Source organism: Spirosoma oryzae (assembly GCF_003002825.1).
Lineage (GTDB): Bacteria > Bacteroidota > Bacteroidia > Cytophagales > Spirosomataceae > Spirosoma > Spirosoma oryzae.
The window spans coordinates 115,343-156,018 of the sequence record NZ_PVTE01000015.1; the positions used below are offsets into that span (position 1 = coordinate 115,343).

Annotated in this window: 55 protein-coding genes (1 of these 55 cut by a window edge); 28 read left to right on the forward strand and 27 right to left on the reverse strand. The window is 50.8% G+C overall.

The features are described from left to right. The 3 genes in view from CLV58_RS17775 to CLV58_RS17785 are tightly spaced (at most 46 nt apart) and all read right to left on the reverse strand, a layout consistent with a single transcriptional unit that may run on beyond the window. Nucleotides 1-250: the 5' portion of an ArsO family NAD(P)H-dependent flavin-containing monooxygenase gene (locus CLV58_RS17775; RefSeq protein ID WP_106139162.1), read on the reverse strand. 851 nt of this gene lie to the left of the window's left edge; 250 of the gene's 1,101 nt are visible here — the first part of the coding sequence; it begins with the start codon at nt 248-250; its stop codon lies off the left edge, out of view. An 11-nt stretch (nt 251-261) separates the two neighbouring features. After that, nucleotides 262-1,032, reverse strand: coding sequence for a metallophosphoesterase family protein (locus tag CLV58_RS17780; RefSeq protein WP_106139163.1), 771 nt, complete (start codon nt 1,030-1,032; stop codon nt 262-264). Nucleotides 1,033-1,078: 46 nt separating this feature from the next. Continuing rightward, on the reverse strand, nt 1,079-1,417 hold the full coding sequence (locus tag CLV58_RS17785; protein WP_106139164.1) for an ArsR/SmtB family transcription factor: 339 nt from the start codon (nt 1,415-1,417) through the stop codon (nt 1,079-1,081). Between the two features lie 162 nt (nt 1,418-1,579). Between CLV58_RS17785 and CLV58_RS17790 the strand changes: the two genes are divergently transcribed. Beyond that, the gene (locus CLV58_RS17790; protein ID WP_106139165.1) at nt 1,580-2,251 is read left to right on the forward strand and encodes a low molecular weight phosphatase family protein; all 672 of its coding nucleotides are present in this window, start codon (nt 1,580-1,582) and stop codon (nt 2,249-2,251) included. A gap of 8 nt (nt 2,252-2,259) precedes the next feature. Here the strand turns inward: CLV58_RS17790 and CLV58_RS17795 are convergent, their stop codons facing one another. The 3 genes from CLV58_RS17795 to CLV58_RS17805 all read right to left on the reverse strand — a co-directional run bounded on the left by CLV58_RS17795 (nt 2,260) and on the right by CLV58_RS17805 (nt 3,814). After that, the gene (locus CLV58_RS17795) at nt 2,260-2,745 is read right to left on the reverse strand and encodes a GNAT family N-acetyltransferase (protein ID WP_106139166.1); all 486 of its coding nucleotides are present in this window, start codon (nt 2,743-2,745) and stop codon (nt 2,260-2,262) included. A gap of 109 nt (nt 2,746-2,854) precedes the next feature. Further along, entirely contained in the window at nt 2,855-3,430 is a 576-nt protein-coding gene (locus CLV58_RS17800; RefSeq protein ID WP_170108733.1) for a DUF6428 family protein, read from the reverse strand. Between the two features lie 57 nt (nt 3,431-3,487). Next, nucleotides 3,488-3,814 (reverse strand): ArsR/SmtB family transcription factor, encoded by a 327-nt coding sequence (locus tag CLV58_RS17805; protein WP_106139167.1) that lies wholly within the window; start codon nt 3,812-3,814, stop codon nt 3,488-3,490. A gap of 560 nt (nt 3,815-4,374) precedes the next feature. Between CLV58_RS17805 and CLV58_RS17815 the strand changes: the two genes are divergently transcribed. Beyond that, the gene (locus CLV58_RS17815; protein WP_106139169.1) at nt 4,375-5,229 is read left to right on the forward strand and encodes a DUF2726 domain-containing protein; all 855 of its coding nucleotides are present in this window, start codon (nt 4,375-4,377) and stop codon (nt 5,227-5,229) included. Nucleotides 5,230-5,458: 229 nt separating this feature from the next. Next, the gene (locus CLV58_RS17820) at nt 5,459-5,710 is read left to right on the forward strand and encodes a hypothetical protein (RefSeq protein WP_106139170.1); all 252 of its coding nucleotides are present in this window, start codon (nt 5,459-5,461) and stop codon (nt 5,708-5,710) included. A 135-nt stretch (nt 5,711-5,845) separates the two neighbouring features. Here CLV58_RS17820 and CLV58_RS29005 read toward each other — a convergent pair whose 3' ends face one another. The 3 genes from CLV58_RS29005 to CLV58_RS17830 are packed head-to-tail and all read right to left on the reverse strand — an operon-like array spanning nt 5,846 to nt 6,938. Beyond that, entirely contained in the window at nt 5,846-5,971 is a 126-nt protein-coding gene (locus CLV58_RS29005; RefSeq protein ID WP_281257929.1) for a hypothetical protein, read from the reverse strand. Between the two features lie 15 nt (nt 5,972-5,986). Further along, nucleotides 5,987-6,121, reverse strand: a complete 135-nt coding sequence (locus tag CLV58_RS29010; RefSeq protein WP_281257930.1) for a hypothetical protein — start codon at nt 6,119-6,121, stop codon at nt 5,987-5,989. Between the two features lie 52 nt (nt 6,122-6,173). Continuing rightward, a complete protein-coding gene (locus CLV58_RS17830; RefSeq protein ID WP_106139171.1) occupies nt 6,174-6,938 on the reverse strand; it encodes a hypothetical protein in 765 nt (254 codons plus the stop codon). 569 nt (nt 6,939-7,507) lie between these two features. Here CLV58_RS17830 and CLV58_RS17835 point away from each other — a divergent pair. Beyond that, the gene (locus CLV58_RS17835) at nt 7,508-8,635 is read left to right on the forward strand and encodes a replication initiation protein (RefSeq protein ID WP_106139172.1); all 1,128 of its coding nucleotides are present in this window, start codon (nt 7,508-7,510) and stop codon (nt 8,633-8,635) included. Nucleotides 8,636-8,772: 137 nt separating this feature from the next. On the opposite strand, the gene CLV58_RS17840 is transcribed toward CLV58_RS17835, so the two are convergent. The 17 genes from CLV58_RS17840 to CLV58_RS17920 form a co-directional block, all read right to left on the reverse strand. Beyond that, nucleotides 8,773-9,405 (reverse strand): hypothetical protein, encoded by a 633-nt coding sequence (locus tag CLV58_RS17840; RefSeq protein WP_106139173.1) that lies wholly within the window; start codon nt 9,403-9,405, stop codon nt 8,773-8,775. Nucleotides 9,406-9,424: 19 nt separating this feature from the next. Further along, entirely contained in the window at nt 9,425-10,432 is a 1,008-nt protein-coding gene (locus tag CLV58_RS17845) for a hypothetical protein (RefSeq protein ID WP_106139174.1), read from the reverse strand. Nucleotides 10,433-10,444: 12 nt separating this feature from the next. Further along, the gene (locus CLV58_RS28075; protein ID WP_146141464.1) at nt 10,445-10,735 is read right to left on the reverse strand and encodes a hypothetical protein; all 291 of its coding nucleotides are present in this window, start codon (nt 10,733-10,735) and stop codon (nt 10,445-10,447) included. Between the two features lie 13 nt (nt 10,736-10,748). After that, entirely contained in the window at nt 10,749-11,171 is a 423-nt protein-coding gene (locus CLV58_RS17855; protein WP_146141465.1) for a hypothetical protein, read from the reverse strand. A gap of 2 nt (nt 11,172-11,173) precedes the next feature. Continuing rightward, the gene (locus CLV58_RS17860) at nt 11,174-11,764 is read right to left on the reverse strand and encodes a conjugal transfer protein TraO (protein WP_106139177.1); all 591 of its coding nucleotides are present in this window, start codon (nt 11,762-11,764) and stop codon (nt 11,174-11,176) included. Nucleotides 11,765-11,819: 55 nt separating this feature from the next. Continuing rightward, complete coding sequence (gene traN, locus CLV58_RS17865; protein WP_106139178.1) at nt 11,820-12,683, reverse strand: conjugative transposon protein TraN; 864 nt, start codon at nt 12,681-12,683, stop codon at nt 11,820-11,822. 11 nt (nt 12,684-12,694) lie between these two features. Next, entirely contained in the window at nt 12,695-13,918 is a 1,224-nt protein-coding gene (gene traM / locus CLV58_RS17870) for a conjugative transposon protein TraM (protein ID WP_106139179.1), read from the reverse strand. Further along, the gene (locus CLV58_RS17875) at nt 13,915-14,226 is read right to left on the reverse strand and encodes a hypothetical protein (RefSeq protein WP_106139180.1); all 312 of its coding nucleotides are present in this window, start codon (nt 14,224-14,226) and stop codon (nt 13,915-13,917) included. The genes traM and CLV58_RS17875 overlap by 4 nt, the downstream gene beginning before the upstream one ends. Continuing rightward, nucleotides 14,223-14,861, reverse strand: coding sequence for a conjugative transposon protein TraK (traK, locus tag CLV58_RS17880; protein ID WP_106139181.1), 639 nt, complete (start codon nt 14,859-14,861; stop codon nt 14,223-14,225). The genes CLV58_RS17875 and traK overlap by 4 nt, the downstream gene beginning before the upstream one ends. A gap of 2 nt (nt 14,862-14,863) precedes the next feature. Continuing rightward, complete coding sequence (locus tag CLV58_RS17885; protein ID WP_106139182.1) at nt 14,864-16,036, reverse strand: TraJ family protein; 1,173 nt, start codon at nt 16,034-16,036, stop codon at nt 14,864-14,866. An 83-nt stretch (nt 16,037-16,119) separates the two neighbouring features. After that, a complete protein-coding gene (locus CLV58_RS17890) occupies nt 16,120-18,621 on the reverse strand; it encodes a TraG family conjugative transposon ATPase (RefSeq protein WP_106139183.1) in 2,502 nt (833 codons plus the stop codon). Continuing rightward, nucleotides 18,596-18,925, reverse strand: coding sequence for a DUF4133 domain-containing protein (locus CLV58_RS17895; protein ID WP_106139184.1), 330 nt, complete (start codon nt 18,923-18,925; stop codon nt 18,596-18,598). The genes CLV58_RS17890 and CLV58_RS17895 overlap by 26 nt, the downstream gene beginning before the upstream one ends. Beyond that, nucleotides 18,925-19,251, reverse strand: a complete 327-nt coding sequence (locus CLV58_RS17900; RefSeq protein WP_106139185.1) for a DUF4134 family protein — start codon at nt 19,249-19,251, stop codon at nt 18,925-18,927. The genes CLV58_RS17895 and CLV58_RS17900 overlap by 1 nt, the downstream gene beginning before the upstream one ends. A gap of 350 nt (nt 19,252-19,601) precedes the next feature. Beyond that, nucleotides 19,602-20,066 (reverse strand): hypothetical protein, encoded by a 465-nt coding sequence (locus tag CLV58_RS17905; protein ID WP_106139186.1) that lies wholly within the window; start codon nt 20,064-20,066, stop codon nt 19,602-19,604. Nucleotides 20,067-20,077: 11 nt separating this feature from the next. After that, entirely contained in the window at nt 20,078-20,617 is a 540-nt protein-coding gene (locus tag CLV58_RS17910) for a hypothetical protein (RefSeq protein WP_106139187.1), read from the reverse strand. Then, nucleotides 20,610-21,068, reverse strand: a complete 459-nt coding sequence (locus CLV58_RS17915) for a hypothetical protein (protein WP_106139188.1) — start codon at nt 21,066-21,068, stop codon at nt 20,610-20,612. Before CLV58_RS17915 ends, CLV58_RS17910 begins: the two co-directional genes overlap by 8 nt. A gap of 1 nt (nt 21,069) precedes the next feature. After that, nucleotides 21,070-21,825, reverse strand: a complete 756-nt coding sequence (locus CLV58_RS17920) for a ParA family protein (RefSeq protein WP_106139189.1) — start codon at nt 21,823-21,825, stop codon at nt 21,070-21,072. A 465-nt stretch (nt 21,826-22,290) separates the two neighbouring features. Between CLV58_RS17920 and CLV58_RS17925 the strand changes: the two genes are divergently transcribed. From CLV58_RS17925 to CLV58_RS17940, 4 genes are read left to right on the forward strand one after another with little or no spacing between them, the layout of a single operon-like run. Beyond that, nucleotides 22,291-22,719 carry a plasmid mobilization protein gene (locus CLV58_RS17925; protein WP_106139190.1) on the forward strand — a complete coding sequence of 143 codons (429 nt, stop codon included), beginning with the start codon at nt 22,291-22,293 and terminating at the stop codon, nt 22,717-22,719. Then, the gene (locus tag CLV58_RS17930) at nt 22,700-23,998 is read left to right on the forward strand and encodes a relaxase/mobilization nuclease domain-containing protein (RefSeq protein WP_106139191.1); all 1,299 of its coding nucleotides are present in this window, start codon (nt 22,700-22,702) and stop codon (nt 23,996-23,998) included. Before CLV58_RS17925 ends, CLV58_RS17930 begins: the two co-directional genes overlap by 20 nt. Before the next feature lie 2 nt (nt 23,999-24,000). After that, nucleotides 24,001-26,004, forward strand: a complete 2,004-nt coding sequence (locus CLV58_RS17935; protein ID WP_106139192.1) for a type IV secretory system conjugative DNA transfer family protein — start codon at nt 24,001-24,003, stop codon at nt 26,002-26,004. Then, entirely contained in the window at nt 26,001-26,441 is a 441-nt protein-coding gene (locus tag CLV58_RS17940) for a hypothetical protein (RefSeq protein WP_106139193.1), read from the forward strand. The genes CLV58_RS17935 and CLV58_RS17940 overlap by 4 nt, the downstream gene beginning before the upstream one ends. Here CLV58_RS17940 and CLV58_RS17945 read toward each other — a convergent pair. Further along, complete coding sequence (locus tag CLV58_RS17945) at nt 26,389-27,006, reverse strand: M23 family metallopeptidase (RefSeq protein ID WP_170108734.1); 618 nt, start codon at nt 27,004-27,006, stop codon at nt 26,389-26,391. The genes CLV58_RS17940 and CLV58_RS17945 overlap by 53 nt on opposite strands. Before the next feature lie 196 nt (nt 27,007-27,202). Here CLV58_RS17945 and CLV58_RS17950 point away from each other — a divergent pair, with 196 nt between their 5' ends. The 20 genes from CLV58_RS17950 to CLV58_RS18045 form a co-directional block, all read left to right on the forward strand. Next, nucleotides 27,203-28,126, forward strand: a complete 924-nt coding sequence (locus tag CLV58_RS17950) for a DUF3945 domain-containing protein (RefSeq protein WP_106139195.1) — start codon at nt 27,203-27,205, stop codon at nt 28,124-28,126. Nucleotides 28,127-28,145: 19 nt separating this feature from the next. Continuing rightward, nucleotides 28,146-29,912, forward strand: a complete 1,767-nt coding sequence (locus CLV58_RS17955; RefSeq protein ID WP_106139196.1) for a toprim domain-containing protein — start codon at nt 28,146-28,148, stop codon at nt 29,910-29,912. Further along, the gene (locus tag CLV58_RS17960) at nt 29,909-30,505 is read left to right on the forward strand and encodes a hypothetical protein (RefSeq protein ID WP_106139197.1); all 597 of its coding nucleotides are present in this window, start codon (nt 29,909-29,911) and stop codon (nt 30,503-30,505) included. Before CLV58_RS17955 ends, CLV58_RS17960 begins: the two co-directional genes overlap by 4 nt. Before the next feature lie 159 nt (nt 30,506-30,664). After that, the gene (locus CLV58_RS17965) at nt 30,665-30,868 is read left to right on the forward strand and encodes a hypothetical protein (RefSeq protein WP_106139198.1); all 204 of its coding nucleotides are present in this window, start codon (nt 30,665-30,667) and stop codon (nt 30,866-30,868) included. A gap of 69 nt (nt 30,869-30,937) precedes the next feature. Next, a complete protein-coding gene (locus CLV58_RS17970) occupies nt 30,938-31,267 on the forward strand; it encodes an SH3 beta-barrel fold-containing protein (protein WP_170108735.1) in 330 nt (109 codons plus the stop codon). 64 nt (nt 31,268-31,331) lie between these two features. Continuing rightward, nucleotides 31,332-32,039, forward strand: coding sequence for a hypothetical protein (locus tag CLV58_RS17975; RefSeq protein WP_106139199.1), 708 nt, complete (start codon nt 31,332-31,334; stop codon nt 32,037-32,039). Between the two features lie 64 nt (nt 32,040-32,103). Next, on the forward strand, nt 32,104-32,616 hold the full coding sequence (locus tag CLV58_RS17980) for a hypothetical protein (protein ID WP_106139200.1): 513 nt from the start codon (nt 32,104-32,106) through the stop codon (nt 32,614-32,616). A gap of 83 nt (nt 32,617-32,699) precedes the next feature. Then, nucleotides 32,700-34,100, forward strand: coding sequence for a DUF4942 domain-containing protein (locus CLV58_RS17985; protein ID WP_106139201.1), 1,401 nt, complete (start codon nt 32,700-32,702; stop codon nt 34,098-34,100). Nucleotides 34,101-34,191: 91 nt separating this feature from the next. Next, nucleotides 34,192-34,386: a hypothetical protein gene (locus CLV58_RS17990; RefSeq protein ID WP_106139202.1), complete on the forward strand. Its 195-nt coding sequence runs from the start codon at nt 34,192-34,194 to the stop codon at nt 34,384-34,386. A gap of 215 nt (nt 34,387-34,601) precedes the next feature. Beyond that, on the forward strand, nt 34,602-34,991 hold the full coding sequence (locus CLV58_RS17995; protein ID WP_106139203.1) for a DUF3846 domain-containing protein: 390 nt from the start codon (nt 34,602-34,604) through the stop codon (nt 34,989-34,991). A gap of 61 nt (nt 34,992-35,052) precedes the next feature. Beyond that, entirely contained in the window at nt 35,053-35,391 is a 339-nt protein-coding gene (locus CLV58_RS18000; protein ID WP_106139204.1) for a hypothetical protein, read from the forward strand. A gap of 88 nt (nt 35,392-35,479) precedes the next feature. Next, a complete protein-coding gene (locus CLV58_RS18005; RefSeq protein ID WP_106139205.1) occupies nt 35,480-36,127 on the forward strand; it encodes a PD-(D/E)XK nuclease-like domain-containing protein in 648 nt (215 codons plus the stop codon). Continuing rightward, the gene (locus CLV58_RS18010; protein ID WP_106139206.1) at nt 36,127-36,372 is read left to right on the forward strand and encodes a hypothetical protein; all 246 of its coding nucleotides are present in this window, start codon (nt 36,127-36,129) and stop codon (nt 36,370-36,372) included. The genes CLV58_RS18005 and CLV58_RS18010 overlap by 1 nt, the downstream gene beginning before the upstream one ends. Before the next feature lie 195 nt (nt 36,373-36,567). Beyond that, on the forward strand, nt 36,568-37,209 hold the full coding sequence (locus CLV58_RS18015; protein ID WP_146141466.1) for a hypothetical protein: 642 nt from the start codon (nt 36,568-36,570) through the stop codon (nt 37,207-37,209). After that, nucleotides 37,202-37,582, forward strand: a complete 381-nt coding sequence (locus tag CLV58_RS18020) for a hypothetical protein (protein ID WP_106139208.1) — start codon at nt 37,202-37,204, stop codon at nt 37,580-37,582. The genes CLV58_RS18015 and CLV58_RS18020 overlap by 8 nt, the downstream gene beginning before the upstream one ends. A gap of 40 nt (nt 37,583-37,622) precedes the next feature. Next, on the forward strand, nt 37,623-38,045 hold the full coding sequence (locus CLV58_RS18025) for a hypothetical protein (protein ID WP_146141467.1): 423 nt from the start codon (nt 37,623-37,625) through the stop codon (nt 38,043-38,045). A 233-nt stretch (nt 38,046-38,278) separates the two neighbouring features. After that, nucleotides 38,279-38,866, forward strand: a complete 588-nt coding sequence (locus CLV58_RS18030) for a recombinase family protein (protein ID WP_106139210.1) — start codon at nt 38,279-38,281, stop codon at nt 38,864-38,866. Between the two features lie 6 nt (nt 38,867-38,872). After that, nucleotides 38,873-39,871 (forward strand): PDDEXK nuclease domain-containing protein, encoded by a 999-nt coding sequence (locus CLV58_RS18035; RefSeq protein WP_106139211.1) that lies wholly within the window; start codon nt 38,873-38,875, stop codon nt 39,869-39,871. Nucleotides 39,872-39,923: 52 nt separating this feature from the next. Continuing rightward, nucleotides 39,924-40,235, forward strand: a complete 312-nt coding sequence (locus tag CLV58_RS18040) for a GTPase-associated system all-helical protein GASH (RefSeq protein ID WP_106139212.1) — start codon at nt 39,924-39,926, stop codon at nt 40,233-40,235. Next, nucleotides 40,236-40,676, forward strand: a 441-nt coding sequence (locus CLV58_RS18045; protein ID WP_146141468.1) for a hypothetical protein, incomplete at its 3' end; no start/stop codon positions are given.

Below are 40,676 nucleotides of genomic sequence, written 5' to 3' on the forward strand. Positions count from 1 at the left end.
GCCGGGATGGAAACTCCCCGATATCAGTCGCCGGGCGGGGCATGGGCCAGCCGGGCAGCGAGGAGGCTTCGGCCGGGGAGAAAAGCCGCAGCGAGTCCCAGCCCTGATTCCAGGATCCGCCGGGCGCAGACCCGGCATCTAAAATGACGAACGAACGTCCCGTCCGGCGCAGGAAATAGCCCACCGCCAGGCCGCTTTGCCCACCGCCGATGACGACAATATCTACTTCTTTAGGCGAAAGCGAGATCATGGCTATCAGGATTAGTAAGCACGTCGGAGCCGGTCAGCGAATTCATCGGGCAGGGGACTTTCCTCGATAGCACGTGCCGCCCGCTCAACGTCATAGGCTACCCGAATCAGGGTCACCCGTGGTTCGCCCCCGATCCAGTCGATCAGCACGTAACCCGCGCGGGGATCACCATCTTTGGGTTTACCAACCGAACCGGTATTGATAGCGTGCCGGTACGCCGGTTTGTCGGGGCTACGGCCCGGTAACTGCCGGTGATAGGGCAGATGCGAATGGCCGAACAGCAGGATATCCGCACCGGCTTGATCCATTACGGACAGGATATCGGCCTCAGTCCGGTCTTCGAGCAGGTATTCGTTCAGGCTGCCCGGGCTGCCATGCACCATCAGCACATCACTCCGCCCGTCGGCGGTATCGAATTCCAGCCGAATATGGCGGGGCAGGCTACCCAGAAAGCCCCGTTCCTGATTACCTAACAGGCCATGGGTAAACGCCAGTGACTGCGCACCCGCCGTAACGACGGACCGCCCCATTTTAGGGTCGGGCGGAACGGTGGGCAGGGCCTCCCCCTCACGGAGTTGACTCAGGGTAAAATCATGGTTGCCCATGAGCGTCGGAATTCGGTGCTGCCGAATGAGCTGAACGACTTCATTAGGCCAGGGGGCGTAGCTGACCAGATCGCCCAGACAATAGACAGCGTCAGGTTTTTGTCGGTCGAGATCGGCCAGTACCGCTTCCAGCGCGGGCAGGTTGGCGTGAATGTCGCTGATAAAGGCAAGGCGCATAAAATTGAGAGGAATCAGTACTTGATGGTCGGACCAGTGAGTGGATTTAGCAGCATTCGGATGATTCGGGCGGGCGTTGCAGACCGGCGAAGAGGTGATTGAACTCTCCGATCATCAGACCAAACACCTCCCAGTTGATACAGTAGCAGGATTTGGCTCCATCGATTTCACCTTTAATGAGGTCGGCCTTCTTCAGTTCTTTGAGGTGTTGGGATACCGTCGCCTGCGCCAAGGGTAATACGTCGACCAGTTCCCCGCAGACGCAGGTGCTTCGCTCCGCCAGCGTTTTCAGGATGGCGACGCGGGCCGGGTGGGCGAGGGCTTTGGCGAAGTCGGCTAAGGTGACTTCGGCGGTGTCAAATGCTTCTTTTTTATTGGTGGCCATACGATTAATTGTATATCGCAAATATACGATTAATTAAGAGCATACCAACCAAATTGACAATTAATCGTATATTTGCGATGATATGTCGTAATTCTCCCCGACCACGCTCCCCGACACCGCTTTCCGATGAAGTTTTTTACCATAACCACCTTTCTTCTCCTCATGGCAACAACCATTAGTTTGGGCGACGATCCAGTCAAGAAAAGCGTTTTGAACGACGCGCTAGTCACCTATGTTAACGCCCTCAAACCTGATTTTTTTAAAATCCCGGCTGATCGCAAAGCGCAGCTGGATAGAATCACGACATTTATTCAACAGCAGGTGAACGCTGGTGAACCCATACAGCTCACCTACATCTGTACGCACAATTCCCGGCGCAGCCACTTCGGGCAGATCTGGGCGGCTGCGGCTGCGGTTTATTACGGCATCCCGAACGTAAAAACCTTCTCGGGTGGAACCGAAGTGAGTGCTTTTAACGAACGGGCGGTAGCCGCCTGTTCGAGGGCGGGCTTCATCATCAAAAAAGTGTCGGAAGGTGCTAATCCCGTCTACGACGTAATCGTTGCATCAGACAAGGAACCGATCAGGGCTTTTTCCAAGAAGTACGATGACACGGCCAATCCCCAGCGCGATTTCTGTGCGGTCATGACCTGTTCACAAGCCGATGCCGCCTGCCCGATGGTGCGGGGGGCTGCCGCGCGGGTAGCCACGCCTTACGACGACCCAAAAGCGTTCGATGGTAAAGCCGAAGAAACGGCAAAATACGACGAGCGGTGCAAACAGATTGCCACGGAAACCCTGTACGTTTTCTCGAATGTGAAGGCGAAACGATAAGCTGACTGTTAACCTACAAGGCTGCTTCTCCGTTCGAGCAACAGTACGTTCCGCCAGATGCCATGCTGTTGCCCTAGTTTTTCCCGGTACCCGACGGTTCGAAATCCGTGTCGGTGGTGCAGCGCGACGCTGGCGGTGTTCTCCGGGAAAATGCCCGCCTGCAAGGTCCAGAATCCCAGGGCTTCACTATCGGTAATCAGTCGGCCGAGCAGCTGACCGCCAAGGCCCTGTCCACGTTCCGTTGCGGCTACGTAGAGGCTTACTTCGGCCACGCCCCCATACACACAGCGGCCCGATACGGCCGACAATAGGGCATAACCGGCGATTTTATCATCCTGTTCGGCCACCAGTTGCGGAGCAGGCAGGTATTTAGCGACCATCTCGATTGGGAGCGGGGCCTTGGTCTCGAATGTAGCCTGACCCGTATCGATGCCCTGTTGGTAAATCAGGGCCAGTGTAGACCAGTCTTCCGGCCGGACGGTGCGTATCGTCATCGTGGAGTTTGTTTACAGGTTGGCAGATTGACGTTCGGCAATACTATCGCCTGGCACGCTACTAGTGTCAGCCAGGCGATAGTAGGTATCGGTTACATACCGTAGTTGGTTACGAGCAACAGCCTGAACCGGGGGCACAGACCAGCGCATCCACTTCGACAAGCTCAAGGACCGGTTGCACGGGTGTCGTTGCCACGGCCGGAGCGCAGCAGGCCTCACCGGCTGGCGTTATGCCGCAGCTCTGCCCTCGGGTCATGGCTTTACACTGGGTGAAATCTGGCGTGAGATTGACCGTGAAGGTATCGGAGTCGATACTGAAGTCGCCCGGATACATTTGGCGGGTGTCGAACCGGGAGTTACCAAACTCAATTTTGACGGTGGCCAGCGGATTCAATGGTAATGACTTTTCCACTAGATTAATGATCGACAGGGCTTTGCTCACGGTCATGGATCGGCCAGCCTCCTGAATGGACGGCTCCCAGAGTTGCATAATCACTTCGGTCCAAGTGTTCATTTTACCGCCACAATCGACCGACACGATGGGGGCCTGTTTGATCTCAGTGATGTGAAAGGACGCATCGACGAACTCGCCTTCGGCGTACTGAAACTGGAGATGTTTGTCGGGGTTATGGAGCAGCGTACTCTTGAAGGCCTGCCAGTTCATCGGCTCTACGGAATCCATCATGATCGTATTGGTTTATTGTGATATTGCGATTGACTTAATCGAAAAATAAGACGTCCTCTAGCAGCAGGCCTTAGCCAGCAACAGATCGAACACGCCACCGAACGCCTGCCGGGCTTCTTCCCAAACCGGCTCATTGATGCAGTAGCACACGCGGGGCGGGTCAATGTCTCCCTGAATGATACCAATTCGTTTAAGTTCTTTGAGGTGCTGGGAGACGGTAGCCTGCGCCAGCGGCAATTCATCGACCAAATCACCACAAACGCAGGCTTTCTTCTGAGCCAGCAGTTGCAGGATAGCTACCCGCGCCGGATGTGCAAAGGCTTTGGCCAGATCTGCTACGCGGTTCTGCTCTTGAGTGAATATTTCGGTTTTGGTCACGCCCATGCAACAAAGGTAAGTGATTTTATTTGTATCGTAATATTACGATTAAAAACGTTCATTTTCGTCGTCAACCCCTTTGATAAAGGGAATAAGAACGGGCTTAACCGGTAGGGCTTATGACTTTTCTAACTGGTACCGGGAGAATAAGCCCTGGTAACGCACCTCACGTTCCCACCAGATGCAGATGAAACTATCCGGGTCCCCGGTCCACTGATCTGATTGGTGCCAGCTGAGGTGAAGAACGTCTTGCGTACCGTACTCAACGACAATCATCGGCGGACTTCCAGTCCGCAGTTGGACAACATCGCCCAGGCCAATTGCTACCATGTCCTAGAATGGTTAGAATTCGGATACCATGCTACTAGAAATCTAAAGTAAGCAAATACGTAGTCCTCTCAATTACTTGAGCCTTAGTCTTATCGAAAGGTTGAAGACAGGGAAACAGATGATTTGATGATAGAGTCTGAGCCAATGGACATCGGCTGATTTTGGCTTTTTGCTGTCAGGTGTATAATCCAAAGCAAAGCCGGTATATTTATGCTTATTTTTTATTACACGATCAGATGCGTTTCGACCGAGAACATACATTCCAACTCCTTCAGCAACGAAATTGGAAAGCATTGATTGAGTTGTTTAAGAATAACACGGTCTACGGTCAAATTCAGGAAGATGAGATTGCTAAAGCCGTTCTCAATGCTCAGTTTATTCGGGAATTGATCGGAGGAGACAGCATTAAACAGGATCCAGACTATGTTATGTATCTGGAGCAATTTCATATGCTGCATACTGGTTCCAATTTTCATTTTACCCTCGCCACTCAGGACCTTGCCGAACTCGCGGAACAACTGATTCTTGGTCTGCGTACCACTCAGGCGCAGTCTGCTTTACGGTATGCCAGACTATACCCAAGTTTGCCGGTTAGTATTGAGTTGATCGGCGATTTTGACCGGACCAGATCTAAAGTCATTGACCATTCCCAACAGAGAACCATTCAGGTTACGGTCAACAATGAAGTCGAATTAGTCGACAGTACGATCAGCCTGTTTAAATCGAAGCAGGAGTATAATTTTTATAGGGCCGTTCGGGAGGTCTATAGTACTTACCTTGTTTTTCCCAACGTAGCGGTATCGGCACTAGTCGATTTTGGGCAAATCGAACACTTTCTGGACCAGGATGAGCGAAGTTACTTTTTCAGAGCCTTGGTCGATTGTGTAGTTTTTGACGCTGAAAATTCCTTCAAGCCTTTTAAGATGCTGGAGATCGACAGCATTTACCACGACAGCGAAAAGCAGCAGACCAAGGACCGGATGAAAGATAAAATTATGGCTAAAGCAGGCCACACGTTGATCCGTATTCGTGTAAAAACAAGTACGTCTGAACAGGACCTAACCCGTCTGATTCGTGAAGTCACTCGTTAGAATTTCCTAATTTGGCTTAATTGGTTTGCCGTGCAGACCAAGTCTGAGAGACTGACTTTTCGTTCAAACGACCGCCGGCGGACCGTGAACTATCTCCCTTTCCGTAGAACTCCTCAATAGTCTGATAGCTGTGAGATCCTGCATTGATATTGGGGTATCCAGTCGTTAGGCGGGAAACTACCCATTTTATTAGTCCGTTGAATAGACACTCAACCACGCTACCCCAACAATGCAGTCCTCGTTCCGCTACGGTGTGATCAAAAACTTGATGGTCCAGATTATCAATCAGATTGACGAAGCGGGCTATGCTGATGAAGCCCAAGCCATGGGGTCGCTAACCCATGTGATTGGTAGTCGTATCGAGCCTATTGATACCGCCAACAGCTGGGGTGTGGACTATCAGACCGAATGCCTGATTTACCAACGCGATTTACTGGCTTATTTGACTCGGACAGATCAGCCTCTACTACCTGTCAACTGAACTAAACTAGCTATCAGGCTTGTCCGCTCAGAAGGGTGTACTAAGGCATCAGCGGAGTTGTTGGGGGATGTTGGGTTTATAGTAGATGAATCTTTACTACCTACTATGGTGGCCCTACCTATATGGACTGCCCCATCATTTGGTGCGTTCGATGCGTACGCAGTTGACATATACCTCCACCCGGCGCAGTAGATTGAAGATAGCGGGCTGGTAGTGCGTGTTGTTGTTGAGATTACCTTCATAAAGTACTTCGGGGCCCATCTTTTCATCCACTAGTTACTCTGCAATGCGCCAGTTGACGGCCTGTTGATCGAAGACATCCAAGTGGTAAAAACTTACCAGCAGATTACCATCGGGCGTCCTGGTGAGTCGGTACTTGACTATGTTCTTGATGCCGCTACCTGTTCTCATGTTCATCTGTGTTTAGCTGTTCGCCCAAAGTACGAGTCGTTAGCGAGCATTGTCAAATGGCTTGGTCGGTAAACGGGTTTCTGCGTAGATAGAGTGTGGTGATCCCTTGTCGCAGTTGCAGGGGAAAGGTATCGAGTTCGCGATCGACAAACTTATTGTCATTGGGCACGGGACGAGTGATGTAGTGGGGATCGATGAAGATTACATTGATGCGCTCATGAACCTGGCCCTTGATGCGTTCAGTGTGCTTCAGTAAATGTTCGGTGAGACTACTGGTCTGGGTGAGGGTGGTATCTTCAAAGTAGCGATAGGCGCAAGTCCAGTAGCGATAGTAGTGGTGATAGTTAGAGAAACAGGCCTGATAGGCCTCAGGATTGTCCCGGAAGGCGCGCATGAGTCCATCGACTTGCCGCAGTTCTTCGTTCTGGGTAGCACTGAGTTGCTCAAAGAGTGACCGGTTCAGTAGTTCATTACGCTGGTTACGCAGGTGTAGCATCACCTCATCGTGAGTGGGATTTCGTTGGATGGAATACTTGTGCTTGTAGAAGAAGGAAAGGGAGATGGCGGGCTGGTTGTAATTGACGAGTTTGAAGTTTTTGAAGGGCTTACCCGGTCGGTGGTAAGGGGCGTACTGCTTCATATATTGCATGGGAATAAAGTAGTACTCTAGACTATCGTCGACGGGCAGTGCACTGACCTGATTAACTACGGGTGTGAGTTGTATAGCCTGTTGTTTGAGCAAAACGCGTAGTGCATCGATGGGTGCGTTGTCGGGCCGTTTCTTGGGTTTGGCTTTTGGTTGTTGTTGGTCATCCATAGAAAAACGATGTTTAAGCGGTGCAGTGGTTGGTCTCCCCTACTGGGTGTGGTGGGATAGCAATATAATGGCTTTATTTCCCCTAAAAGTAAATAAATATTTGTTTGACTACACCTCTTTCCCCTTTCCAAAAAAGGTTTGATCCTTTATCCCCTTTATCAATAATATGTTTGATTGATTTAAGAGGCTTGTAACTGACTGATTATCAATATAATATGAATAAAAAAACAAGGTTCAGTCGGTACAAAAACAAGGTTTAGTCGGAAATATATAACTCGTAAAACAAGATTTGCTCGGTCTTAAAAGCAAGGTTTAGTCGGTTATACTACAAGATTTGATCGGTATACATGTATTAATACAAGTTTTAATCGGTACAATAAATAGTTTATCATTAAAGGTAGGATACGTATAATTATTCAGGGCTGTACTGTTGTATGGTACCGACTAAACCTTGTTTTTACGCACGTAAAAACAAGGTTTAGTCGGTACCATACAACAGTATTACGAACTTGATAAGAACAAACTTGTATTTATTATTAAATTTACCATTGTACAAATCAATATGTGATATGACTCATTCTGATATCGACTTATCCAAGGTAACGCATTCTATTTTCAATAAGCACCCAACTAATTATCAGTCTAACCTCTTTACCGAATCACGACAGGAATTCACCGAGTTGGAAAAGAAGATAGTTGTTTTAGTTGTCAACCAGATTGGTCATATGGTTCTTAAGGGTGAACTTAAACCGGATACGAACCTTAAGTTTCACATACCTTACACAGAACTAACAAAAGATAGATACAATCTTATTGCAGATGCAGCAGACACTCTTCAACAAAAGCGGCTTATGTATCGCAACGATAGCAAAGCCGAATTCCACTATATTACCCCTTTCCCAAGCGTTAAGTCTGCTGTAGTTGATGGAAGGAAAGTCATTGTACTTACTATGTTCGCTGATGTTGTTCCACATTTCGCAGAATTAGGACAGCGATATACTAAATACGATATAGATGTCATGCTATCGCTCTCGTCTGTTTACGCTCAGCGTATGTTTGAGATTGTGAGCATGTTCCATAATCGAGGCCAAAAGCGATTCACCTATGCAGTAAGTGAATTGCGCATTATGTTAAATTGCCCGGATACATACCGATACAATGACTTCTGTGTGAACGCATTGGGGGTTGCTCAGCGTGAGTTGAAAAATAAGGCTCAAATTCATTTGAGTTGGGAAGTGTCAAAAAAAGAAGGTAAGAGAGTTATTGAATTAACCTTTTTCATTAAGACATCAAAAGAACTAGCAAATGATGGTGTTGAGCGAGAACGTCGTCAGGTCAACGGAATGTCAATCAATGAAGCGGTAGCTACTGCTTGGCAATTAATGAGAAATTATAAACTAAAGGACTGGCAAAAAGACTTAATTGCTTCTGATCCAGGACTACTTAGTACATTTCTACGCGTCGATTCTGAATTAAATAATGGGCTTCGAACGAATATAAAGAATCCAACAGCTTATCTAATCAAATCAATAGGTATTGACCAAATGAAGGCTCCGGCGAAAGCAAAGAGGGTTGTAGTCATACCCAAATCTTCTACGCCTGCAACTATTATTGCACCAGGCCCAGATGTTCGCTTTAGCAAAGATCAGAAGCTGGGAGATATTATGGATAGCCTCTTCCCTACTACCAGTCATTAAGATGAGGGTGATCAAGACTTTGTTCAGTGGATAATCACATAATAAAGGCTAAAGGCATACTAGTCAGCAGGTTTGCTCTTGCTTATTGTCTTGGGCGATCCTATCTGTACTAATTTATCAGCATTGTGTGTAAGTAACTAATCCTGCACAAACAGCATGTCGAAACTGCCCGTAAGCGGTATTGCCTTCCCAGGCGTAGTGCCTAGTCCGCTGGCCGTCGCCGATACCGTAAAGGTGCCCTGTATCCGCTTCAACTGTTGAGTCCCCTGCGTCTTGACGGTAGTGACTTCTGAGATCGTCAACGATCCACTCTGCATGGTGTACAGCTGCGGGCCCGGTAGGTTCAGGATTAGGTCGGCTATCTCTCCCCGCGCGCCTGGCTGTTCCCGAATACCCATGCGATACGTGCCCGGCGTCATCGTGTTGTATATCTGTAGCCACCCATTGGCCCGGTATTGCGCCGGCACACTGCTGTTTTCGCGGTACGCCCGCGGCTGCCCGACTGTGAAATAAGCATTGATATCGTCCTGTAGCACGTTACCCGTCACCCCGTAGTAGGTGCTGGTCGGTGTATCAATGTGTTCTGGTCCCTCTGCCCGCAGGGAAAGGCCTTCTCCTGTTACCGTAATCAGCCCAGAACCGGAGTAGCTGGACAGATCGGCCGGTATGATCAGATACGACGGTAAGGCTGGCTGTGGGTCTTTAGGACCGCAGCTGTAGACCAATGCAATGATAAGTACCCATAGCCAGCGCAAACCGTATCGTTTCATCTTATTTCCCCTTTCCAATTTATTTCTTTGGCCCGTACATAATCATCTCATTCCGGGGCTGGCTTAACTCGTTATAGCGCTTACTGGTTTCCGTACTCATGCTGGCACCCAACGCGGCCACCTGCTGATACGTCTCCGAAATACGAAGGTGCAACTCATCGATCATTTTGATGCGCTCAGCGTCGGTTAATTTAAGCGTAAGCGAGTCAAAATAGCCAAGTGGTACCTGGAAGGTGTCGTTGATAGTGCCGATCAGTCCGGCCACCCCTCCCCCACTGGTCGCGCTGTTGATAACGCTCATGATAAGGGTTCCCGCCATTGGCGCACCGAAGGCGGCTCCAATCATGTTGCCCAGAATACCGAGTAGCTTTTGATTGTTCTTTGCGTTATCGGCCTGAAGCTCGCCGTACATTTTCAGACTTAGGTCCTTAAACTTCTCGTCGTATTCCGCTCTCTTGTCCGGAGCGAGCGCGTTGTAACTGTCAGCATCGGTCACACCGTACTGATTATTAAGTGCTAGCATTGCCGCCCCGGCGTCACCAGCGGGTGAAGAACTGGACGATAAAGAGATGTTGATCGTCGGCATTGGCGGCAGAGCGATCGGTTGACCTGATGTGATAACAACTTGCAGTTGCTTGGCTATTGCGTTCGCTGTCTCGACAGCTCGGTTGTATTGAGTCATGTATCGGTAGGCGAAGCCATTACCACCTGTAGCCGCAAAGCCGGGATTGGCCTTCTCCAGATTGCCCGCGATTGATACGTACTTGCTGCGATAGCCGTAGATATCCTGCTTCATTCGCATGATTTCGTCTACTTTGTAGTAGGTCGACACACCGCGCGAAACAATGACCCGGGAATTCATCTGAGCCGTAGTTAGCTTATTCATCCGTTCGTTGAGAATCCGGATTAATTCAAGTTTGGCGGCCTGCTCGGTGTCAGAAGTGCCACTGAAGTTATATGTCTCCTGCGCGAAGGTGGTAGTCGTGCTTAGGAGTGCAATGAGAATGGGGATAAAAAGAGTTTTCATCAGTCTGAGTCGTTATCTGAGTGGTAGATAGTATCCGTGCAGTACATCGTTGGAGTGAATGCCGCTATGAATATTGAGCGGTTCGTAAGTCGACAGAATGCGGTACTCGACCTTATCCCGGTCATAGCCGACGACCTGGATCGTGTCAGGTATGGGCGGTTTCGGGGTGATTCGTTTCAATCGAAGCTTTACTCCTACTGGATAATCAATCCGATTGTATACACGCTGCGGCAGACTGAAGGCTCGCATGCAAACACCGATCAGCAGGAAAACGACAATAGTGGGTAGTGGAAATGCTTTCATTGGCGTCGATCGATTACGGTACCACCTGAAAGTTCATCCGTACTGTATCGGATAGTGTGTACCCCCGCGCCTGTTGTGCCACGAGCACCACCTGACAGGCCCCTGTTGCCGCTGGCGTGAACTGCCACGACGAGCCGCCCAATGTCAGTGGTACCGGCACTTTCTGCAGGACGTCGAAGCGGGCCGTATCACTCCCCCCGCTGAGCTTACCCAGACCTGCCGCCTGATAGTACACTAACTCATAGCCGTACTTCTGGTAGTAGGAGTCGGTCAGCAATTCAAGCGGGATAACGTAGGGCTGGTGTACCCGTAGTTGCTGGCCAGGCATACCCGCATTAAGCCGGATGCGATACGGAGCCCGGATAGCCAGCGATTCAGTTTGGCAACCCCACAGCGTGGCCATGCCAAGGCATAGTAGTATAGCGAGTCGTTTCATGATCAGTTGGCGGAATCGGTTGGTAGAATGAATTTGATACCCAGCCCCAGATTGAAGCGGGTGGGCGTGATCGATGAGCGGAACAGATAATACTCCTGCACCCGAGCGGTCAGGATCGTTTTGCCAGTAAGCAGGTATTCCCACTCTACAGCGAGCGTCGGACCGACGACCCAGTTGGACTCGTTGCCGATCAGTGCGCCTTCAATGACCCGGCCGTCCTGATTGACCGACTCGTAGCCACCGGCCACGCCACCGCCGATGTTGAGCATCCAGCCCCGGTTGATGAGCCCCAACGCGCGGGTGAAATAGGTCGCTTCACCCAACCACTGCGATACCGGGACCTGCTTTTGATCGTAGGCGTAGAACTTCTGATTGAGGTGAAAGCTGGCTTTCCAGTACGAATCCCGCGACGTATAGCGGCTATAAGCTAGGGCACTGAAGTAGCCAAAATTGTCCTGCTTGGGTAGTTTAAAGCCATCGAGCGCACCGGCCGATAGTTCGAATGCCGACTGTCCGGCCTGATGCACCTGCGCGGTCACTGCCCCCGTTCCAAACGTGAGCAGTGCGAAGAGTAGACAAAGTGTCGTTTTCATGATTGATAGTTTGTGTGAGTTGAGGGGTTCGGAACTTCCGAACTCCTTGCTGGCATTAAAGCGGACGAGCCATAGCCAATTCTTCGGGTCCAATGGAGATGACCATTTGACGGCCGCCAGCCTCCTCCCCTACCTGCACGACGAGTCGACGATCTTTCTCCAGCGTCAGGCGTTGAATGGCCACAACCTTGACCAGATCGCCATGCCGGGGTACGACTACTTCACTGGCATCGAATTCTTTGATAGGGTCTACCGGTACATCCTGCGTGGCGGAGCTTTCACCCGCTTTCTTGAGCTGCATGACGTAGGTGCGCAGGTAATCGATCTGGTAGTCCAGTTTCGAACTGTTATCCAGCCCTAGGACGATATACATCACATCGTCTTTGTAGAGGATATTCTTCAGAAACAGGTTCATGCCCTGCGTCTGATAGCCGACGTGCCGAATCTTGCGACGGCTATGCATGGCCAGTTCCCCCTGCTTATTCAGGTTGTCGGCGAGCCGAGCCTGCGAGCCGCTGCTGACCTTGGCCGACTTACTGACGTCGCCATCGAGCAGTATCTTGGTCAGATCATAGGTTACCGCGTCAGGTTGGTCTTTGTAGCTGACCAGGAAGGAGAACAGACGGCCGTCAGAGGTCACGATGGTCAGGTTGGTTTCCATGAACATGTTCTGCCCCGTCGCCTTCAACCGGAACACGTTACCCGCCTTTTCGACGGCTTCCCCTGCAATCTCTTTACTGCCCAGATCGGCGTAACGGATCTCGTAGGGAAAGATGATGTGCGTTGTCTTGTTGGCGCTGACCTGAATAGCGTACGAGGGGCGAATGCTGGCGTTGGTCATTGGCAATACAAAGGCAAGTTGAGCCATGGCCGGAGCACCAGCCAGCAGCAGACAGATGGGAATGAGTAGTCGTTTCATTGGGTTGATTGTTAGGCTTTGAGGAAAAGATTGTAACCCGCCCGTAGCCGGATGGAGGTTTGCCGGGCGGAATTGGCCGCGCTCATACGGGCCGAACTGAGTACACTGGTGGCCAGCCCACCGATACCGGGAACGTTGAGCCCCTGAATGGCCGAGGAGCGCAATTGGCCGCTGTTCTGGCTACTTTGTGAGAGTCCCGGTACATTGACACCCTGGGAGCCGTCCGTGTCGTATACGTCAAGATTGAGGGGTATCAGCTGGCCATGCAGTTGCAGGTTGTTGACCGTGAGCCGCAGCCGGTCATCGCTGAGTTTACAGACCGCGTAAAGGATCGTGTTGGCTGGGATCGTCACCCCGTCGGCGGTGATCTCTTTGAGCAGCCGCAACTTGACCTGCTGACCGTCTTTGATGGTCTGGTCTTCGTGTACAACGACCGGGATCATCCAAGCGATAGTTTTCTTGCTGCCGTAGCTGTTGCCACTGCTCAATACAGCGCGTTCGGACTTACGCCGTGACCCTTCAGTAGGGGCCGTGTAAAACGGGCTGCTGTTATCGGTTTCCTCCGAGAGTCGCGAGGCCGTTACGTTGTCGGTGATCTGAACGCTGGCTGGTGCAGCATCGGCGCTTACTACGGCAGCCGGAGTAGGAGCCGACATAGCCGCCGAGGTACTTTTTACCGGAGCGGATCGATTGGCCTGGTAGTCGCGCAGCTGATTCGTCAATTGCTGATCACTTACCGTACCCCCCGGAGGAGTATAGTAATAAGTGTTCGCTGCCTGTCGACGTGGCGCGGCATAGGCCGTAGTACGCGCATGCCGAACAGGTTGGGCGGCTACTACCGGTGTTGACGCAGCGAGACTTGATGCGTGGGTAGTGGCAACCGGCGACGGATTGTCGACCGGTATTGTCTTCAGCCCACCTTTAACCGAATCACTGACTGTGTGAGAGAAGGCTGATAAGACCTGCCCCGGTGCTGCCTGACCGTAGCCGGCTCTTTCAACTTCCCGGCCTTTTATGCTGCCATTTTCGGCAACAGGCATCGTTGAGTTAAATCCTGTCTGAGTTGACTCCGTGACGGCCATTTCGTCCTGCAGGCGCGTTCCTTTCCCACCGCCTAAGATTGGGTAGAGGATCAGGATAAACGGCCATACAATTAGCGGTAAACGCATGTACAGCTGACGTTTACGATAGAAGGCGATGTCATTGGTAGCGATGGAAGCGGTCGTTGCACTCATGGCTTTTTGGATTTATGCATTAGGCGAGATACACTGTCGAGTTGCGCTGTTGTCAATCGCCGTTTGTAGACGTAATTGTCTACCTCGGCTCTGGTCTGGGAGTACAGCTTTTCCATTGGTTTGAGTAGCTGCTCAGGCGTTGCGGCAGGCGTAGGTTCGTTGAGTTTATCAATGCTGCGGACCAACTTGTATACACCGCCACCCATCAGCAGAACCAAGCCGGAAAGCACTATCCGCAGGCGGGTTTTATTCGATAGCGTAGCTGCGTATTCCCCCGCCTGGCTAAGTAGTTTTGCGATCCTGTTCATTGGCGTACCCGTTCTTCAATGTCCTGATTGTCCAGCACGTTGAACCGCTCGATGAGAAAGCCGTGGGGGTTCACTTCCGACCGGCTGACGTTACGCAGATAGCCCCCCGTCACCAGTCGCCGAACCGTGATATTGGTCAGACGAATGATCTGTTGCCGGGAGTAGGCCCGGAATGCGTAAGGGTACTGCGTCATGTCGAGCTGAATACTATCAACCTGAATCTCCTGCGAAGCCGCAGCCTGGACGAGTTGGTTGTAATACCCTTTCTCTTTGGTGTCCATGTAGAGCCGCGCTACGCTTTCATCGGCGTAAGGCAGGGCTTCGTCGATGTGCTCCTGAATGGCTTTTGAATCGGGATCAAGCGTGAAGAACAGTTCGTGAAACCGTCGGATGTGGTCCTTGCCCTCAACGGGCCGGTTCTCCCGTACATCGTTACGCAAAGCCGCAATGAGCGATTTGCCTTGCTCGACAACGTAGATCCGGCTTTCGGCATCAACCTTTGTTTGATAGGCAAACCATAATGCCGCAAGCGCGACCAGTGCCATGAAGCCGACACCGGTAAAAGCAAAAATTTTCAGATTGCGGGTGTATGTTTCCAGATTCCGCAGTGATTTGAAGAAGATTTCCTGAGCCATAACTAATCCGACGATTTGGAGATGTTACGTAAGTTGTTGTACTCGTGCTTGAGCGCTTCGCCGTAGTAATTGCCGTAATTCTGAGCCGTCTGAACAACCGCCCGACCGCCAACTACGGCTGCTCCTACGCCCATCGTGGCTGCACTACCGACACCACCAGCGATAGCCCCACCAACAGCTAAGGCTCCCTTACCTGCCGCACCAGCCGCCGGCATTGATGCCATGACCATTGTCGTACTCATGTTGGTCATGCGCTGTAATGCGCTGCCCACCCCACTACTGGAAATGATATAGCTGGCAGCAGTGGGGATTGTCAGATAAGCAAGCGTGGCCACAACCATGATCACGACATAGATGAATTCGCCACTAGCCGCTTCGTCCGGTATAGCGGAGGTCATTTCCATGTATTGAATAGCGATGACCTTACCCTGTACGTAGGAGACGATAGCCCCAAGAATGTTGGCCAGCGGAAACCACAGCGAGATTTGCACGTAGCGGGCCATCCAAATCAGGTGTGAGTCCTGAAAACCATTGAAGATGGCAGCTGCGAACGTTAGCGGTCCCACAATGGTCAGGACCACCAGAAAGAAGGCGCGGGTCGTCAGCACGACAAGTCGGGCGGCCAGGAACAGGATGTAGAACAGGTTCCGAATAAAGCCCCAGAAGCCCTCATTTAGATAAAGATGTAGCTTCTCTACCAGCAGGGCCGAATACTGCCCTATGGACCAGTTATCAAGCTCCTGATCCATGTCTTTATCCAGCTTGGCTAACCGTTCCTGAATCTTCTGCTGGCGCATTTGCTCGATCTGTTGATTGCGCGTCGTTTGAATGTCGACCATATTTTGGGTGACGTTCTCAACTGGCTTTATCAATGCATCCAGGAAGCCGGTAACGATAGTAAAGTTGAGGGCCAAAAAGCCGATAGCGAAAGGCCGCAAAAGGGGAAAAACATCTATTGATTCGGCGCGGGCCAGATGACCCAGCAGACGCATACCAATGTAGAGTGACGCGCCGATCGCAGCGATTGACGCTGACACATCACCCAGGTTACCCATGCCCGTCAGGACCTCAGCGAAGGCCGTTTTTACAGCCTCCTCCATTGAGCCAAACTTCTGGTAAAAGTCGTAATCGACATAGGTTCCCCCACCCGAACCCGGTTGAAATAGTAAGATCATAATTGAAATGAATTAGGGCGACCGCGAATACGATCAGCTAGTGAGAGGGAAGGGCATCCACTTTACTGGACACCCTTTGTCTGTTATGCTACCTGTGACGGTTTACGCCGGGCATCAGCAAAGTCGATGATTGCAACCTGAATGTCCCCCCCGTTCTGTTTGGTGCGGTTTTGGACTTCAAACTTCTCCCGTTCTTCGGTTGTATAAGCTCCGTATTCTTCCAGACTCACCTCTGTGGCGTATACCTTCGAGTAGCTCCCCAGCGCAATAAATACTTCCTTGTACTTACGCCGTGGATCGTTGTCCCGGTTGACCGACAGGATGAGTTGCTTCTGCTTTTCCGACAGGCCGAGCAGCTGGCGAACTTCCTCGAACCGGTGCTGATACTTACTCTGATCGAGCAGAATCTTACAGTCCGAGTTGTTGATGATGGCATCCTTAACAATGGTATTGCCAATGATGTCGTCAATTTCCTGGGTGACTACCAGTGCTTCGCCAAAGTGCTTACGAACTGTCTTGAAGAGGTATTTGATGTAGTCGGCCATCGACTCTTTAGCAATGGCTTTCCAGGCTTCTTCAATGACGATCATCTTACGCTGACCCTGCAACCGGCGCAGTTTACTGACGAAGGTTTCCATGATGATCAGCGTCACCACCGGGAACAGTACAGGGTGATCCTTGATGTTGTCCAGTTCGAAGACGACAAACCGCTTGTTGAGCAGGTCAATCTTCATCTCGGAGTTCAGCAGGTAGTCGTACTTACCCCCTTTGTAGAAGGGCTGCATGGTGATCAGAAACTGCTCCAGATCGAAGTACTTGGCTTCGAACTTCTTCTCAAGCAAGTACTTTCGGAATCCTTGCTCGTCGTTGCAGTAATCGTAAAACCCGTTGAAACTAGGGTCTACCTTACCCTTTCGCACCAACTTAATGTATTCCTCAACGGCGTCCCCAAGTGCTACTTCCTCAGTCTTTGTAAAGCTTTCGTCCTCTTTCTTCCACAGCGTCAGTAGCAGCGTGTTGATCGATTGCTTCTTTTCCAGCGAGTAAAAGCCGTCTTCAACGTAGAAGGGATTGAATGTAATGGGGTTGTTTTCTTCGTAAGTCAGATATACCCCGTCCTTCCCCCGCGTCTTTCGTTGTACCAGATCGCAGAGGCCCCGGTATGAGTGGCCAACGTCAACGAGTACAATGTGCGTGTCCTGCTCGTAGTACTGGCGTACCAGGTGGTTCATGAAGAACGACTTACCCGAACCCGAAGGGCCGATCACAAACTTATTGCGGTTGGTTACCAAGCCTTTATCCATTGGCTCGTCAGACAGGTCCACCCACACCGGTTTACCCATTCTGTCACAAAGTCTGATGCCAAAGGGAGACAATGACGAACTATAGGCCGTTTCCATGTTGAAGAAGCACACCGCCTGCTCAGCGAACGTGTAGAACGTCTCATCAGAGGGCAGATCGCCAGCGTTCCCCGGCATGCCAGCCCACAGGAGCCGGGCCGCATCCATTGTGTTTTGCTTTGGCAAGCAGTCCAGGTTGGCAATAGCTGAAGTAGTGCGCGCCCGTAGCGAGTCGAGTTGTTCAGGCTTTTCGGTCCATACCATCACATTGAAGTGAGCCCGGCAAACAGTCCGCTGTTGCTGGATGGCTTCATTGATATAGCGCTGAGTCCAGTCCCGATTGACAGCGTTGGCCGCCGAGAATTGCGAAAGCGAGTGCAGGTTACGTGCCTGCTGTTCAAACTCCCGGAGCGTAGCTTGGGCATCTTCAATGCAGATGTACTGATTGTAGATATGATTGCAGGTCAGCATATGGCCTACCGGCAACGCGCTACCTACAACGAACTTTGTGCTGTCAGACGCCAACGGGCTGTAATTGGCCATTATGTCGACCGTCTGCGGCATGGTTTCCGTATCCGAGATCGTGAAGCACATGACGTCTTTCGAACCAATACGGACCCGTCCATCAATATCCCAATCCTCAAGCATCACCCGTTTCGATCCGTCGGGTTGTAGGCGGAGGTAGTTGGGGATTAACCCCCTATCCCCTTTCTCACTTACAAACTCATCGTCGGTCAACCGAACGGCCCTGATGCCCCCGTCCTGCAGTATGCGTTCGAACTGAGAGACTGTATCAAAAAAAGGTTGTAACTCACGAGGTGAGGTTTGCTCCTGCGGTACCAGCCGTCGACGGGTCAGACTATGCCGATTGCTTTTTTGCTTCTGGCGGGACTTGGGCAGCTTTGAGACGTACAGATAGCAGTAGTGGTTCAGGTAAGGCCGTTCGACAAAGTGCCGCTGAAAGGCCTGCGTCAGAAAACTGTCTTCGCCATGTTCGTGGTCTGCCTTGTATTTCTCTTCGACAAACCAATCCTGTTTGTGAACGATAGTACCGGCAGGCAACAACTTCAGTGCTTTGCAGATAGCACCATGGAGCATCTTATAGTCATCCCCTGCCATTGTGAAGATTTCGGGCAGGTGCAAACGGAAGCCGACGGTTATGTCAGCCAGCTTATTGACAATGCAGTTATTCTCAACGGCCAGTAGTGGTAGGGCCGATTCAAGAGCGCGGGCGTTTAGTTTCACGGAGCTTGGCGAATGGTTTGGCGGACGAAATGATGATGGCCTTGGGCTGAGAACGGGTCGCTTCCAGTTTGAGCAGACCCGATACGCCGTGTTTTGCGGATAGCCGCATGCAGTACCAGATGCCGCCACCGGCCGAAGCAATCACGATTGCCGTAGCCAGGTAGACATTTAGGCCAAAAACCCCGTTGAGAATCACGGCGAGAACCAAACTACTGATCGCAATGCCTGCGGACAAATAGAGATAAGTACCCTTCAAACCGCGAAACTCAACGGGGTTTCCGATACCCTTGTTGACTTCGAGCATCAGCCAAAGAATGCAGTCAGGATCGTCCCCACAGCGACCAGAAACAGAGCTGCGCCAAACCAGCTCATAACCGCCTTCTGCGTGTCAGGATCGCCATTGTGGAACTTGCTGTAGACGCGCACGCCACCGATCAGACCAATCACCACACCGAGTGCTAACACAATGGTTTGTGCCGAGGTAGCATACCCCCGGATCGTTGTCGCCGTTGCGCTCAGGGCAGCAGCACCGTTACCCCCACCGGCCTGCGAATTGGCCATCATGGTCATGAACATCAGATCCGCGGTCAAGAGGGCCCGGAAGGGGATGTTTTTGAGAGAGATTTTCATGGTTAAATAGAATATGGTAGTTAAAACTTGCACTAATATTCAAAATTTGAATCTAAAGTAAATACAAAATTTAAAAATCAAACATCAATACAGGATAAAAACTTTTCACGCCCCCCTGCAAGTGTCAAAAAGTACCACTTTGGTCTACGATTGAAGCATTATACCCCAGTCGTATAACATGAACACACCGTTTATCGTATAAAATGAATGTATTTACAATTACTATTTAGATATAATACTTAAATATTGAATATAAAATGAGTATTATATCAGGAATCTATACTTTTGCTTTGAGCACAAAAAAAGGCTGACGTTACGGCCAGCCTTCTACAACCTACTCAATCCCCTATTTACTGCGCGTACAACTCATCCAGGTAGTTCCATGGTCGGATGTAGGTCACCCCGCTTTGTCGACCAGATTGTTCTTTGACGTACGGATCAAATACCTGTTGGCGGCCGAGACGGCTCAACAGAAAGATTGTGACCAGCACGGTCACGTACAGCGACAACATACCCCATTGACCAGCCCCGGCCAATACGATGGCAACGATCACCGCGCTCCAGAGCAGGGCGAATCGTGGCGCCACCTGGTTCCAGAGCACGAATTTCGACCGACTGTAGGTATGGACGTTGTAGCCAATCAACAGCGACAGCATGTCTTTGGCCGTTCGATGCATGCCCAGTCTGACGAGCATGGCAACGCCGTTTTCGCTTGCCCGGCCCAGCCACCACATCAGTCGCACGAACAATACCAGTGCGAGTAAGGCAACGAGGCAGACAATCCAAGCTTTGGTAGCAAATGATGTGAGTAGCATGGGCCTGGGAGTTATCGATTAAAGGAGATATCAGCAAAAGCGGCTTGCCCCGCCTGATAGTTGATCATGGATGCAATACGAACGGCAGGTTGGTTCTGTTCATCTTTGGCTTTGGCCTTTCCGGACTCATCCTTGGAGACGCCATCGGCTGCGACGATAAGATCATCAAGCCGTTCCTCTGTCGGACGAACTATGGTGCCGTTAACTGGCAAAGCGAATGGTTCCTGCTCCTCGATCACTGCGCCGGCCAGATTCAGTTCTTGGTCGGCCTGCTCTGCTACAACGGGAGCCGCTGCTACTACCGGGGCTGGTTCAGGCTCGACAGGCTCACTGTCGCCATAACTATGCACCGAGTAGAGGTTTGCTTCGTCTTCATCGTCGTCAGATTGCGTTGTGGTCACGGCCGCGTCCGCAGGCGCTTTTTTGCCTTTGTTACTAAGCCATTCACGAATGTCTTCTCGGTAATAAACTACGGCAATGTAGCCGTAATAAAGCGCGGTTATGATCCCACCGACGACGAACAGATCTAACCAGGTGAAACGACTAAGCATTGGATTGGTTGTCTCGCTGGTTAGCCTCGTAGAGTTGATCCAGCAGGTTATACAAAACGTGATTAATTGTTACATCCTTCTTGAAGGAGACTTCCCGCAACAAGCGGTGATGTTTAGCCGAGATACGAACCTGTTTAGGATAACCCTCGTCCTTGGGCGGCTGAGCCTGAATCAGTTCATCGATCGTAAACCCGTTGTTAGCCCGTTTGCTGCGGGCTGCTTTTGGCTGAGGGGCGCTGTCAACGACAGCCAAAGGCGTCTGCTCTGGGGTGGCTATCGTTTCTGCAGGTTGCTGTTCTTCATCGGCTTCCGATACCATTGCCGGTTTCTCTTCCTCCTTTGGCTTTGGTGGTGGTGGCTGTGGGATCATGCTACTGCTGAACTTGGACGCTTTGGCCACATTGGTTTCGCGGGCCATATCTGAAAGCTTCTTACCTGGTGTCTGATTCATACTAGCTGTTGATTGAGAGTAGTTGTTCGATTTCGGTAAACAGGTCTTTCAGTCCACTATTGCGCAAGTAATTGATAGGCATTGGAAACAGCGTCGATGTGTTACCCGAGTCCTGATAGGAGTCACGTTGTGGGATACGGCTTTTCAAACACTGGAATCCGTATTGATTCAACCGCTCTTCGAGCTGATCAGCAATCAGTGCATCTCGGGAAGGCTTGTAGCGATTCCAGATAACCCGGCAGCGATCGGCCGGTAGTAGACCAATCTGATTGATCGACGTCAGGTAGCTGAAGCCCGTCGTTACGGCGTACTGAGAGGTATCCATTGGAACGACCAGATAGTCCAGTTTACCAATGGCGATCTCATAGCCATCAACGTCAATACTACCGGGCATGTCGATCAGGACCAGTTGGGTATCATCGGCCAGCGACTTCAGCAGTTCGGGTACATTAGCCGGCGTTCCCGATAGGATCTGATAAGGCTCTACGTTCTGCTCGTCAAAGCGGGCGCTCATTTCCTCATCCGCTTCAATCAGATCGACTTCCCGAAGCCGCTGATTGTATACCGACAGCTGCGAACCGTCAACGTCGAGGATAGCAACCTTTATGCCCCGTTTGTAGTGGAGCCAGGAAGCAACGATAACAGAAAGCGTTGTTTTCCCCATTCCACCCTTTTGGGTCGCGAAAGCAATAACTGCGGGGGAGCCGAGTGCGGCAGCAGGAGCCCCAGTTGAGGGCTGCGTTTCAGAGGTGACCATAAGTGCTATGTTTTAATTACGGGATCAAAGAAAATGACTTGTCAATTAACTGACAAGTTAACTTCAAAAAAAAATGATCAATTGATTAATTGATTAGTCATTAAGTCATTTTGTCAACTTAATGACAAAGTTACTTAATGACTTGTTATTAAGTCGTTAAGTCAAGAAATCATTTCGTTGACTTAACGACAAACACACCTCGTCATTTTAATGACTAAATGACTTGTCATTTTGCTGACTTGTCAACAGCCGCACAGTGGGTACCGAAGCCCCCGCGTGTCATTAAATCATTTTGCTGACTTGTCAACTAAATGACAGCCCTCTCTACACGAAGCCCCCACACCGAAAGGGGGGCCGTTCGAAGTTAGCAAGATGTGTTTTTGTCATACAAAAACCTGTTCGATACCCCTGGTATGCTCACATGACTAGCCTCCGAAGTCGGCTAGTTTAAACTCAATCAACCCAATGGAAAACACACGCAATACTGGGGGGCGGCCTGAACTACCCCCCGATCAACAAAGTACAAAACGCATCAACGTACGATTGACTCAGGAGGAATACGAAGCCTTTGTGCAACGGCGAGAAACGGTTCAATCGAAGGATATGTCAGACTTCATTCGGTGCGTAATTCTGGACAGACCACTGCCGGTAAAGGAAGCGATTACCACCTATCAATCCAGTGTATTATCACAGCTAGCCGAGATTCGGGACGATGTTCTACGTATCGGCGTGAACGTAAATCAGTCGGTCAAACGCATCAATAGTATGACTGATTACCGCGATTTACAACGCGAAACGGCTAACTTATCAGGTCAGGTTGAGCGCTTAAATAGTCAGCTGACAACCCTGATAAAACACCTCGCTACCCCTACCGATGGTCGCGCGGATCAGTAGCGGAGCCAGCCCTTCAGGGGCGGCCCGCTACAATGAGAACAAGGTTGAGAAAGGGGAAGCAGAGCGATTAGCCGTGCGCAATTTCAAGGGTGTGGTCCAACCGGTGGGGGAGATGACCTACGCAGTCGTTGCGGGTAAACTCGAAGACCAGGCCGGGCTAAATCAACGCATTGGCAAACCTACCTTTCACGCAAGCCTTTCACTGGCACCAGGTGAAAAGCCGTCCTCTGCTGAGTTGCTGGCAATGGCCGATCAGTACATGCAGGGGATGGGATATGGCCGGCAACCCTACGTTGTTTACCAGCACCACGACACCGACCACACGCACGTTCATATCGTTTCGGTGCGCGTCGACGACAAAGGCAAAAAGGTACCGGACAATCATGAACGGGAGCGTAGCAACAAGCTACGGCAACAGATAGAACAAGACTTCGGGTTACAGGCTGCTCAACGGACGGCCGTCAAGAAAGAACGTGTCGAACTCGTACCCCTACAGTACGGACAGGGAGATCTGAAGCGTGAGCTTTCTGATGTCGTTCAGGGTGTATTGCGCGGCTTTCAATTCAGCAGCATGGCCCAGTACAATCAGCTGCTGGGCATATACAATGTGAAGGCTATCGAAGTCCCGCAGCCAGGCAAAGCGCCCGGACTAGTTTACTCGCTGCTTGATAGCCAGAAGAACACGGTCGGTACCCCCTTTGCTGCCAGCACCCTTCCTTATCAACCTACGCTGTCCACCGTAACACGGCGCGCAGACGCGGGGAAGAAGATCAAAGGCGACCGGGTGAAAGGTGTACGTAAAGTAGCGTACACAGCCCTCACCGGTAGCGCGAACTGGACAGACTTTCAGGTAAAGCTTTCTGCAGTCGGCATTGAGACGCTACCCCACCGGGGAGCCGACGGCAACCTGTTCGGCATCAGCTATGTCGACGTGCGCAGTAAGGCAATCTACGGCGGCAGTGAACTGGGCAAAGCTTATACGGCCGGATCGCTCAAAAACACCTTCGGACCCGATTACACGTACCCTATCGACCGGCCCCTCGACGCAGGGAAGACAGCATCCATCGAACACAAACAGCAACAGAGTAAACAGCTGGTCGACAAGCCAGCGCAGGACCAATCAGTGAAACAACGCGAATCGCAGGACCAAAACCAATCGCCTATGCACAACCAAGACATGATCCGCCAATTTCTTAACGCTCTGGCAGGGCCCGAGGAGAATGATAACGAACACGAACTCAAATCCATGTTAAAACGCGCCCGGCAGCGCAATCGTTGACCATGAAAGACGAACGTAAGAACCTTATTCACAATACCGAAATATTCCTCTTCGCAGGAATGGGCCTGTTGGGGCTACACTTCTATGTCGAACTGGAAAGCTTCTTTGCGGGTTTCGGCTGGTCAAATCCAGTTGTTGTCGAGAAGTTGGGTAAGCTGGTCAATCCCCCCAAGTTTGCGAATAGTCACTGGTTGTTGAAGGCCAGTGGAGGGGCCTGTTTCGTGCTGTTTAGTTTGGGCAGCCATTCAATCAAGTCAATCAAGATTACCTGGCGTAGCGTCTTTATCGCACTTGCGCTAGGTTTACTGTTCTTCATGGGTACGCTACCCATGCTAACCAGTCAGCGCCTGCTCGATGCCGTCGGTATCACTCCGCTCAGTGTTGCCTACATCGCTTTGTCTGTGGTGGGGCTACTATACCTTATCAAAGGCGTACAGGGCGCAAAGCGGGTATTGGACTTCCAGATAGGCAGCGATAGCTTCAACGAGGAGAACGAAAGTTTTCCGCAGCAGGAGCGCCTTATTGAGAACGATTACTCGATCAACATCCCGATAGAATTCACTTACAAGCGAAAAAAACGGTTCGGCTGGATCAATCTGACCAACCCCTTCCGTGCGCTGCTTGTGATGGGCATTCCCGGTTCCGGTAAGACGTTCGGCATTATTTACTATGTCATTCGCCAACACATCAAGAAGGGGTGCACAATGTATATCTATGACTGGAAGTTTCCGGATCTATCGCTTGTGGCCTTAAACGCAATGAAACGGCACTACAAAAAGCTGCCAGAGGGAACGCGCTTCTACTGCATCAACTTTGACGATCCGAGCCGGTCACACCGATGCAATCCGATTGCCCCGGTATACATCCAGACTATTGACGATGCCTACGAGACGGCCAAGTTAATGATGTACAACCTCAACCGGAAATGGATAGGCACGGAGGGTGATATATGGGCAGACTCCGCCATCAACTACGCAACGGCTATTCTCTGGTATTTGCGGTGTTACGACAAAGGCCAATACTGCACCTTTCCGCACCTAGTCGAAATGATGACCGTGGACTACAGGAAGATTTTCCCGATTTTGATGGAGCGGGAAGACCTGGAAGCCTATATGGTGCTGTTCGTGTCTGCTTACGAAGGGGGGGCGATGGAACAGCTGGAGGGACAGATGGGATCGGCCCGTAGTGGTATAGCCAAGTTATCAAGCCCCGGTGTGTATTGGGCCATGAGTGGCAATGATTTTACGCTCGATATCAACAACGAGAAGGCACCCAAGATTTTGGTCGTCGGCAACAATAGCAAAAAGAAAAACATGTACTCGGCGGCCCTAAGTCTGTACAACGCGCGGGTACTCAATCAGATCAACGTACCAGGCCAGAAGCCCTCATCCGTCGTCATCGATGAGTTGCCCACAATCTACTTTCAGGGACTTGACACGCTGATAGCCACCGGACGCAGTAACAAGATCGCCGTAACGATTGCCATGCAGGACTTCGCGCAGCTTGAGAAAGACTATGGCAAGACGGAAGCGGAAGTAATACGAAACACCGTCGGCACGGTTATCTCCGGCGCCGTGAAGGGCACAACAGCCAAAGCGGTTGAGGAACTACTGGGTAAGAACGTTCAGCGTAAGCAAAGCATCAATATTCAATCGGAGGATACGACGCACAGCATCTCGACCGATCTACAGCCAATGATGCCGGCAGCGAAAGTTGCACGGATGGGCACCGGGACTGTGGCGGGCGTGGTAGCGGGTGGTTATGGGGAGGAAAGCGAGTACAAAGCGTTCCATGGTAAAGTGATTGTCGACGAGGACGAGTTTAAGGCTGAGCAGAAGATTAAGGAACTCCCTGAATTTTCTATTTTTGCTAAGGACAAAGGCTCCATCGCCGATCAGGTTGCTGCTAACTACTCGCTTATCAAGAAGGAAGTTAAGGACTTGGTAGAACAGGAATTCGGACGGCTTGGGGGAAACCATTCATCTACAAAAAAGCGTAAACCATGATGAGCGAAGACGGTACCAAGACAGCCACTATCGTAAGTGACCGGCTGGCCCAGTTACGGAAGAACTTAGGAGATCGGCTTGGTCGTCCGCTAACGATTCAGGGTCTTGCCGATCGGAGTGGCGTCAAAACGAATGCGATACAACGGCTGGAAGATGGGCTTAAAGGAAACTTTGAAGCCCTACTTACAATCCTACTCTACTACCGGGGGCAGGGCTATAGCCTGGACTGGATTTTGGTCCCCGACAATCGGGACATACCCATGATGATGACTCCGGGAGAGGATCTGCTGAAAGTCAACAACGCAATCCTGGACATGAGCAGAATGCTGAATGAGAGCTATCGATCAATCAGTCAGCACTTACGCGCTATTGGGCTGGAAAGCGTCAGTGCTTCTGTGGTACCGGACGAGGTTGTTGAACCAGCCGGGGTGTTGTAACACTATCGGCAAGCCATACGGAAGCCTTTTTGCGCAGTAAGAAACAGAATTGAAACGGGTCTATAACGGACCCGTTTTTCTTTATGGTATAGTGCAGATGGGGGCCTGTAGCCGCTCCTGTCTGACCAACCCGACCGATTCCCTCCCCGCAGCGCACGGATTGCCCTACACGCACACAATAGCCGCTCAGGTGTCCGTATACCGTCTCGAAGCCGAACGCGTGTTGTAGCCGCACGAAAGCGCCTAATTCGGCATTGTATCCCACTTGCTTTACGATCCCCGCAGCCGTGGCCTTTATGGCCTGACCTGTGGTTGCCTTAACGTCCAGACCAGTATGAAGCCGTACCCGTCCATAGATCGGATGTTTTCGTAGTCCAAAGGGAGAAGTAACCCGGAATCGTTCGAGTGGCAGGTCCACCGGCAACACGCAGGGGATTAGTGGGAGGTAGTCAGGCGTCAATGCAATAGCCTTCACGACCTGCTCAATCTGAGCATAGGACAAAGCCCGATGCATCAGGGCCAACTCAACAGTGTCAAGCTCAACGGTTGCGGAGTCGACGGCCAATGTATCCCTCGTTTGCGCGATTGCAGACGTCAGGGTGGAAGACAAGAGACCAACCCCCACAACAACCGTTAGCACGACTTTTGAGTACATATTTAAAATCTAAATATAAATCTCTATAAAGATTCGGATTTTAAATTAAAAACTTAAATTTAATCAGATATAGTGTTGATTATCACCTCAACTTTTCACGTAAGCCATGGAAACCGCTACGAATTACGCTCGTCAACAAGCTGACGGCCTCGACAACATTGCGCCAACTACCTTGCAGGGTCAACAGGCATGGCAGTATGCCCAGTCTGACAACTTCCTCAGCCCCGAAGAAGCAGCGGCCGTTATGCGTCAGCAGCTGGAGCCTTACCGGGATCAGATCACGGCAAAGCTTACTCAGATCGGCTACGCACCGGACAACCTGGCAAAGCATCCCCAGATCGAACAGGCGCTTTACAGTGGCCAGCAAACCGAATCATTAGGCATTCTGGTTGGGTCAGAACTCGAACTGCGCGGTCGACTACGCATTGTCATGACAGAGCAGGGCCCAGATTTTCGATTCACACCGACTCAGCCGGCGCTAACCATACCCGACAGCGTTAGTGGCGTACGACTCAGCAAAAATGAGCAGCAACAGCTACGGGAGGAGGGTGCGCTTGAACGTCCGGTACTGCTACCCGAGAATGGCACACTGGTTCCAACTTTCCTTCGGATAGATCCGCAGACGCAGACGCTCGAACTGTGGCGAGTGCAGCCCGAGCAGCTGCCTACCAAGTTGCTGGGCGTCGATTTGACAAGAGATCAGCAATTGCAGCTTGTCAGTGGCCATGCTATTCACCTGATGGGCTTGCGGGACAGCCAGAACGAGCCGTTTAATGCGATGGTGAGTCTGTCACCGGCCAAACAGTCCATTCAGCTAAGTGACTTTAGCCGTCAGAACGTAGCTTTGAAGGCAGACACTCCTTTTCAGCAGCAGTTAGCCCTCAACAACGAGGGGGCGAAAACCGATCAGACGCGCGGGCAGGAAATCAGAACAGGCCAAAGCGTAGTTACCAATGCACAGAAGGAGACGGTCGAAAAGCAACCAGATGAACAGCAGGCCCAATCCGTTGGGAAACGGATGAGCCGCTAATCCCCGATTATTACTCGCCATGACAAAATTTGATGAACTGAAGGAGCGGTTTCCAAATCTCATACCGGTTCAAGAGCTACGATCCAACGTATCAATTGTCGAGTTGGCAGTTCAATACGGGTATGAACTCCAACGGCATAAAGGCCAGAGTAGGCCCGTACTGGAGCACAGCGCCTACAACGATACGATTATCATAAAGAACCCAAAGGACCCCGCACAGCAGGTTTATCAGCGTGCGGGCGACTTTGCGGATTCGGGAACGATCATTGATTTCATTCGTAACCGGTTGTCGACAGTGTTTGTCATGTTCAACCGGCCCGGCGACAATGAATTCAAGAACATCACCAGCGTGCTCTATGACTACCTGCGGGTTGATCCCAACATGGTGGCCAAAAACAGGGCTGTAACGGCCGCTCTTGCTGACACCGGTACCAAACAGCAGTTTGCCAAAGAACTCTTTGATTTAAGGCCCCTGGCCCCTGACAACTACCTTACCAAGCGAAACATCGCGCCGGAAACAATCGCCCGACCCGAATTCGCCAATAAGGTGGTTGCCCAGGTGGCTTACCTCAACCCAGCTACTGGTCATACCGATGACTACCTGACGGCAAAAGAACACCCGGAGCGTAACTATCTGAAGTTTACCAATGTCGCATTCCCGTATTACAATGGGCTGTCCCCAGAAGTTACAGGGCTTGAGCTACGGAACGAGAAGCTCAAGCTTCACGCGCCGGGCAGCGATCGTTACAGCAGCGTCTTCGTCTCCAATGCACCAACCAAAGCGCAGCACTTCGTCGTTATGGAAAGCGCCATTGATGCCCTGTCGCATCAACAGCTACGGGCCATACGGGGAGACAATGCGTTTGACTCGGTTTACTTCTCAATCGGTGGCCAGCTCACCAACCAGCAGGTCAATACGGTTACTCGCTACATCGGGTCGTTTCCGAAGGCTGAGAACTATTCGATCAATCTGTCTTTTGACAATGACACCAAGGGGCACCGCTACGACCTGCAATTCGTGCAGCAACTGGTAGCGGCCAAATTCCCCATGAGTCCAACGGTAGGCAACTCCCACCGCATCAGTTACGTTTTGCCCGAAGATCAAGCGTACCGACCGATCCGGGACGAACTGCTGAGTAAGGCCGAGTACTTCAACCAGAACGTTCGCGCGCAGATCGGCCGTACCGATGGCGACGCATTAGGGCAGAAGGAGCTACAGAGTCAGCAGATATTCATCGGCTTCAACGCAGGTCAGACAACAATCAATATTCCGGAGTCGTGTGCTGCCTTATTGATGGTGACCCGTTCGCTGCTGGAGCTTACCGGACTTGACGAGCGCATTAAAATCAGCAAATCGGTCGGAAAGGATTACAACGAAGACCTGACAAGGGAGATCCAGCAAACAGGTAAGTACCGCTATTCGATCACCGATGAGACGGGGCAGACGCTTTATGACGGTAATTCAGCTAATACGCTGTCTCGCCAGATGAATCACCTTAAACATCAGGCTGAATCAGAAGGTAGTACCAAATCTTATACGGTTAACGAACGTCAACCGTTTGGATTCACCAAACCCCAGGTCGAACTATCAATTGAAGCTGGCAAGGTCATTAAGGCAACGCAGAAGCCTGAGTTTCACCAGCAGGTTCTTAACGAAAGGAAAGAGCAGAAGAGCGTTACCACCGCATTACCCGAAAAGATTGCCCTCAACCCAGAAGATAAGCCGCAGGTCGGCAAAGTACCACAACCAGGGGATGATAACTCCCTAAAACCCAAACGAAGATGATTAGGAATGCTGTCAAATTCACGGATTTGGATTCCTTTCTCGATCACATAGACAGAAAGGGGTGGAATGGGGAAGTAACAGGCCTGCTCTTTGAAGATGGCAGACGCCCGTACTGCTCGGCCTATTTCATACCGACCGACAAGCTACCCCAGGGGTTCGACCTGGATGATATTGGCGAGTTTGGCGGCACGTTCGCAAAGGTTAAGGAATTTACCTATGTCGGCACCGAGCGGTTCGTTGTTGACTTTATGGTTTTCCCGCGATCCCTATGCGGATATGTTGAAGTAGACAGCGACGGCTCTATTACTTTTGCAGATGATACATCTACAAACGACGGATCGGACATGAACTTTGTAATCAATCTACAGGACGTAGCAGGGCAGGAATACTACCTAGCCGCCGATGGCAGAATGATAAATCTAGCCAGCACTGAGACTGATGAACCGTTACTGTTGAAGACCAACAAACAGGTCACAAAGCAGATTGCCAGCTTGCGCGAGAAATACCCGCAGACATGCCGTATTACCGCCGTAGAGCGACGCGACTTTGAAGACAGGCGGAAGGCCGTCCAACACCCTGACGACGCTGTATAAGCCAATTGTGAAGGTTGGAAAGGGGAAAGAAAGCATTGACAGAACAGGGGCGGAGTTTGCCCCTTTTTTTGTGTCATTATTTTACATTAAATGTATATTATTATTTGCTATTTAATGTAAAAGGCCGTACCTTAGATATGTAATTAAAACATAGCAAACATGACGGTTGAGACGGAAGTACCCTTTGATTTCGAGTTCAGCTACACCCCCGGCGAACGCGCAGACCGCGACTATCCCGGTTCCAATCCAGAGGTTGTTATCACCCACGTTACCCTATTTGGCGTCACGATTCCGCTGGAATCCCTGAGCAAAGAGGTAATAGACCAAATGGTCGATGAGGTGCTGGAACGCTACGTAGACTAACCAATCAGCCTACCCGGAGGGCCAAATCCGGGAACTTCTTCACCTCATACCGTCAGCCCCGTTACAGCCATGAACACAGTATCAACCACCGCCCCCAGCCGCGCCGACGTAGTAGCCTTTGCGTGGCAGATCGCCAGAGCCGCCAAACTGCCTTTTGGCGAAGCCAGCAAAAAAGCATGGGCCACCCGCAAACTACAAGGCCAGATGCAACAGCGGGCCGTCAGCTTCTTCTACCGCAAGGGCGACGGAACCGAACGCTTTGCGGTAGGGGATATGCTTGCCGCGCCAGCACCGGAGAAAGCCAGCGGCAAGCCTACCAACGCGCTAGTCGTGCGCTACTATGACACCCTCGCCGGAGGTTGGCGCAGTTTCCGAGCCGACCGCCTGATAGTCGCCTGACTCATTACCCCGAAGGCCGGACGGGTTGTTCCGGCCACCTTTCACCCCTTTACGCATTACCACTATGGCAAAGAGCAACGCCACCCATAACACCACTACCCCCGAAGTACCCGCGCTGAAATCGCACCAGACCTTTAACCAGGCTACCGGCGAGATCGGAAGCAAGTTCAAGTATCTGGAAGGCCACCCCCGGCAATACCGGTTCGATGCCAAAGAAGGCACGTTTTCAATCAATGGTACGGAGAAGCTAGGGCCAACCCTTTCGTTTCAACCCTTTGCGTGGCGCATCTTCAACGATAGCATTCTGAACATGGGACCGAAGCTATGGGCCGAACTGTTCTTTGTTGATGAAAAGAATTGTGTGTCGGTCGTGATGTTTCACGGCTATTCAGTGGACAATATTTTCCGCCTGATTGAGCCACTGTATTACGACGACCAGACGCTTGCTGATGTGGTAATCACAGTAGTAGCGGAGAAGAAGGAGAACACCAAGATTACCCCGAAAGGCATCTACTACATCGCCAACTTTTCGTACAAGTTAGCGAAGGACACCGACCGGACAGCCCAGCTAAAAGAGTTCGGGCAGGATACACGCATCTTCCGGCAGGAGACGGTAACGGACTTAGCCACTATCAAAACGGCGCTGAACTATTACAATCCGTTCGCCAACGGGGATGAACCGGAAGCCCTACCGGAAGGCTCTACGCAACAGGAGGTAAACGACGCGGTTGAGCAGCACTACGCCGAGCAAGCCGAGCAGACAGAGCAATAGCCATTAGAACGAGTCGGGCGGCTGAGGTGATAGCCAGCCGCCCCCGCTCAAAACAGCCCAGCACATGACCGCTCAATTTCCCCCCATCAAAACCGTTGTCGGCAAACTGCTGCTTAACAGTTGGTCCGCCGAGTACGCGCTGAATATCAAACCGGCCTGCGCGGATCGTGACTTTTTGAATAGTGCGCTGAATTGGGCGCAACCGCAGGCCTACTACGCGGCTCTGTTCTCGATGCGGGCGCGACTGGCCGCAGACGATGTACACATGGCTGACCCGAAGGCCATTGAGAAACTTATGATTCGGTGGGCGCAGGACGGGGTATTTGGCGAACCTATGCGGACCAACCCCTTTGCCGATCTGTTCAACGCGCCCCGCCTACGGGTAACCGGCCCCGAAGCAGCCGCCCGGCATATTGAACTGACAAACCGGGTTCATGCCTTCGCCATCCTGAACGAAACCTACATCAGCAGCCGGGTAGGGGAGCCTACCTACCGGCGCATTATCGCCGACCTGCCCGACTACCTGCGAAACGGCTTTGTCGGTGCCCGCACTACGCTGATCCTGTCCGAGGACTAAAGGCGCTCGATACTTTCTCCCCTTTTCCAATTCTGACCATCTACCCCGTACCCAAACTTGAGTACGCTAGCCGCCCTGTTGCCATGAACGCCGAATACTACCCAACGCCCCGCCCTGTTATCGCCAAGATGCTGAACGGCATCGACGCCCGTAGTTTGAAAGCCAAACAGATTTTGGAGCCACAGGCAGGGGAGGGCGCGCTGCTCGACTACCTGACCGGCATTTGTGGCGTATCCAGCCGCAACGTGTACGCCATCGAAGAAGATGCCGACCTAGCCTATACGTTGCAGGGCAAAGACTACAAAGTCATTCACAACGACTTTCTGACCTATTCCGGTGATTACCTGTTCGACCTGATCCTGATGAACCCACCGTTCAGCAACGGCGACGAGCACCTGCTGAAAGCGTGGGAGGTGATGCAGGAGGGAGATATAGTTTGTCTGTTGAACGCCGAAACGATCCGCAACCCCTACACCAGTCGGCGGAAGTACTTGGCCAAGGTGATCGACGATTTTGGCAGCGTGGAGTACTTGGGCGACTGCTTTAGCCAGGCTACCCGCCGAACGGACGTAGACGTTGCACTCGTGCGGCTTCACAAGGCCGAGAAAGACCCCCGGTTCGATTTCTCATTCAGCGGCAACGCCGAACGTAAGTTCGATTTCAGTGAGGAGCTGATCAGCGATCAACTGGCCATGAACGATCTGACCGGCGCACTGCTACGGCAGTACGAAATGACCAAAAGCGCTTACGTCGGCTACATCAAAGCCCGGAAGGAATTGGAGTTCTATTCGCAAGGGCTCATTTACAGCCATAACAGCGTTACCAAACTAGCTGATGAGAATTACAGCCCCAACCTCAGCGCGTCTTACAACGGCTTTCTGAACAGCTTCAAGTCGGAAGCCTGGAGCATGATTCTAGGCAAGCTCAACGTCGGTAAGTTTCTGACCAACAGCGTAATGAAAGACTTCGAGAAGTACAAGAAGTCACAGGGGGCAATGGACCTCACGCGGGAGAACATTCTCAGCATGGTACAAATACTGATTATGAACCGGGGCAGCATTATGGAAAAAGCGGTTGTTGACGTGTTCGACATCTTCACCAAGTACCATAAGGAGAACCGCTGCCATGTGGAGGGCTGGAAGACAAATGACTATTGGAAGGTCAACAAAAAGATCATTCTACCTTACTACCTGGACGATATTCGTTGGTCTACTTACTACAGCACCAGTCACCGCTGTTATCAGGAGTTTGCCGACATTGAAAAGGTTATGTGCTACCTGACAGGGCGGGACTACGCCCAGACGCCCAGCATAAAGGACTTTATCAGTAAGGTGCGAATCGGTGATAGTGGCGAGCACGAAAGCACATTCTTCTACTTCCGTTGCTACAAAAAGGGTACGCTGCACTTACGGTTCAAAGACGAGAAGTTATGGGAGGAGTTTAACCGGCAGGCCTGTAAGGGCAAAATGTGGCTACCTGATTGATTTGTAGGGGTTTTTCGTACCGTGGTACGAAAAACCCAATGCGACGATTTAAAGACATTTTTTAAACCATTGCGAAATTGGAACGGGAGAAATGAAGCAGTTAACCAGTGGCAGCCGCGTAAAGGTCAGCGTCTACAAAAACGGGTTCTTTGTCAACAGCTACACCGGTAGCGTTATAGCGTTTACAAAGACTGGTCTAGTGAAGGTCAAGCCAGATTCACCCATGGCCGGCATCAAATGCGTATCGGCCGACAATGTGAAAGTCATAGCCGAAGCCCCCCAGTAACAAGAGAAGCCAGCCCGATCCGGGTTGGCTTCTGCGTAATTAAAACATAGTTTTTGTGGGAGCATCACTGCGCCCGCATTACACCAACGCCCTGATTGGCTGTTTTGGTTCTCACTGGATACCGTTCAAACTATATTTACATAATAAGTACATTTTAATTTGCTATTTACTGTAAATGCATCTACCTTAGTATTGTAATTAAAACATAGGAAAAGATGCGATTAATCAAGATTGACCCTAACACTCAGACCATTGAGTACGTCGAAAGCACCGGCAAACTGAATAGCCTGCGCGAGTTGATTGAGTGCCGCATGATCGACGTATGCGCCCGTCAGGACAACGGCGATTCGTTGACCGTCGACGACGAAGCTCTGTTCCTGGAGCCGCAGCCGTTCGCCTTCCGTTTTGGTAACTACGGCCAACCCGTTCACGGAATCGCTTTGCTTACTGGCACCGACGAGGAGGGCCGTACGGCTGAACCCACAATGACGCTCGAAGAAGCGCAGCAATGTGTCGAATGGATGGGCAACGTATATACGTCACCGTCATTCACGGTAGTCCCGCTTTATGACCGGGTTTTGATGCCGGGTATCTATCCTAATTGATACCACAAAAGCCGGAAGGGGGGCGACTCCCTTCCCGTTTCAACCCACTAATCGATTAGCTATGTTCCTCATCAAGATCACCAACAGCCACCCCGTCACCAATCGGCTGAAAGAATACATCGATAAACAGCTGCGGCAGTTGGAGTGCATGAACGTGGCAGACCCCGAAACGCTCAGGAAGCATTTAGAACGCATCGTACACCGGGCGAACGTCTGCCACCCGCGCTGCCATCCGCTTAAGTCTTATCTGAATCCGGCCTACACGAAAGGCGATTACACGGCAGGGGTAAGCGAACTGATTCAGTTCAGTTTGTACGCCCACCGGGGCACTTTCGAGGGTACACCCGCGCCAACACCAATGCCCGCCGAGCAGGGAAGGCAGGCAACCCTATTCTCGTAGCGGCTCAAAACACTATTCAGTAAATCATCAAATCATTTCGGGGGAGCCGTTCGGCACTCACCTACACCTTTTATTTCCCTTTCCAACCATGGAATACCGTTCAATGCCTCGCTATGCGAACTCTGACCTTAGCCAGTTTCGTGATCAACTATTGGGCCTGCCTGCCCGCAAACCATCTACAGCAGCCCTCGTCTTTGGGACGCTGTTTCATAGTCTGACGCTGGAACAACAGCCACCGACGGGCATCAATCCGAAGCTGGATGTTCAGCTCATTGCTATGCGTGATTCGGTCATGCAATGCGACTTTGCCCGTAACGCCATCCAAACCGGACGGGTCGAACTGGTGCAGACGTGGGAGGACGAACTAACAGGCTTGCCCTGCAAAGGAAAGCTTGATATATGGTGCGATCGGGACGAAACGATAGTAGACCTCAAATCGACCAGTGCGCGCTCCTACGGCGAGTTTCTAAAGTGCTGTGAAGACTACGACTACGACCGGCAGGCAGCGTTCTACCTTGACGGCAACCCGTTTGCAAAACGGTTCGTCATTATTGGTGTTCAGAAGACTGCCCCGTTCCAGGTCTTCTACTTTGAAGCCACAGCTGCGCGGGGTTGCATCGAGATGGGCCGTAAGAAGTACGGGGCCCTACTTCGGGATATTGAGCGATTCGGCTTTACACCTACCTCGTGGGACAAGAAGGCGGTTTACCTGCAACCACTTAGCCAGGCTGCCTAATGGAGACGCCGATCACACAGCCAGTTGCCGACGAGGTTCGGCACTGGCAGGTTGGCGACCTGTTCACGCTGGGCGTATCAACCGAGCGGAAGCTGGTCATCAACGTTACTGACGACCGGGTGGGGGTGATTGCTGAGAGTAAATTCTACAGCTGGTACGGGCATCAACCACAGATCACCGTTAATTACAAGTGTAGTAAGATGGAGCGTGCGACGAGCAGGCCCAGCAAGTTAGTCTTAATGTAAAAATGATAATTGAACTAGCGAAACTAAAATTGAAGCAGTTAAGACGGTAAACGATATAATTCCCAATCAATAAGCAATCGTCAATTGGCACTATTGATGAACACAATGACGTATTACTGTCTGGCATATACCTTAAGTGTTCATCTGAAGCGTCAACGGTATTGCAAGAACAACCTTGAACTCCCTACTACTATAATGGATAAGTCACTTGAATTCTTTGAAGATACTCTCCGTACCAGCATTGCAGATCTGTCTCAGTTGATCCGTAGAGAAGCACTGATAAATAGCCCCACAGAGCACCAAAAGGCCCTCAGCAGTATTGTTTACTTTACGTTATTGAAGGACGAACTTAGCCGGCTGTTAAGCGCTGAAAACGCCGTAATCGTCACCGTTCAGCGAGTCCTAGAAGGAAAACCCTTCGAAAGCAATGATTTGATTCTGTCCGAAGATTCAGCTACTACAGCACAAGAATATTGCTATTCATTCTTTACCCGGATTGATTGTCCACTCGGCTCGGCTAGTGTGGAACTTGGTAATTGGATTGCCAGCTACGTCGACCAACAGCAGAGTATTCGGGACTCGTTTACTCACTACTTCCCAGATGTACAATTCTTACTAGGCGAAGTTGATTCCGCTGGCGTAATCAACACACACTCAATCAGTGAAGCTGAGTTGTTTGATTCACGGACTCGCGGACTGTTAGATGACATTGAGCGTAACCGAGCACTGATTGAATTTAACGAGCGTATGTTACTGGTCAAGAGTCTTCTTGAGCGCAACGCGTCTGCCGTACAGATCCTATCAGTCCTACTTAACGAACCACTCATATATGAGTAAGCAAATAGACAACGAAGTTTTATTTAATGCGGTCGAGGCAGAGCTGGTCAGGCGGCACGCCGTCGGTGAAACACCAGACGCGTTCGCTGGTAAGTCAGTTACCGGTGTGCGTGGCGTCATCAAAAACTGCTGGCAACTTTATCACGAGAGCCAAAGTATTATTCGAGAGGAGAATCGATTGGTTTGGCAACGTGACGCTTTACTGCCGGCGCAGGCCTTGGATACAACTAAATTGGTTAACTCGTTGAAGCATATACGGGAGCTGATTGACCTGACCGCTATCGGGCAATACCGAATGCCTACTTATTGCGAGGAATCGTCCGTTGCCTTATTGGATCTAATAACCAAATTCTATGTTAAACTCCGGAGCTAGCCCACCTGCCGTGCTATTAAAATTCGCTTTCTTTGCCTTCATGAAGAAGGATGAACCTGCCCCAACGCTCACCGATGATCAGATCCTAGCCGCATCGCATCGCTATTCAGCCGTGCTCAGCAAGATCGATGATTTGTTTAGCAAGGCAGGAGACGACCTGATTTCGGGCACACCAGCGACGGTTTACCTCAAGCGTATGGGACACCGGCAACTTTCCAACGAAGACGTCGCCAATCTGATAAAGGGGGTGGGGTCCGATGAGGATAAACAGGCTTTCGCTGGCTTTGAGAAAGCACAGAGGGCGATGACTCAACGTATTAAGATTGCCAAGGCCAAAGGTGTTATTCTGGCTCAGGCAGAGATAACTCAACCCGAGTGGCGTAAACGGCAGGAAACCCCCTCAGTGTGGAAGCCAGAGCAGATCAATCAGGTCATTGACGTGCTGAAACGAATTCGTGTGTAACTAATACAATTGGACCCTTTTCTGAACGCGGGGTAGGGGAGGGGGCACTAGACGAAAAGTGGCCTTCTCATGATTAGAATATCCGTCCACTTTTCTTGTTAAGCCAGTAATGTAGTTTTCTGCTTTTTCTGACCACTTGTATCCGCTAAAATCAGTTTAGCGGACAATCACTGTTGTTTTCAAGTGGGGTGGAAGCTTACTCTGTTCGTTGACCATTTCATATTCAGAAGACCATGAAGTTCGGTTACGCCCGCGTTTCTACGCATGAACAAATCCTCGATTTGCAAATCGATGCGTTGAAAGCAGCTGGCTGCGAACGCATCTATCAGGAAAAAGCCAGCGGCAGCAAGGCTGAACGACCAGAGCTCATGCGGATGCTCGACCAACTAAGAACAGGCGATACAGTCATCATTTGGAAACTAGACCGACTGGGCCGATCACTGGCACATCTGATTAAATTGGTCAGCGATCTGGAAGATCAAGGGGTGGGGCTACTCAGTCTGAATGATCCCATCGATACCACGACGCCACAGGGACGGCTTGTCTTTCGTATTTTTGCCAGCCTGGCTGAATTTGAACGGGATGTGATCCGTGAGCGCACCATGGCCGGCGTAGCCTCAGCCCGCCGACGTGGGCGGTTACTAGGCAGACCTAAGGGATTGACTAAAAACGCTGAGCAAAAGGCCCGCTTGGCCGAGAGTCTATACAAAGACGAGAACTTCTCCGTCGAGCAAATCGCCCGTGAACTCCGCATCTCCAAAACGACTCTTTACAAATACCTCCGGCATCGGGGTGTTTCTATTGGCCTACCACCTAACTAAACCCTGATGGATAGTTTATTAAGCTCAATTCGCCACATCATTCTCCAATCTCGGCAGAGTGCCGTCCGTTCGGTCAATCATGCCTTGACCTTGATGTACTGGCACATTGGCCAGGCAATCGTTGAAGATGAGCAACAAGGTCACCAACGGGCCGTCTATGGAAAAGCACTTATTAAAACCTTGTCTGAGACACTCGTCGCCGAGTATGGTGAAAACTTTTCGGGCCGAAATCTGCAATTGAGCCGACAACTCTACCTGACGTTTCCAAATGTGAACGCGCTGAGTTCACATTTGAGCTGGACCCACTACAAAGCACTGATGCGACTGGGAGGGACTGACCAGCGTACCTTCTACGGTGCTGAAACGGAGAAGAACGGCTGGACTGTACGCCAATTGGAGCGGCAGATCAACAGCCAGCTCTACGAGCGGTTGTTGCTTAGTCAGGACAAAGAAAGCGTATTGGCTATCGCTCGCTCGGAGAGTAAACCTACCGAGCCACATCAACTTATCAAGGATCCGCTTGTGTTGGAATTTCTAGGTCTTAAACCGCAGGCCAGTTATTACGAATATGATCTGGAAAATGCTATCATTACCCACATTCAGGAGTTCCTTCTAGAACTGGGAAACGGATTTTCTTTTGTTGCGCGGCAAAAACGCATTTACATAGAAGGCGACGAGTTCAAGGTTGATTTAGTCTTCTACAACCGATTGTTACAATGTTTTGTGCTGCTGGAGTTGAAGTTGGATAAAATTACGCATCAGGACTTAGGACAGCTTCAGATGTATGTCAACTACTACGACCGATCGGTTCGGGAATCGTACGAGAATCCCACGATTGGCATTTTACTGTGCGCCGACAAGAACGACGCCGTAGTTCGCTACACCTTGCCCGAGAATAATACACAGCTCTTTGCCAGCAAGTATCAGCTGCATCTGCCCACTGAACAACAATTTATCGATGAGATTCTAAGGGAACTTCCTGACCAGCGTAAAGACTCAACTTGATTATATAGCTAAAGTATCTATTTATCGAGCTACACCAAGAAACCGTTTCAAGATGACTGAATCAATACTTCAAGCTTACCTTAACGAACAGCACATCAGAACTGATGTTTCGGAAAATGTTGAAAGTCTGAAAAAGGCCGTAGGGGAAATCACTACTTACCTTAAGAAGAAGAAGGAAAGGGCAGAACTAATACCGTTTACGCTTGTTGCACTCGACCCGATGGTGAGAGACATCGATCCAGTAGTAAAACAGGTGGAAACTATCATTATCAAAAATTGGCCTGCTTTTAAAAATAGTGTGACTGCCACTAAGGATAAATCCACTACATACATTCGGGCAGTCATACTTGAATCACTGAGCTAATTGTCTGAAGATGATGTGGCCACGGCAGCGCTGGTCTGGCTTACTGCCCGTGACGTGATCGGCCATTACCAACTGGGTTTGGAGGAGAGCGTGATAAGTGATCTTCTTCAGGAGCTGGCCGACCAAACGGAGGGAAAGGGACAGGCTGCATGGGGAATAAGTCGTAAACTTCAGGTAGCTGAGTTTAAGAAAGAAGTCATATCCATCTCGGAAGTGAATGAGGCTGAAATAGATGAAAAAGTTCTAAAGAAGCACTTACTTGATGCGATGGTGTATTCTGGGTGGAGTCCGAATGTCGGAGGAGGAAAAAATCCTTATTATCAAGGTAATAATGATTGGCACTGGCCAAAATATGCGGCAGAACAATCAGCTATCGGAATTACTGAAGTTGTGAACTCTGCCTTATCCGAACAATCGAAATCCCTTTCCTCTATACCTACC

What these genes read in the sequence shown, in the direction of transcription:
- CLV58_RS17780 (WP_106139163.1), bottom strand. Translation starts at nt 1,032, where the DNA reads ATGCGCCTTGCCTTTATCAGCGACATTCACGCCAACCTGCCCGCGCTG.
- CLV58_RS17785 (WP_106139164.1), bottom strand. Translation starts at nt 1,417, where the DNA reads ATGGCCACCAATAAAAAAGAAGCATTTGACACCGCCGAAGTCACCTTA.
- CLV58_RS17790 (WP_106139165.1), top strand. Translation starts at nt 1,580, where the DNA reads ATGGCAACAACCATTAGTTTGGGCGACGATCCAGTCAAGAAAAGCGTT.
- CLV58_RS17795 (WP_106139166.1), bottom strand. Translation starts at nt 2,745, where the DNA reads ATGACGATACGCACCGTCCGGCCGGAAGACTGGTCTACACTGGCCCTG.
- CLV58_RS17800 (WP_170108733.1), bottom strand. Translation starts at nt 3,430, where the DNA reads ATGATGGATTCCGTAGAGCCGATGAACTGGCAGGCCTTCAAGAGTACG.
- CLV58_RS17805 (WP_106139167.1), bottom strand. Translation starts at nt 3,814, where the DNA reads ATGGGCGTGACCAAAACCGAAATATTCACTCAAGAGCAGAACCGCGTA.
- CLV58_RS17815 (WP_106139169.1), top strand. Translation starts at nt 4,375, where the DNA reads ATGCGTTTCGACCGAGAACATACATTCCAACTCCTTCAGCAACGAAAT.
- CLV58_RS17820 (WP_106139170.1), top strand. Translation starts at nt 5,459, where the DNA reads ATGCAGTCCTCGTTCCGCTACGGTGTGATCAAAAACTTGATGGTCCAG.
- CLV58_RS29005 (WP_281257929.1), bottom strand. Translation starts at nt 5,971, where the DNA reads ATGGGCCCCGAAGTACTTTATGAAGGTAATCTCAACAACAACACGCAC.
- CLV58_RS29010 (WP_281257930.1), bottom strand. Translation starts at nt 6,121, where the DNA reads ATGAGAACAGGTAGCGGCATCAAGAACATAGTCAAGTACCGACTCACC.
- CLV58_RS17830 (WP_106139171.1), bottom strand. Translation starts at nt 6,938, where the DNA reads ATGGATGACCAACAACAACCAAAAGCCAAACCCAAGAAACGGCCCGAC.
- CLV58_RS17835 (WP_106139172.1), top strand. Translation starts at nt 7,508, where the DNA reads ATGACTCATTCTGATATCGACTTATCCAAGGTAACGCATTCTATTTTC.
- CLV58_RS17840 (WP_106139173.1), bottom strand. Translation starts at nt 9,405, where the DNA reads ATGAAACGATACGGTTTGCGCTGGCTATGGGTACTTATCATTGCATTG.
- CLV58_RS17845 (WP_106139174.1), bottom strand. Translation starts at nt 10,432, where the DNA reads ATGAAAACTCTTTTTATCCCCATTCTCATTGCACTCCTAAGCACGACT.
- CLV58_RS28075 (WP_146141464.1), bottom strand. Translation starts at nt 10,735, where the DNA reads ATGAAAGCATTTCCACTACCCACTATTGTCGTTTTCCTGCTGATCGGT.
- CLV58_RS17855 (WP_146141465.1), bottom strand. Translation starts at nt 11,171, where the DNA reads ATGAAACGACTCGCTATACTACTATGCCTTGGCATGGCCACGCTGTGG.
- CLV58_RS17860 (WP_106139177.1), bottom strand. Translation starts at nt 11,764, where the DNA reads ATGAAAACGACACTTTGTCTACTCTTCGCACTGCTCACGTTTGGAACG.
- traN (WP_106139178.1), bottom strand. Translation starts at nt 12,683, where the DNA reads ATGAAACGACTACTCATTCCCATCTGTCTGCTGCTGGCTGGTGCTCCG.
- traM (WP_106139179.1), bottom strand. Translation starts at nt 13,918, where the DNA reads ATGAGTGCAACGACCGCTTCCATCGCTACCAATGACATCGCCTTCTAT.
- CLV58_RS17875 (WP_106139180.1), bottom strand. Translation starts at nt 14,226, where the DNA reads ATGAACAGGATCGCAAAACTACTTAGCCAGGCGGGGGAATACGCAGCT.
- traK (WP_106139181.1), bottom strand. Translation starts at nt 14,861, where the DNA reads ATGGCTCAGGAAATCTTCTTCAAATCACTGCGGAATCTGGAAACATAC.
- CLV58_RS17885 (WP_106139182.1), bottom strand. Translation starts at nt 16,036, where the DNA reads ATGATCTTACTATTTCAACCGGGTTCGGGTGGGGGAACCTATGTCGAT.
- CLV58_RS17895 (WP_106139184.1), bottom strand. Translation starts at nt 18,925, where the DNA reads ATGCTCGAAGTCAACAAGGGTATCGGAAACCCCGTTGAGTTTCGCGGT.
- CLV58_RS17900 (WP_106139185.1), bottom strand. Translation starts at nt 19,251, where the DNA reads ATGAAAATCTCTCTCAAAAACATCCCCTTCCGGGCCCTCTTGACCGCG.
- CLV58_RS17905 (WP_106139186.1), bottom strand. Translation starts at nt 20,066, where the DNA reads ATGCTACTCACATCATTTGCTACCAAAGCTTGGATTGTCTGCCTCGTT.
- CLV58_RS17910 (WP_106139187.1), bottom strand. Translation starts at nt 20,617, where the DNA reads ATGCTTAGTCGTTTCACCTGGTTAGATCTGTTCGTCGTCGGTGGGATC.
- CLV58_RS17915 (WP_106139188.1), bottom strand. Translation starts at nt 21,068, where the DNA reads ATGAATCAGACACCAGGTAAGAAGCTTTCAGATATGGCCCGCGAAACC.
- CLV58_RS17920 (WP_106139189.1), bottom strand. Translation starts at nt 21,825, where the DNA reads ATGGTCACCTCTGAAACGCAGCCCTCAACTGGGGCTCCTGCTGCCGCA.
- CLV58_RS17925 (WP_106139190.1), top strand. Translation starts at nt 22,291, where the DNA reads ATGGAAAACACACGCAATACTGGGGGGCGGCCTGAACTACCCCCCGAT.
- CLV58_RS17930 (WP_106139191.1), top strand. Translation starts at nt 22,700, where the DNA reads ATGGTCGCGCGGATCAGTAGCGGAGCCAGCCCTTCAGGGGCGGCCCGC.
- CLV58_RS17935 (WP_106139192.1), top strand. Translation starts at nt 24,001, where the DNA reads ATGAAAGACGAACGTAAGAACCTTATTCACAATACCGAAATATTCCTC.
- CLV58_RS17940 (WP_106139193.1), top strand. Translation starts at nt 26,001, where the DNA reads ATGATGAGCGAAGACGGTACCAAGACAGCCACTATCGTAAGTGACCGG.
- CLV58_RS17950 (WP_106139195.1), top strand. Translation starts at nt 27,203, where the DNA reads ATGGAAACCGCTACGAATTACGCTCGTCAACAAGCTGACGGCCTCGAC.
- CLV58_RS17955 (WP_106139196.1), top strand. Translation starts at nt 28,146, where the DNA reads ATGACAAAATTTGATGAACTGAAGGAGCGGTTTCCAAATCTCATACCG.
- CLV58_RS17960 (WP_106139197.1), top strand. Translation starts at nt 29,909, where the DNA reads ATGATTAGGAATGCTGTCAAATTCACGGATTTGGATTCCTTTCTCGAT.
- CLV58_RS17965 (WP_106139198.1), top strand. Translation starts at nt 30,665, where the DNA reads ATGACGGTTGAGACGGAAGTACCCTTTGATTTCGAGTTCAGCTACACC.
- CLV58_RS17970 (WP_170108735.1), top strand. Translation starts at nt 30,938, where the DNA reads ATGAACACAGTATCAACCACCGCCCCCAGCCGCGCCGACGTAGTAGCC.
- CLV58_RS17975 (WP_106139199.1), top strand. Translation starts at nt 31,332, where the DNA reads ATGGCAAAGAGCAACGCCACCCATAACACCACTACCCCCGAAGTACCC.
- CLV58_RS17980 (WP_106139200.1), top strand. Translation starts at nt 32,104, where the DNA reads ATGACCGCTCAATTTCCCCCCATCAAAACCGTTGTCGGCAAACTGCTG.
- CLV58_RS17985 (WP_106139201.1), top strand. Translation starts at nt 32,700, where the DNA reads ATGAACGCCGAATACTACCCAACGCCCCGCCCTGTTATCGCCAAGATG.
- CLV58_RS17990 (WP_106139202.1), top strand. Translation starts at nt 34,192, where the DNA reads ATGAAGCAGTTAACCAGTGGCAGCCGCGTAAAGGTCAGCGTCTACAAA.
- CLV58_RS17995 (WP_106139203.1), top strand. Translation starts at nt 34,602, where the DNA reads ATGCGATTAATCAAGATTGACCCTAACACTCAGACCATTGAGTACGTC.
- CLV58_RS18000 (WP_106139204.1), top strand. Translation starts at nt 35,053, where the DNA reads ATGTTCCTCATCAAGATCACCAACAGCCACCCCGTCACCAATCGGCTG.
- CLV58_RS18005 (WP_106139205.1), top strand. Translation starts at nt 35,480, where the DNA reads ATGGAATACCGTTCAATGCCTCGCTATGCGAACTCTGACCTTAGCCAG.
- CLV58_RS18010 (WP_106139206.1), top strand. Translation starts at nt 36,127, where the DNA reads ATGGAGACGCCGATCACACAGCCAGTTGCCGACGAGGTTCGGCACTGG.
- CLV58_RS18015 (WP_146141466.1), top strand. Translation starts at nt 36,568, where the DNA reads ATGGATAAGTCACTTGAATTCTTTGAAGATACTCTCCGTACCAGCATT.
- CLV58_RS18020 (WP_106139208.1), top strand. Translation starts at nt 37,202, where the DNA reads ATGAGTAAGCAAATAGACAACGAAGTTTTATTTAATGCGGTCGAGGCA.
- CLV58_RS18025 (WP_146141467.1), top strand. Translation starts at nt 37,623, where the DNA reads ATGAAGAAGGATGAACCTGCCCCAACGCTCACCGATGATCAGATCCTA.
- CLV58_RS18030 (WP_106139210.1), top strand. Translation starts at nt 38,279, where the DNA reads ATGAAGTTCGGTTACGCCCGCGTTTCTACGCATGAACAAATCCTCGAT.
- CLV58_RS18035 (WP_106139211.1), top strand. Translation starts at nt 38,873, where the DNA reads ATGGATAGTTTATTAAGCTCAATTCGCCACATCATTCTCCAATCTCGG.
- CLV58_RS18040 (WP_106139212.1), top strand. Translation starts at nt 39,924, where the DNA reads ATGACTGAATCAATACTTCAAGCTTACCTTAACGAACAGCACATCAGA.